Annotated in this window: 52 protein-coding genes, 1 tRNA gene and 1 pseudogene (1 of these 54 running past the window's edge); 35 read left to right on the top strand and 19 right to left on the bottom strand. The window is 66.8% G+C overall.

The genetic code is table 11. The features are described 5' to 3' along the window. Positions 1-179, bottom strand: partial view of an NAD(P)-dependent oxidoreductase gene (locus tag BLV97_RS12855; RefSeq protein WP_035846663.1) — the beginning only. 697 nt of this gene lie to the left of the window's left edge; only the first 179 of its 876 coding nucleotides appear in the window; the start codon lies at positions 177-179; its stop codon lies beyond the left edge, outside the window. A gap of 76 nt (positions 180-255) precedes the next feature. Here BLV97_RS12855 and BLV97_RS12850 point away from each other — a divergent pair, with 76 nt between their 5' ends. Then, positions 256-2733, top strand: coding sequence for a penicillin acylase family protein (locus BLV97_RS12850; protein WP_035846665.1), 2478 nt, complete (start codon positions 256-258; stop codon positions 2731-2733). A gap of 132 nt (positions 2734-2865) precedes the next feature. Here BLV97_RS12850 and BLV97_RS12845 read toward each other — a convergent pair whose 3' ends face one another. Beyond that, a complete protein-coding gene (locus BLV97_RS12845; RefSeq protein WP_035846667.1) occupies positions 2866-3423 on the bottom strand; it encodes a lipid-binding SYLF domain-containing protein in 558 nt (185 codons plus the stop codon). 178 nt (positions 3424-3601) lie between these two features. After that, positions 3602-4603, bottom strand: coding sequence for a porphobilinogen synthase (hemB, locus tag BLV97_RS12840; protein ID WP_035846669.1), 1002 nt, complete (start codon positions 4601-4603; stop codon positions 3602-3604). A gap of 117 nt (positions 4604-4720) precedes the next feature. On the opposite strand from hemB, the gene BLV97_RS12835 reads away from it, so the two are divergent. Both BLV97_RS12835 and mfd read left to right on the top strand, forming a co-directional pair. Then, positions 4721-5248 carry a hypothetical protein gene (locus BLV97_RS12835; RefSeq protein WP_035846670.1) on the top strand — a complete coding sequence of 176 codons (528 nt, stop codon included), beginning with the start codon at positions 4721-4723 and terminating at the stop codon, positions 5246-5248. A 52-nt stretch (positions 5249-5300) separates the two neighbouring features. Next, complete coding sequence (gene mfd / locus BLV97_RS12830) at positions 5301-8747, top strand: transcription-repair coupling factor (RefSeq protein ID WP_035846674.1); 3447 nt, start codon at positions 5301-5303, stop codon at positions 8745-8747. Between the two features lie 12 nt (positions 8748-8759). On the opposite strand, the gene BLV97_RS12825 is transcribed toward mfd, so the two are convergent. Next, positions 8760-9986 carry a multidrug effflux MFS transporter gene (locus tag BLV97_RS12825; RefSeq protein ID WP_092164089.1) on the bottom strand — a complete coding sequence of 409 codons (1227 nt, stop codon included), beginning with the start codon at positions 9984-9986 and terminating at the stop codon, positions 8760-8762. Next, positions 9983-10660, bottom strand: a complete 678-nt coding sequence (locus tag BLV97_RS12820) for a DsbA family oxidoreductase (RefSeq protein ID WP_035846798.1) — start codon at positions 10658-10660, stop codon at positions 9983-9985. The genes BLV97_RS12825 and BLV97_RS12820 overlap by 4 nt, the downstream gene beginning before the upstream one ends. Positions 10661-10883: 223 nt before the next feature. Between BLV97_RS12820 and BLV97_RS12815 the strand changes: the two genes are divergently transcribed. Continuing rightward, positions 10884-11651, top strand: coding sequence for an arginase family protein (locus BLV97_RS12815; protein ID WP_051646326.1), 768 nt, complete (start codon positions 10884-10886; stop codon positions 11649-11651). 69 nt (positions 11652-11720) lie between these two features. Here BLV97_RS12815 and BLV97_RS12810 read toward each other — a convergent pair whose 3' ends face one another. Beyond that, positions 11721-12908 carry a TDT family transporter gene (locus tag BLV97_RS12810; protein WP_081825212.1) on the bottom strand — a complete coding sequence of 396 codons (1188 nt, stop codon included), beginning with the start codon at positions 12906-12908 and terminating at the stop codon, positions 11721-11723. Positions 12909-13055: 147 nt separating this feature from the next. On the opposite strand from BLV97_RS12810, the pseudogene BLV97_RS21975 reads away from it, so the two are divergent. The 12 genes and pseudogenes from BLV97_RS21975 (at position 13056) to BLV97_RS12750 (ending at position 24340) form a co-directional block, all read left to right on the top strand. Further along, a pseudogene (locus BLV97_RS21975) lies at positions 13056-13960 on the top strand (LysR family transcriptional regulator). A 73-nt stretch (positions 13961-14033) separates the two neighbouring features. Further along, positions 14034-14630, top strand: a complete 597-nt coding sequence (locus tag BLV97_RS21590; protein WP_051646327.1) for a DUF2478 domain-containing protein — start codon at positions 14034-14036, stop codon at positions 14628-14630. 80 nt (positions 14631-14710) lie between these two features. Further along, complete coding sequence (locus tag BLV97_RS12795; protein ID WP_051646328.1) at positions 14711-15313, top strand: TorD/DmsD family molecular chaperone; 603 nt, start codon at positions 14711-14713, stop codon at positions 15311-15313. A 75-nt stretch (positions 15314-15388) separates the two neighbouring features. Beyond that, entirely contained in the window at positions 15389-15604 is a 216-nt protein-coding gene (locus tag BLV97_RS12790) for a twin-arginine translocation signal domain-containing protein (protein ID WP_035846801.1), read from the top strand. A 73-nt stretch (positions 15605-15677) separates the two neighbouring features. Further along, on the top strand, positions 15678-18665 hold the full coding sequence (locus BLV97_RS12785) for a formate dehydrogenase subunit alpha (protein WP_035846804.1): 2988 nt from the start codon (positions 15678-15680) through the stop codon (positions 18663-18665). A 16-nt stretch (positions 18666-18681) separates the two neighbouring features. Next, positions 18682-19284, top strand: coding sequence for a formate dehydrogenase FDH3 subunit beta (fdh3B, locus tag BLV97_RS12780; RefSeq protein WP_035846807.1), 603 nt, complete (start codon positions 18682-18684; stop codon positions 19282-19284). Between the two features lie 84 nt (positions 19285-19368). Then, complete coding sequence (locus tag BLV97_RS12775; RefSeq protein WP_160169204.1) at positions 19369-20499, top strand: formate dehydrogenase subunit gamma; 1131 nt, start codon at positions 19369-19371, stop codon at positions 20497-20499. A 12-nt stretch (positions 20500-20511) separates the two neighbouring features. Next, positions 20512-21153, top strand: coding sequence for a respiratory nitrate reductase subunit gamma (locus BLV97_RS12770; RefSeq protein ID WP_035846809.1), 642 nt, complete (start codon positions 20512-20514; stop codon positions 21151-21153). Next, positions 21150-22433 (top strand): (Fe-S)-binding protein, encoded by a 1284-nt coding sequence (locus BLV97_RS12765; protein WP_035846811.1) that lies wholly within the window; start codon positions 21150-21152, stop codon positions 22431-22433. Before BLV97_RS12770 ends, BLV97_RS12765 begins: the two co-directional genes overlap by 4 nt. Positions 22434-22442: 9 nt before the next feature. Beyond that, positions 22443-22634, top strand: coding sequence for a DUF6494 family protein (locus tag BLV97_RS12760; protein WP_035846813.1), 192 nt, complete (start codon positions 22443-22445; stop codon positions 22632-22634). A gap of 24 nt (positions 22635-22658) precedes the next feature. Next, positions 22659-23348 (top strand): biotin/lipoate--protein ligase family protein, encoded by a 690-nt coding sequence (locus BLV97_RS12755; protein WP_176992654.1) that lies wholly within the window; start codon positions 22659-22661, stop codon positions 23346-23348. Beyond that, a complete protein-coding gene (locus BLV97_RS12750; RefSeq protein ID WP_035846816.1) occupies positions 23345-24340 on the top strand; it encodes a DUF6352 family protein in 996 nt (331 codons plus the stop codon). The genes BLV97_RS12755 and BLV97_RS12750 overlap by 4 nt, the downstream gene beginning before the upstream one ends. Positions 24341-24346: 6 nt before the next feature. Here BLV97_RS12750 and BLV97_RS12745 read toward each other — a convergent pair whose 3' ends face one another. After that, positions 24347-26410, bottom strand: coding sequence for a 4Fe-4S dicluster domain-containing protein (locus tag BLV97_RS12745; RefSeq protein WP_035846818.1), 2064 nt, complete (start codon positions 26408-26410; stop codon positions 24347-24349). Between the two features lie 103 nt (positions 26411-26513). Here BLV97_RS12745 and BLV97_RS12740 point away from each other — a divergent pair, with 103 nt between their 5' ends. The 6 genes from BLV97_RS12740 to BLV97_RS12715 are packed head-to-tail and all read left to right on the top strand — an operon-like array spanning position 26514 to position 31311. Continuing rightward, complete coding sequence (locus BLV97_RS12740) at positions 26514-27047, top strand: DUF3305 domain-containing protein (RefSeq protein WP_051646331.1); 534 nt, start codon at positions 26514-26516, stop codon at positions 27045-27047. After that, positions 27040-27750, top strand: coding sequence for a DUF3306 domain-containing protein (locus tag BLV97_RS21420; RefSeq protein ID WP_051646332.1), 711 nt, complete (start codon positions 27040-27042; stop codon positions 27748-27750). The genes BLV97_RS12740 and BLV97_RS21420 overlap by 8 nt, the downstream gene beginning before the upstream one ends. Before the next feature lie 7 nt (positions 27751-27757). Then, a complete protein-coding gene (locus BLV97_RS12730; RefSeq protein ID WP_210184792.1) occupies positions 27758-28912 on the top strand; it encodes an Mrp/NBP35 family ATP-binding protein in 1155 nt (384 codons plus the stop codon). Between the two features lie 4 nt (positions 28913-28916). After that, positions 28917-29624, top strand: a complete 708-nt coding sequence (locus BLV97_RS12725) for an ABC transporter permease (protein WP_035846823.1) — start codon at positions 28917-28919, stop codon at positions 29622-29624. Further along, entirely contained in the window at positions 29617-30441 is an 825-nt protein-coding gene (locus BLV97_RS12720) for an ATP-binding cassette domain-containing protein (protein WP_081825214.1), read from the top strand. The genes BLV97_RS12725 and BLV97_RS12720 overlap by 8 nt, the downstream gene beginning before the upstream one ends. Before the next feature lie 33 nt (positions 30442-30474). Continuing rightward, entirely contained in the window at positions 30475-31311 is an 837-nt protein-coding gene (locus BLV97_RS12715; RefSeq protein ID WP_035846825.1) for an ABC transporter substrate-binding protein, read from the top strand. A 79-nt stretch (positions 31312-31390) separates the two neighbouring features. On the opposite strand, the gene BLV97_RS12710 is transcribed toward BLV97_RS12715, so the two are convergent. From BLV97_RS12710 to BLV97_RS12695, 4 genes are read right to left on the bottom strand one after another with little or no spacing between them, the layout of a single operon-like run. Next, positions 31391-32644 carry a molybdopterin molybdotransferase MoeA gene (locus BLV97_RS12710; protein WP_035846827.1) on the bottom strand — a complete coding sequence of 418 codons (1254 nt, stop codon included), beginning with the start codon at positions 32642-32644 and terminating at the stop codon, positions 31391-31393. Beyond that, positions 32641-33144, bottom strand: a complete 504-nt coding sequence (mobB, locus tag BLV97_RS12705) for a molybdopterin-guanine dinucleotide biosynthesis protein B (RefSeq protein ID WP_035846829.1) — start codon at positions 33142-33144, stop codon at positions 32641-32643. Before mobB ends, BLV97_RS12710 begins: the two co-directional genes overlap by 4 nt. After that, positions 33141-33752, bottom strand: coding sequence for a molybdenum cofactor guanylyltransferase MobA (gene mobA / locus BLV97_RS12700; protein ID WP_035846831.1), 612 nt, complete (start codon positions 33750-33752; stop codon positions 33141-33143). The genes mobB and mobA overlap by 4 nt, the downstream gene beginning before the upstream one ends. Then, positions 33749-34669, bottom strand: coding sequence for a formate dehydrogenase accessory sulfurtransferase FdhD (locus tag BLV97_RS12695; protein WP_051646333.1), 921 nt, complete (start codon positions 34667-34669; stop codon positions 33749-33751). Before BLV97_RS12695 ends, mobA begins: the two co-directional genes overlap by 4 nt. Positions 34670-35002: 333 nt before the next feature. On the opposite strand from BLV97_RS12695, the gene BLV97_RS12690 reads away from it, so the two are divergent. The 5 genes from BLV97_RS12690 to BLV97_RS12670 all read left to right on the top strand — a co-directional run bounded on the left by BLV97_RS12690 (position 35003) and on the right by BLV97_RS12670 (position 42278). Next, positions 35003-36160: an efflux RND transporter periplasmic adaptor subunit gene (locus tag BLV97_RS12690; RefSeq protein ID WP_210184789.1), complete on the top strand. Its 1158-nt coding sequence runs from the start codon at positions 35003-35005 to the stop codon at positions 36158-36160. A 7-nt stretch (positions 36161-36167) separates the two neighbouring features. After that, entirely contained in the window at positions 36168-39212 is a 3045-nt protein-coding gene (locus BLV97_RS12685; protein WP_051646334.1) for an efflux RND transporter permease subunit, read from the top strand. A 116-nt stretch (positions 39213-39328) separates the two neighbouring features. Next, the gene (locus BLV97_RS12680) at positions 39329-40993 is read left to right on the top strand and encodes a long-chain-fatty-acid--CoA ligase (protein WP_035846833.1); all 1665 of its coding nucleotides are present in this window, start codon (positions 39329-39331) and stop codon (positions 40991-40993) included. A gap of 112 nt (positions 40994-41105) precedes the next feature. After that, positions 41106-41840, top strand: a complete 735-nt coding sequence (locus BLV97_RS12675; protein ID WP_035846835.1) for a dienelactone hydrolase family protein — start codon at positions 41106-41108, stop codon at positions 41838-41840. A 57-nt stretch (positions 41841-41897) separates the two neighbouring features. After that, positions 41898-42278: a hypothetical protein gene (locus BLV97_RS12670; protein ID WP_035846837.1), complete on the top strand. Its 381-nt coding sequence runs from the start codon at positions 41898-41900 to the stop codon at positions 42276-42278. A gap of 90 nt (positions 42279-42368) precedes the next feature. On the opposite strand, the gene BLV97_RS12665 is transcribed toward BLV97_RS12670, so the two are convergent. Next, positions 42369-42848 carry a 5'-nucleotidase C-terminal domain-containing protein gene (locus tag BLV97_RS12665; RefSeq protein WP_051646335.1) on the bottom strand — a complete coding sequence of 160 codons (480 nt, stop codon included), beginning with the start codon at positions 42846-42848 and terminating at the stop codon, positions 42369-42371. 38 nt (positions 42849-42886) lie between these two features. Beyond that, positions 42887-43159 (bottom strand): hypothetical protein, encoded by a 273-nt coding sequence (locus BLV97_RS21585; RefSeq protein ID WP_051646336.1) that lies wholly within the window; start codon positions 43157-43159, stop codon positions 42887-42889. 36 nt (positions 43160-43195) lie between these two features. Between BLV97_RS21585 and BLV97_RS21210 the strand changes: the two genes are divergently transcribed. The 5 genes from BLV97_RS21210 to cyoD all read left to right on the top strand — a co-directional run bounded on the left by BLV97_RS21210 (position 43196) and on the right by cyoD (position 48394). Continuing rightward, a complete protein-coding gene (locus tag BLV97_RS21210; protein ID WP_160169206.1) occupies positions 43196-43474 on the top strand; it encodes a hypothetical protein in 279 nt (92 codons plus the stop codon). Positions 43475-44298: 824 nt separating this feature from the next. Next, positions 44299-45297 (top strand): cytochrome ubiquinol oxidase subunit II, encoded by a 999-nt coding sequence (locus BLV97_RS12660; protein ID WP_143037530.1) that lies wholly within the window; start codon positions 44299-44301, stop codon positions 45295-45297. 15 nt (positions 45298-45312) lie between these two features. Further along, positions 45313-47409, top strand: a complete 2097-nt coding sequence (locus BLV97_RS12655) for a cbb3-type cytochrome c oxidase subunit I (RefSeq protein WP_081825217.1) — start codon at positions 45313-45315, stop codon at positions 47407-47409. Next, on the top strand, positions 47406-48044 hold the full coding sequence (locus BLV97_RS12650) for a cytochrome c oxidase subunit 3 (RefSeq protein WP_035846839.1): 639 nt from the start codon (positions 47406-47408) through the stop codon (positions 48042-48044). Before BLV97_RS12655 ends, BLV97_RS12650 begins: the two co-directional genes overlap by 4 nt. After that, positions 48044-48394, top strand: coding sequence for a cytochrome o ubiquinol oxidase subunit IV (cyoD, locus tag BLV97_RS12645; RefSeq protein ID WP_051646339.1), 351 nt, complete (start codon positions 48044-48046; stop codon positions 48392-48394). The genes BLV97_RS12650 and cyoD overlap by 1 nt, the downstream gene beginning before the upstream one ends. Before the next feature lie 272 nt (positions 48395-48666). Here cyoD and BLV97_RS12640 read toward each other — a convergent pair. Further along, a protein-coding gene (locus BLV97_RS12640) for an IS5 family transposase (protein WP_373296457.1) occupies positions 48667-49624 on the bottom strand; the annotation gives its coding sequence in 2 pieces (ribosomal slippage) (positions 48667-48930 and positions 48932-49624; 957 coding nt in all). A gap of 88 nt (positions 49625-49712) precedes the next feature. On the opposite strand from BLV97_RS12640, the gene BLV97_RS12635 reads away from it, so the two are divergent. Continuing rightward, a protein-coding gene (locus BLV97_RS12635; RefSeq protein WP_092164087.1) for an IS3 family transposase occupies positions 49713-50866 on the top strand; the annotation gives its coding sequence in 2 pieces (ribosomal slippage) (positions 49713-49962 and positions 49962-50866; 1155 coding nt in all). A 268-nt stretch (positions 50867-51134) separates the two neighbouring features. On the opposite strand, the gene BLV97_RS12630 is transcribed toward BLV97_RS12635, so the two are convergent. From BLV97_RS12630 to BLV97_RS12610, 5 genes are all read right to left on the bottom strand, one after another. Continuing rightward, positions 51135-51208, bottom strand: a tRNA-Gly gene (locus BLV97_RS12630). Positions 51209-51293: 85 nt separating this feature from the next. After that, a complete protein-coding gene (locus BLV97_RS12625) occupies positions 51294-51896 on the bottom strand; it encodes an energy-coupling factor transporter transmembrane component T family protein (protein WP_035846843.1) in 603 nt (200 codons plus the stop codon). Further along, positions 51890-52579: an energy-coupling factor ABC transporter ATP-binding protein gene (locus BLV97_RS12620; protein WP_244521021.1), complete on the bottom strand. Its 690-nt coding sequence runs from the start codon at positions 52577-52579 to the stop codon at positions 51890-51892. The genes BLV97_RS12625 and BLV97_RS12620 overlap by 7 nt, the downstream gene beginning before the upstream one ends. Beyond that, positions 52576-53142 (bottom strand): biotin transporter BioY, encoded by a 567-nt coding sequence (locus tag BLV97_RS12615; RefSeq protein WP_092164086.1) that lies wholly within the window; start codon positions 53140-53142, stop codon positions 52576-52578. The genes BLV97_RS12620 and BLV97_RS12615 overlap by 4 nt, the downstream gene beginning before the upstream one ends. A 255-nt stretch (positions 53143-53397) precedes the next feature. Beyond that, positions 53398-55764: a Tex family protein gene (locus BLV97_RS12610; protein WP_035846883.1), complete on the bottom strand. Its 2367-nt coding sequence runs from the start codon at positions 55762-55764 to the stop codon at positions 53398-53400. Positions 55765-55937: 173 nt separating this feature from the next. Between BLV97_RS12610 and BLV97_RS21205 the strand changes: the two genes are divergently transcribed. Together BLV97_RS21205 and BLV97_RS12605 are read left to right on the top strand one after the other, a co-directional pair. Then, positions 55938-56105, top strand: a complete 168-nt coding sequence (locus BLV97_RS21205; protein WP_160169207.1) for a hypothetical protein — start codon at positions 55938-55940, stop codon at positions 56103-56105. Positions 56106-56630: 525 nt separating this feature from the next. Further along, positions 56631-56825 (top strand): transposase (locus tag BLV97_RS12605; RefSeq protein ID WP_143037529.1); only part of this gene is annotated, 195 nt, incomplete at its 3' end.

The following is a 56825-nucleotide window of genomic DNA, read 5'->3' as shown; positions in this document are numbered from 1 at the left end:
TCGGCGCCCTTCGCTGTCTCGGCAGGGGTTTTCCCCAGCCTGCCGCCATGTTCTGATACCCATTTCTCGGCCTTGGCCGTGGTGCGGTTGTAAACCGTCACCTCATGCCCGGCCGCCGCCAGATGCCCGGCCATCGGATACCCCATGACCCCCAATCCCAGAAAAGCGATACGCGCCATGACTTCCCCCCTGTGCTGCAATCGTTTAGGTTCGGGCCCCTGATAACCCCTCCCCGACGTCAGGAACAGGTCCTACATGCTCACCGCCTTCCGCTGGGCTTTGCGAATTTTCACCGCGCTCATCGTTCTGTCCGTTCTGGCCGTCGGTGTCGGCTATTGGTTCCTCACGCGTTCGATCCCCGATTACAACGCCTCCTACAAGGTCGCGGGGATTACGAAGCCCGTGGAAATCATCCGCAACGCCAACGACGTGCCACATATCTTCGGCAAGGACGACGCCGATGTGTTCTACGCGCTGGGGTTTGCCCAGGCACAGGACCGGCTGTGGCAGATGACCCTGCTGCGGCGCACCGCCGAGGGCCGCCTGTCCGAGATCTTCGGCCCCAAGACGCTGAAGATCGACAGCCTGATGCGGCGGCTCGACCTTTACAATCTGGCTGCCGCCAGCTTCAGCGTGCAGGACCAGCAGACCAAGACCGCGCTCACCGCCTATGCCCGTGGCGTCAACGCCTGGATCGACATCGTCAACCGCGACGCGCTGGGGCGGGGGGCACCGGAATTCTTCCTGTTCTCGAACAAGATCGCGACCTGGCAGCCGTCGGATTCGCTGGCGATCCTGAAGCTGATGCAGCTGAAGCTGACCGGCGCCATGCAGCGAGAGATCCTGCGTGCCCGCGCCTCGCTGATCCTGCCGCCGGCGCGGGTGAAGGATCTGATGCCCGACGACCCGATGAAGCCGGTCGCGGCGCTGCCCGATTACGCCAGCCTCTTCCCCGGCGTGAAGAAGAACTATGCCGAGGTGAAATTCCCCACCAGCCCCTTGTCGCCGGTCCAGGCGCCGGCCTTCGCGGGCGCCTCGAACGCCTGGGCGGCGGCGCCCAACCGGGCAGCGGCGGGGGGCTCTTTGCTGGCCAATGATCCGCATCTTGACTTCACCGCGCCGTCGCTTTGGTACCTGGCGCGCCTGCAGTTGACCGAAGGCGGCGTGATCGGCGCGACGATTCCAGGGATGCCGCTGGTTCTGCTGGGCCGCTCAAAAGATCTGGGCTGGGGGCTGACGACGACCTATCTGGACGACCAGGACGTCCATATCGAAAAGATCAACCCCGACAATCCGCGCCAGTACCTTACCCCCCAGGGCTGGAAGGATTTCCGCACCCAACGTTCGATCGTACGCATCAAGGGCCAGGCGCCGGTGACGCTGACCCTGCGCTGGACGGAAAACGGCCCGGTGCTGCCGGGCAGCGATTTCGACCTGGCCTCGATCACCCCGGCGGGGCATGTGGCCTCGCTCAGCTGGACGGCGCTGACCGACAAGGACACCACGATGACGGCGATGATCCGGCTGATGAAGGCCCATGACATCGCCCAGGGCATCAAGGCCGGGTCGCTGTTCGTGGCGCCGGCGCAGAACCTGATGCTGGCCGACAAGCACGGCATCGCCATGCAGATGATCGGCTGGATCCCCAAGCGCGACCCGAACAACGACACCCAGGGCCGCATGCCCACCCCCGGCTGGCTGCCGCGCGACCGCTGGGACGGGCATTTTCCCTATTCCGATGATCCCAGCTTCATCAATCCGGCCTCGGGGATCCTGGGCAATACCAACAACAAGATCGTCGACCGTCCGTTTCCGCTCAACATCACCTTCCACTGGGGCGACACCCAGCGCATCCAGCGCTGGCTGACGCTGATGAAGGATCACCAGGTCCAGACCCGCGAAAGCTTCATCGAGGCCCAGCTCGACACCGTCAGCTTCACCGCGCGCGCCCTGCTGCCGCTGATCGCCAAGAACCTGTGGTATCAGGGCGAGGACGCGCCCCCCGGCACGCCCAAGGCCATGCGCCAGGAGGCATTGAAGATGCTGGCCGAGTGGAACGGCGACATGAACGAACACATGCCCGAGCCGCTGATCTACGCGGCCTGGATGCTGTTCTTGCAAAAACGCCTGATCTCGGATGAGCTGGGCCCGCTGGCCAAGGATTTCGCGCGCCCCGATCCGGTGTTCATCGAGCGGGTGTTTCGCAACACCGACGGCGCCGCGGCCTGGTGCGATATCGTGCAGAGCACGAAGAAGGAAACCTGCACCGATATCGCGCGGATCTCTCTCGACGATGCGCTGCTCTACCTGAAGAACCGCTATGGCACGGACATGAAGAACTGGCGCTGGGGCGATGCCCATCAGGCAGCGCAGGACAACCCGGTGCTGGGCAAGGTGCCGATCCTGCATTACTTCGTGAACCTTCGCCAATCCATCAGCGGCGGCGACAACACGCTCAACCGCGGCGAAACCAGCGCCTCGGGCCCCGATCCGTTCCTCGACGTGCACGGGCCTGGGTATCGCGGCGTCTATGATTTCGCCGACCCCGACAGTTCGGTCTTCATCATCTCCACCGGCGAAAGCGGCCACCCGCTGAGCCGCCACTACGACGATCTAGGAGAGCTGTGGCGCCGCGGCGAATACATCCCGATGTCGCTCGATCCGGCGCTGGCGCGGGCCGGGGCCGTCGGCATCACCCACTTGACCCCAACGGGCGCCAAACCCAAGGGCTGACACGCGCCTTTCATTGTTCGACAAATACGCCGGGGGTGCAGGGGGCAGCGCCCCCGCCGCCGCGTCACAACGAAACGCCCGCGCCAGCAGCCGGCACGGGCGTGGATTTTCGTCGAAAATCCGTGACCTTGGTTACGGAATGATCCGCGTATACTTGACCCCGGCAAGCGAGGCCCCCGCGATCAGCCCGGTCTGGCCAAAGACCAGGGCGATCACCGGCGCCTGCTCGGTGGTGGTGGATACTCCCAGGCTGCCGCCCTTGTTCTGCACCGCATAGACCATGTCGGCACTGGCCTCCCAGCCGTTCGAGGCGCGGAACGACGCCAGGGCGTCGGGCGTCATGAAGAACAGCGCATGGGCATATTGCTGGGCGCCGATCTGAAAACCGATCGAGGCCTTGGTGGCGGAATAGTAATCCACCGTCGCGCCGTTGATCTGCAGCGCACCACGCCCAAAGGCGCCGCCGATGCCAAAGCCGGCCTCGGTCATCAGCGGCATGTAAAGAACGCCCGCCGCCTTGTCCATCAGCGATTTGACACCCGGATAATGGCTGATCAGGAATTGCTTCGTCGCCGCCACGCGGGCGTCGATCCGGGCCGCGCCGTCGCTGCCGATGCCATTGCCGCAGGCCGACAGGGTCAATACCGATCCCGTGCCCAGAAGAAATGCGCGTCGCGATGTGATGCTCATCTGTCTCATGCCTCGCTCGAAAGCCCACCGGGGCGATATCTGGGCCTTATAGCGGCCCTTCCTACCAATCATAGGGAAAATCGCCCGCGCTGTCACGCAATTGAGAAGCCGGTCGGCGGCCAGTCGCGCATCTGTGTGGGTCGGGGCGGCAAGCACGGCCCCCGCGCCGCGGGCCCGATCAGTCCGCCAGCAGCCGCGCGACCTGGGGCGCGAAATAGGTGAGCACCCCGTCGCAGCCCGCGCGCTTGAACGCCAGCAGGCTTTCCAGCATCGCCTTCTCGCCGTCGATCCAGCCATTGTCGGACGCGCCCCGGATCATCGCGTATTCGCCCGACACCTGATAGGCATAGGTCGGCACGCCGAAGTTGTCCTTCACCCGGCGGCAGATGTCGAGATAGGGCATTCCGGGCTTGACCATCACCATGTCGGCGCCCTCGCGCAGGTCGCGCTCGATCAGGCGCAGGGCCTCGTCGGAATTGCCGGGGTTCATCTGATAGGTCTTCTTGTCGCCGCCCGCCAGCGCCGCCGCGGCCCCGACCGCGTCGCGGAACGGCCCGTAGAAGGCCGAGGCATATTTCGCCGAATAGCTCAGGATCGTCACGCCCTGGTGGCCCGCCGCCTCCAGCGCACTGCGCATCGCGCCGATGCGCCCGTCCATCATGTCCGAGGGCCCCAGGATATCGGCCCCCGCCTCGGCCTGCGCCAGCGCCATCTTCACCAGCGCCTCCACCGTCTCGTCATTCAGGATCTTGCCGTCCACGACAAAGCCGTCATGGCCGTTGATGTTGTAGGGATCGAGCGCGATATCGGTCATCACCGCGATCTCGGGTACCGCCGCCTTGATCGCCCGGATCGCGCGGTTCGAGATGTTGTCGGCGCTCCACGCCAGGGCGCAATCCTCGGTCCGCGCCTCCATCCCCGTATAGGGGAAGACACAGATCGCCGGGATGCCCAAATCCGCAGCCTCACGCGCCGCTTTCACCACCCGGTCCACCGACAGCCGGTTCACCCCGGGCATCGAGGCGATCGGTTCCTCCACCCCCTCGCCCTCGCGCACGAAGACCGGCCAGATCAGATCCTTCACCGACAGCCGGTTTTCCTGCGTCAGGTCGCGCAAGGCGGGCGTCGCGCGGGTGCGGCGGTGGCGGGTCTGGGGGTAGGGGGCTTGGATGGGGCGCATGGCGGCCTCCGGTCTGCTGCAACAATCCTGACGTCGCATGGATCGCGGGCCATCTCAAGGGTAGGAATTCACCCATCGCGCGGCTAATCTCCGGCGAATCCCAGCCAAGGCCCCTCCGTGCATCTTCCCATCCCGCTTTCCGAGCTGATCGACCTGCGCTCATTCTCCAACCTGTGGTACTGGATCGCGCTGGCGGTGCTGTGGTCGACCTCCAGCCATTGGGTGATCGGAGTGCCCTTCGATAGCATCACCCGCGCGCGCCGCCACGGAGGCCAGGCCCAGGCGGATCTGGAGGCGCTGGCGCGTATCAATGTGACCCGCATCCTGCATATCGCCCGGGTCTCCGGGCTGTGGCTGATCGGGTTTGCCGGCTTTGCGCTGACCACGCTGGCGGTGCTGGGCTTTGGCTACCGGATCGAACTGGCCCAGGCGCTGCTGTTGCTGCTGGGGCCGATGGCGCTGGTGGGGCTGTTGTCGATCCGCACCGCGCTGCGGGTCGAGGCGGGCGAGGCGGCGGGCGCGGCGCTGTTGCGCCGCCTCATGCGGCACCGGCTGGCGACACAGGTCATCGGCATGATCTCGATCTTCGTCACGGCGATGTGGGGGATGTATTGGAACATGTCGGTGGGCGTGCTGGGGCATTGAACCCGGCGTTTCGGCCATTGACTCCATCCCCCGGGCGGGTAGGTCAGCAGCCATGACGACATATCTGACAATGGGCGGCGCGCCCGAGGGCTACGACGCGAAACTGCTGCTGCGCGAGATGGAGGCCCACGGCCCCACCATCCACATCGCGCGCGACGACAAGCGGCTAGAGGCGATGCGCGCGGCGCTGGCCTTCTTCGCGCCCCAGGCGGCGGTGCTGACGCTGCCGGCCTGGGATTGCCTGCCCTATGACCGGGTCTCGCCCAACGCCGAGGTCTCGGCCGCGCGCATGGCGGCGCTGGCGGCGCTGGCGCATGGCATGCCCGGGCCGTTCATCCTGCTGACCACGCTGAACGCCGCGACCCAGAAGATGCCGGCGGCCGAGGTGCTGCGCGAGGCCTCGTTCTCGGCCCGCGTGGGCCAGCGCATCGACGAGGGCGCGTTGCGGGATTTCCTGGTGCGGATGGGGTTTTCGCAGACGTCGACGGTGTCGGAGCCCGGCGATTACGCGGTGCGCGGCGGCATCATCGACATCTACCCGCCGGGCCAGGGCGGACCGGTGCGGCTGGACCTTTTCGGCGACGTGCTGGATGGCGCGCGCCGGTTCGACACGGCCACGCAGCGCACCACCGAAAAGCTGAGCGTGGTGGATCTGGCCCCGGTGTCGGAGGTGATCCTTGACGAGGCCGCGATCACCCGCTTTCGCCAGAACTACCGGCTTGAATTCGGCGCGGCGGGCACCGACGACCCGCTGTACGAATCCGTTTCGGCCGGCCGCAAATCCGCCGGCGCCGAACATTGGCTGCCGTTCTTCCACGAACGGCTGGATACGTTGTTCGACTATCTTCCCGGCGCCTCGGCAACGCTTGACGATCAGATCACGCCCGCGCGCCTGGGCCGCTGGGAGGGCATCGTCGACCAGTACGAGGCCCGGCGCGAGGCGATGCGCGCCAAGGGCCGGCTGGACACGGTCTACAAGCCGCTGCCGCCGCACAGCCTGTACCTGGACGAAGCTGGCTGGGAGACCGCGCTGGGGGCGCGCCGGGTGATCCAGCTTAGCCCGCTGGCACAAAGCCCCGGCCCTGGCGTTCTGGACGCGGGCGGCCGCATCGGGCGCAATTTCGCGCCTGAACGGCAACAGGAAAATGTCAGCCTTTTCGGCGCCTTGGCATCCCATATTCGCGCAAGACGTGAAGATGGGGCGGTGGTCATATCCTCCTATTCCGACGGCGCGCGCGAACGCCTGAAGGGGCTGTTGGAGGACGAGGGCCTGGGCGGCGCGGCCGAGATTGCCGATGCCCGCGCGATCGCGCCCAAGGGGCTGCATCTGGCGGTCTGGGCGCTGGAACACGGGTTCGAGGCGCCGGGATTGACGGTGATCGCCGAACAGGACGTGCTGGGCGATCGGCTGATCCGGGGCGCCAAGAAGCGCCGCAAGGCGGAGAATTTCCTCACCGAACACCAGAGCCTGTCGCCCGGCGATCTGGTGGTGCATGTCGAGCACGGCGTGGGCCGGTTCACGGGGCTTGAGACGATCAGCGCCCTGGGCGCGCCGCATGAATGTATCGCGCTGGAATATGCCGAATCCGCAAGGCTTTACCTGCCGGTCGAGAATATCGAACTGCTGTCGAAATACGGCCATGACGAAGGCCTGCTGGACAAGCTGGGTGGTGGGGCCTGGCAGGCCAAGAAGGCGCGCCTGAAGGAACGCATCCGCGAGATGGCCGACCGGCTGATCCGCATCGCGGCCGAACGCCAGCTGCGCCATGCCCCGGTGCTGGACGCCCCCCACCACGCCTGGGAGGCCTTCGCCGCCCGCTTCCCCTATCAGGAAACCGACGACCAGCTGAACGCCATCTCTGACGTGATGGAGGACCTGTCGCGCGGCATCCCGATGGATCGGCTGGTGGTCGGTGACGTGGGCTTCGGCAAGACCGAGGTGGCGATGCGCGCGGCGTTCGTGACCGCCATGTCGGGGATGCAGGTCGCGGTGATCGCGCCGACCACGCTGCTGGCGCGTCAGCATTACAAAAGCTTCGCCGAGCGTTTCCGCGGCTTTCCCCTGCAGGTCCGGCAGCTTAGCCGTTTCGTTTCCGCCAAGGAGGCCGCCGCCACGCGCGCCGGCCTGGCCGACGGCACCGTCGACATCGTGATCGGCACCCATGCGCTGCTGGCGAAGGCGGTGAATTTCCGCAACCTCGGCCTGATGGTGATCGACGAGGAACAGCATTTCGGCGTCAGCCACAAGGAACGCCTGAAAGAGATGCGCTCGGACGTTCATGTCCTGACGCTGACCGCCACGCCGATCCCTCGGACACTTCAACTTTCGCTCACAGGTGTCCGGGATCTAAGCATAATCGGCACGCCGCCAGTGGATCGTCTGGCGATCCGCACCTATGTCAGCGAATTCGACAGTGTCACCTTGCGCGAGGCGCTTTTGCGCGAACATTACCGCGGCGGGCAAAGCTTTTTCGTGGTGCCGCGGATCAGCGACTTGCCCGAAATCGAGGACTTCCTGCGCGACCATGTCCCCGAGGTCACCCATGTCGTCGCCCACGGCCAGATGGCGGCGGGCGATCTCGATAGCCGCATGAACGCCTTCTACGACGGCAAATACGACGTGCTGCTGTCCACCACGATCGTGGAAAGCGGGCTGGACATTCCCACCGCGAACACCATGATCGTGCACCACGCGGACCGCTTCGGCCTGGCCCAGCTTTACCAGATCCGCGGCCGGGTGGGGCGCTCGAAGACCCGCGCCTATTGTTTCCTGACCACCAAGCCCCGCGCGCCGCTGACCGACCAGGCGGTCAAGCGGCTGCGGCTGCTGGGCAGTCTCGACAGCCTCGGCGCGGGCTTCACGCTGGCGTCCCAGGATCTGGACCTGCGCGGCGCCGGCAACATCCTGGGCGAGGAGCAATCCGGCCACATCTCGGAAGTGGGCTACGAGCTTTACCAGAACCTGCTGGAAGAGACGATCGCCAAGATCAAGACCGGAGAGATCGACGGCCTTTCCACCCCCGGCGACCAATGGGCGCCGCAGATCAACCTGGGCGTTCCGGTGCTGATCCCAGAGGATTACGTCCCCGATCTGGATGTGCGGCTGGGCCTTTACCGGCGGCTGTCCTCGCTGGAGACGAAGGTCGAACTGGAAGGCTTCGCCGCCGAGTTGATCGATCGCTTCGGCAAGCTGCCGAAGGAGGTCAACACGCTGCTTCTGATCGTGCGCATCAAGGCGCTGTGCAAGCGCGCGGGCATCGCCCGGCTCGATGGCGGCCCGAAGGGCGCGACGGTCCAGTTCCATCTGGACAAATTCGCCAATCCGGCCGGATTGGTGGAATATCTGCAGGGCCAGAAGGGGCTTGCGAAGGTCAAGGACAACAAGGTGATCATCCGCCGCGACTGGGCCTCGGACGCCGACCGCATCCGCGGCGCCTTCGCGATCGCCCGCGACCTGGCCGAGAAAGCGTCGAGCCCCGCGAAGAAGCCGCCCGCCTGACCCCGCGGCGCCTCAGCCGACCCGGGCGATTTTGCGCATCAACAGCACGCCCAGCCCGCTCAGCACCGAGACCGAGATCATCAGCGGCACCGGCGTGCCGTTGAACGCCAGCCCGATCGGCGCACCCAGCAGCACCCCTAGCACCGTGCCAAGCGCACCGGTCACCGATGAAGCCGTTCCCGCGATATGGCCCATCGGCTCCAGCGCCAGCGCATTGAGATTGCCCAGCACCGGCGCCACCATGAAGAAAACGCAGGTGATCCAGAAGAAGAACGCCGGAAAGGCCAGCGCCGCGGGCAGAACCCCGGCCGCGAAGACCAGCGTCATCGCGCCCGAGATCACCAGCTGGAACCCCAGCGCCAGGATCACCAGCGCGCGCATGCCCAGCCGCACCACCAGCCGCGCGTTCAGGAAACTGCCCCCGGCCGAGATCAGCGCCGTGGCCGCGAACCAGTAGGGAAAGCTTGCGCCCAGTCCGAAACGGATGTCGTAGATCTGCTGCACCGAGGCGATCGTGCCGAAAAGCGCCGCGAAGGCAAGCGATTGCGTGGCGATCGCGATCAGCACGACGCGGTGGCCCAACACCTCGCGCACCGCCTGCCACAGCGGGCCCGGCTCCAGCGGGCGGCGGGCTTGCGGCGGCAGGGTCTCGGGCTGTCGCAGGCCCAGCCAGCCGGCCGAGACCAGCGAGAACAGGATGAAGGCGGCGAAGATCCCGCGCCAGCCGAACAGCGCGATGATCCCGGTCGACAGCGCCGGCGCGATCGCCGGAACGGTGGTGAAGATCATCATCGCGATCGATACGATCCGCGCCATCTGCCGGCCGGCGTACAGATCGCGCACCAGCGCCAGCGACACCACCCGCGGCCCGGCCGCGCCCAGCCCCTGGATCAGCCGCGCGGCCAGCACCAGCTCCAGCGTCTGCGCGACCGAGGCCAGCGCCGCCCCCAGCGTGTAAAGCGCCGCACCCCCCAGGATCGCCCGCTTGCGCCCGATCGCGTCCGAGATCGGCCCCGCGACGAAGGTGCCCAGCCCCATGCCCAGGATGAAGGCGGTCAGGATCAGCTGGGCGCGGTTCTCGTTGCCCGGGGTCAGTTCGGCGGCGATGTCGGGCAGGGCGGGCAGCATCGAATCGATGGAAAACGCCACCGTCGCGAAAAGCATCGCGATCATCGCGATGAATTCGCCCGAGGAAAGCGCGCGGCGCGGTGGCCGCCCGGCCCGGATCGGGTCCGTCATCCGAAGGGATCCGGCGCCGCGCCCGCTTGCTGGCCGTCCTCGCCGCCGGCCGAACCGATCTCGTCGATCACCTGCTGCCACAATTCTACCGGCTGCGCGCCGGGCAGGACGTGCTGATCGGCGATGATGAAGGTCGGCACCGCATTGATGCCGCGCGCGCGGGCATGCGCGTCGCGGGTGCGGATCGTTTCGATATCGGCATCGCCTTCCAGCAGACGCAGCGTGGCGGCAGAGTCCATGCCGATGGCGCCGGCGATGGTCGCCAGGGTCACCTTGTCGCCGATATCGCGGCCCTCGCGGAAATAGGCGCGAAACAGCGCCCCGGCGGCCAGGCTCTGCTTGCCCTCGATCTGGGCCCAATGCGCCAGACGCAGCGCATCCAGCGTGTTCGGCGTGCGGGTGATGCGCTCGAAATCGATATCGACCCCGGCGGCGCGCGCGGCCTCGGCGATCTTGCCATAGACCATCCGGGCACGCTCCGGCCCGCCGAACTTGGCCTCCAGATAGGCCTGACGGTCGCGCCCCCCGGCCGGCATGTCGGGATTCAGCTGGAACGGATGCCAGGCGATCGCGAAAGGATGCGCGGGCCGGCTTTCCAGCGCCCGGTCAAGCAGGGTCTTGCCGATATAGCACCAGGGGCAGATCGGATCCCAGAAAATGTCAAGCCGGATCATGTCGTCTCTCCCCAGTCGGAATGAAGCTGCGCGCGGGGCGCGAAATGCCCGCACGGGGTTACGCCGAGCCTGCGCGACATGCAAGGCGCCGAGCGGCCCGACCCGTCGCGCCCGCCTTTCATTGTTCCACAAATACGCGCCTCTGCGCCGGCAAGCGTCGCGGCGCGCGCCCCGGCATCAAGACCGCTTGTCTTCGCCCTGCACGGGGCCGTAGCTTCCAGCCATGGAAAACGCCTGGATCGTCACGCCCTATTTCTTCGATCAACCCGACCCGGCGCTGACCGAAGCGGTTCCCGCCGCACAGCCCTATCTGCTGAACGCGCCCCAGGCCGTGGCCGATCGCTCGCCCGCCGCGCTGGGGCTGCTGCATCGCCCGATCGCGGCCTTCGCGCGCGATGCCGCGGCGCGCGGGGCGCGGCCGGTGTCGGTGGCGGGCGATTGCGGCGCCAGCCTGCCGGTGATGGCCGGGCTGCAACAGGCGGGGCTGGCGCCGGTTCTGGTCTGGCTTGACGCGCATGGCGATTTCAACACCCCCCAGACCTCGCCCTCGGGTTTCCTGGGTGGAATGCCGCTGGCGATGATGGTGGGGCGGGGCGATCCGGCGCTGGCGCGCGAATCCTCGCTGCGCCCGGTGCCCGAAGCCGATGTCTGGCTGATCGATGCGCGCGATCTCGACCCGCTCGAGGCCGAGGCGGTCGCCGGGTCGGGGCTGAACCGATCCGCGGTTTGGGATCTGCCGCGGCTGGCCTTCGACCGGCCGGTACATCTGCATATCGACAACGATGTCGTCGATGCCCGCGACGTGCCCGCCAACAACTACCCGGTGCCGGATGGGCCAAGCCTTGACCAGACCTGTCGCGCGCTTGCCGGTTTCAAAGCGGCGAACCGGATCGCCGCGGTTTCGTTCAGTGGCTGGAACGGGCGGCTGAAGGGGGCCGGGCGCACCGCCCGCGCCTGCGCGCGCCTGCTGCAGGCGGCCCTGGGCGGATAGCGCCGCGCCACGCCGCCCCGGCCCCGCAGATATGCCCCGCCCGATGCCGTGCTTCCCGACCGGCACCGCCTAGGCGGTGCGGGCCTCGGCCTCCTGCGGCCACGCGGGGGCAGGGACCAGGCAGGGGGCATGGAACAGGGTGCCGCGCAGCGCACCGCGCAGCGTGCGCGCCGCGACGATCATCCAAAACAGCGCGAGGCAAGCCGCCAGCAAGCCCCCCGACACCGAGAACAGCGCAAAATGCGTGACCTCGGCCAGCGCCTGCGTTGCCAGCGTGTAGACCGCCAGCGGGAAGGTGAAGCCCCACCAGCCCAGGTTGAAGGGCAGGCCGCCGCCCGTCAGGTAGCGCATGGTCTTGGTCACCGCGAGCGCAAGCCACCAGATGCCGTAGCCCCACAGCACGATCCCGCCCAGGATCCCCAGGCCCTGCGCCGCCGGACCGACCGCGGCCAGCCCCTGCGCGGCAAAGACCTGTGGTGCCTGCTGGCCCAGCAGCACCAGCCCCAGCGCGCCGGTGCCGATCGGCCCGAGCGCCAGCCAGCCCGACACCCCCATCTCGGCTTCCGGCAATTGGTGCAGCGCGAGGCGCAGAAACAGCAGCGCCAGCACGCTCATCGCCAGCGGCACCGAATAGGCCCAAAGCGCATAGCTGAGCAGCAGCACCGCATAGGCCTGGCCCGCACCCAGATGCGGCACCAGCAGCGCGCCGCTGGCGGCGGTCACTTCGGCGGCGACGATTGGCAACAGCCAGACCGCCGTCATCCGCTCGAAGCTGTGGTCTTGGCGGGTGAACATGAAATAGGGGATCACCAGGCCGCAAAGCAGCGACATCGCGGCGTCTACCCACCATAGCACGGTGGCGATATCGGCCGCGATCGGGCCGAGGCGCGGGATGCCGAAGGCGAGAAAGCCGTTGACGATGGTGGCCAGGCCCATCGGCACCGCGCCAAGGAACATCGACATCACCGGATGGCGAAAGATCCGCGCGGCCTCGGCCGGGAAGATCACCCAACGCGCCAGGTAGAGTAGGGCGAAGGCCGCAAACAGGCCGATGTTGATGGCCCACAGCACAACCGCCACCCCGGCGATCCCCGGGATCGCCTGCGCAAAGTGGTTCAGCACCAGCGCAAGCGCCCCGGTCCCCATGGTCACGGTGAACCAGTTGGGGGTGAAATGGCGGATCACCCGCATCGGCCCCGGGTCGGCATCGGTCGGGGCGGCAGGTGCCACCTGTGGGCCGGTTTCGGCAAACGACATGGTCTTCTCCTTCTGCGGGCCCGTAGGGGCGCGGCGTCACGCAGTAGGTAAGGCCCGAACTTCAATCAATCCAATGTATTGTTCTGAACGGAATGATCTATAGATCAGATCGTGAACCCATCGTCCGGAACGAGAAGGGAGCCGCGGATGACGCTTGACCAGCTTCGGATTTTCGTCGAGGTCGCGACACGCCAACATGTTACCCAGGCGGCGCAGTCGCTAGGCATCGCGCAATCGGCGGCGAGCCACGCGATCGCGGCGCTCGAGGCCCGGTGCGACACACCGCTGTTCTTGCGGGCAGGGCGCCGGATCGCGCTGACTGAAGCCGGGCGGATCCTGCTGGCCGAAGCCCGGGGGATTCTGGGTCAGGTCGACCATGCCCAGCAGTTGATGAGCGAATTCAACGCGCTCCTGCGCGGCAGCCTGCATGTTGCGGCCAGCCAGACGATCGCAGGCTACTGGCTGCCGGCGCGGCTGGCGGCCTATCAGCGCGCGCATCCGGCGATCGTGCTGCGGATGCAGGTCGCGAATACCGCGCAGGTGGTCGATGCGGTGATGACGGGCGCCGCGGAACTGGGCTTTGTCGAGGACCTGGTCGGCGACCCGCAGCTTGCCTGTGATCCCGTTGCCTCCGACCGGCTGGTCTTGGCCGTCGCGCCCGACCACCCCTGGGCGGGGTCACCGACCTCGATCCCGCGCGGCTGGGCGATGTGGCTTGGGTGCGGCGCGAGGCCGGATCGGGCACGCGTTCGGCGTTCGAGCACGCGGTGGCGGCGCTGGGGGTCGATGCAGCACGATTGCCCGTGGCGATGGAGTTTCCGTCAAACGAGGCGGTGCGCGCGGCGGCCGAGGCGGGCATGGGTGCGGCGGTGCTGTCGGCCTCGGTCGCGGCGCCCAGTTTCGACGCGGGTCTGTTGCACCACGTCCCCTTCGAGCTGCCGGACCGGGTATTTCAGGTGTTGCGCCTGGCCCGCGGCCGGCCGACCCGCGCCGCCGTCACCCTGCTTGGGCAACTGGGCATCGCGGCGGGGCAGGTGCGGCCGGGATCGTGATGGCAGGCCGGGATGGCGCGGCGCGGAAGGCTGCGTTAGTCTGGCCCGGCGGCAAGCAGGAGGGCCGGTGACGATGGCGGGTTCGGAGGATCTGAGCGTGGCGGCGGTGCTGTGCCCGCACGGGGTCGCGGCCGACGCGCTTCTGGACCGGGTCGCAAGGGTGTTGCGATCCGAGGGCTACCGGATCGCCGGATTGGTCCAGCGCTCGGTCGCGTCCGACGGCGGCGCACGCGCGCTGTTGCATGTCGCCGATCTGTCGAGCGGTGCCCTGCTGCGCATCACCCAGGATCTGGGCGAGGGCGCACGCGGCTGCCGATTGGATCCGGGGGCGCTGGCGGCGGCGGCCGGGGCGCTGATGGCGCGGCTCGACGTTGCGGCGGACACGGTGCCGGACGCGCTGATCCTGAACCGGTTCGGCAAGGCCGAGGCCGAAGGCAAGGGCCTGCGCGGGGTGGCCGAACAGGCCTGTTTGCGCGGCATTCCGGTTCTCGCGGCATTGCGACCCGGCCATCGCGCGGACTGGGAGGAGTTTAGCGGCGGCGCCGCCGTCATCCTGCCACCCGACGAGGCCCGGGTGCTGACCTGGCTGCGTGTGGCGATCGGCAGTGACGGCGGCGCGCAACAGCGGCCATCTCGACCCGCAGGGATGACCGAAGGCGGCGCCCGTTAAGGATTTTTCCTTCCGCCGCAAGAGTTTTGATTTGATTTCAAGATCAATAATGAGTGATAGTCGCGTCAGGAGGACCTTTCGTGACGCAGTTCGCAGCCGTGCAGCCGAAGACGGATGAAGCGGATCAGCTTCGCGCCGATCTTTACCGGGTGCTGGCGCGGCTGTTCTCGGGGCCGCTGGACGCGGCATCCCTGGCCGGAGTGGCCGGGCTGCAGGGTGATGGATCGGATCTGGGCCAGGCGATCAACGCGCTGGCGGCCCAGGCCCGCGACACCACGCCGGAGGCCGCCGCCGAGGAATTCCAGCAGCTCTTCATCGGCGTCAGCCGTGGTCTGCTGCTTCCCTATGGTTCCTATTACCTCACCGGTTTCCTGCACGAAAAGCCGCTTGCGCGGCTGCGCACCGACATGGCGCCGCTGGGCATCACCCGCCGCGCGGGCGTGGTCGAACCCGAAGACCACATCGCCGCGCTGATGGAGATGATGGCCGGCCTGATCGAGGGCGATTTCGGCGCCCCGCAGCCGCTGTCGGTGCAATCCGATTTCTTCACCCGCCATATCGGCACCTGGGCGGAACATTTCTTTACCGATCTCGAGAACCTGCCCCAGGCGCGGCTTTATGCGCCCGCCGGACGCGCCGGGCGGCTGTTCATGGCCGTCGAGGCCCAGGCCTTCGAGATGTAGCAACACGACCGTCGCGGCACGGCACCGACGCCGGCCGGCCGCGACCCCTGGGGAGGGCGTCACCGGAGGAAGACCATGAAGGAAGACGAACGCGCAAGCGTCCGTCCGGACCGCCGAAGCTTTCTGCGCTTTGCCGGTCTCGGAGCCCTTGCCGGAAGCGCGGCCCTGGCCGCTGGCGCCACCCCCGAGGTGGCCGAGGCGACCGAAGCGGCGGCCACGTCCGGCGCCGACGCCGCGGGCTACCGCGAAACCGCCCATGTGAAGACCTATTACGCCGCCGCCCGGTTCTGAGGCAGCGGAAATCGACGGCGCCCGCCGACGCCGGACCGATCGGCGGGGCAAGACATTTCACACGGAGAGTCACATGCTCAGGAAGAAGACACATGGGGTAGCGAGAGGCCCCCGGCTGTCATCGGCCGGGGCTGAGTTCGGAACCGCGGCGATCGACCGCCGCACTTTCCTCAAGCGCTCGGGCCTTACCATCGGTGGGGCCGCGGCCGTGACCGCCCTGTCGGGTGGCATGGTTTCGCGCGCCGAAGCTCAGACCGCCCCCGCAACCGAGGCCCCGAAGCTGGTCAGCAAGAAGACCATCTGCACGCATTGCGCGGTTGGCTGCACGGTGATCGCGGAACTTGATCACGGGGTCTGGACGCGGCAGGGGATCGGCATCGATTCCCCGTTCAACCTGGGCGGCCATTGCGCCAAGGGCGCCGCGGTGCGCGAACATGCGCATGGCGAGCGCCGGCTGAAGCATCCGATGAAACTGGTCGGCGGCAAATGGCAGAAGGTCGGCTGGGACGAGGCGATCAACGAGATCGGCGACCGGATGCTGAAGGTGCGCGACACCTCGGGGCCGGACAGCGTGTATTGGCTGGGCTCGGCCAAGCATTCGAACGAGCAGGCGTATCTGATGCGCAAGTTCGCGGCCTATTGGGGCACCAACAACGTCGACCATCAGGCGCGGATCTGCCATTCGACCACGGTCGCGGGTGTGGCGAACACCTGGGGCTACGGCGCCATGACCAACAGTTTCAACGACATCCACAACAGCCGCGCCATCATCCTGTTCGGCTCTAACCCGGCCGAGGCGCATCCGGTGTCGCTGCTGCATCTGCTGAAGGCCAAGGAGGAAAACAACGCGCCGCTGATCGTCTGTGATCCGCGTTTCACCCGCACTGCCGCCCATGCCGACGAATTCGTCCGCTTCCGCCCGGGCACCGACGTGGCGCTGGTCTGGGGCATCCTCTACCACATCTTCAAGAATGGCTGGGAGGACAAGAACTACATCCGCCAGCGGGTCTGGGGCATGGACCAGATCAGGCAAGAGGTCGACAAGTGGACGCCGGACAAGGTCGAACAGGTGACCGGCGCCCCGGCGTCGCAGGTCGAACGCGTCGCTCGGACGCTGGCCAACAACCGCCCGGCCACGCTGGTGTGGTGCATGGGCGGCACGCAGCATACCAATGGGTCTTCCAACACGCGGGCCTATTCGATCCTGCAGCTTGCGCTTGGCAATATCGGCAAGCATGGCGGCGGCGCCAACATCTTCCGCGGCCATGACAACGTGCAGGGCGCCACCGACCTGGGCGTTCTGGCCGACACGCTGCCGGGCTATTACGGGCTTTCCGCCGGGGCATGGGCCCATTGGGCCCGGGTCTGGCAAGAGGATCTTGACTGGCTGAAGGGCCGCTTCGCCACGATGAAGGGCAAGGACGGCAAGTCGAAGGCGATGATGAACGAAACCGGGATCCCGGTGTCGCGCTGGATCGACGGGGTGCTGGAGGCCCGCGAGAACATAGAACAGCCCGACAACACCAAGGTGATGGTGTTCTGGGGCCATGCGCCGAACTCGCAGACCCGCCTGCCAGAGATGCGCAAGGCGATGGGGATGCTCGACACGCTGGTGGTGATCGACCCCTATCCGACGATGACCGCGGTGCTGCAGGACCGCCAGGACGGTGTCTATCTGCTGCCCGCCACCACCCAGTTCGAGACCTACGGCTCGGTCACCGCGTCGAACCGCTCGATCCAGTGGCGCGAGAAGGTGATCGAGCCGCTGTTCGACAGCAAGGTCGATCACGAGATCATGTATCTCTTCGCCAAGAAGCTGGGCTTTGCCGACAAGATGTTCCGCAACATCAAGATCGAGGGCACGATCCCCCATGTCGAGGACGTGACCCGCGAGTGGAACCGCGGCATGTGGACGATCGGCATGACCGGCCAATCGCCGGAGCGGCTGAAATCGCACATGGAGAACCAGCACACTTTCGACAAGACCACGCTGCGCGCCGTGGGCGGCCCCCATGACGGGGAATTCTACGGCCTGCCCTGGCCCTGCTGGGGCACGCCCGAGATGGGGCATACCGGTTCGTGTGTGCTCTATGATATCACCACGCCGGTGGCGAAGGGCGGTATGGGCTTCCGCGCCCGGTTCGGGGTGGAAAGGAACGGCCAGAACCTGCTGGCCGAGGGCAGCTATCCCGTGGGATCCGAGATCCAGGACGGATACCCAGAATTCACCATGGGTATGCTGCGCGGCCTGGGCTGGGACAAGGATCTGACCGCCTATGAACGGCGCATGATCGAATATGTCGCAGGCATCCTTGAAAAGCAGCCTTCGCAGGAAGAGGTCGGCGAGACATCGCAACAGGGTGAAATCCCCTCCGACTATGACAAGAAAGTCGATGGGGTAAACTGGAAGCTCGACCTGTCGGGCGGCATCCAGCGCGTCGCGATCAAGCATGGCTGCGCCCCCTACGGCAACGCCAAGGCGCGCGCGGTCGTCTGGACCTTCCCCGACCCGGTGCCCCTGCATCGCGAACCGCTGTACGCGCCGAACCGTCAGCTGGTGGCCGAATATCCCACCATCGCCGACAAGACCTTCTGGCGCCTGCCGACGGCTTATGAATCGATCCAGAAGATCGACTATTCCAAGGATTTCCCGCTGATCATGACTTCGGGGCGTCTGGTGGAATACGAGGGCGGCGGAGATGAGACCCGCTCGAACCCCTGGCTCGCCGAATTGCAGCAGCAGATGTATGTCGAGATCAACACCTATGACGCCAACAATCTGGGCATCCGCGACAAGTCGATGGTCTGGCTGCATTCGCCCGAGGGCAGCAAGATCCGGATCCAGGCGATGGTGACCGAACGGGTGGGGCGTGGCGTGGTCTTCACGCCGTTCCACTTCGGCGGCGTGTTCGAGGGCACGGAACTGCGGGACAAATATCCCGAAGGCTCCGACCCGATCGTGATCGGCGAGGCCTGCAACACCGCGCAGACCTATGGCTACGACATGGTCACGCAGATGCAGGAAACCAAAACCACGCTTTGCCGTCTCGAACGGGCGTAAGGGAGGAGACGATACCATGGCACGGATGAAATTCCTTTGCGACGCCGAGCGCTGCATCGAATGCGAGGCCTGCGTCACCGCCTGCAAGAACGAGAACGAGGTTCCCTGGGGCATCAATCGCCGGCGCGTCGTCACCATCCAGGACGGCAAGCCGGGTGAGCGCTCGATCTCGGTCGCCTGCATGCATTGCTCGGACGCGCCCTGCCTGGCGGTCTGTCCGGTCGATTGCTTCTATCATACCTCGGAAGGCATCGTGTTGCACAACAAGGACCTGTGCATCGGCTGCGGCTATTGCTTTTACGCCTGCCCCTTCGGCGCGCCGCAATTTCCGCAGGCGTCAAGCTTCGGCTCGCGCGGGAAGATGGACAAGTGCACCTTCTGCGCCGGCGGCCCGGAACCCGACGGATCGGCCGCCGAATTCGAGAAATATGGCCGCAACCGGATCGCCGAAGGCAAGCTGCCGATCTGCGCCGAGATGTGTTCGACCAAGGCATTGCTGGCCGGCGATGGCGACACGATTTCCTCGATCTACCGAGAGCGGATCGTGGCGCGCGGCTTCGGCGCGGGTGCCTGGGGCTGGGGCACGGCCTATCAGGAAAGGAACCCCGGCGGCAACTAGGCCGCCGGGCGCATCCGCCGGGGCGCCGGCGCCGCCGTCGGGCGGTGCCACCCCTTTGGTCCAGTTGCTCGGGAACGTATGATGATGACCAATCCGATCGCGCCAAAGACCGCGCATCTTGCCGGCCCGGGGCTGTTGGCGGGGGTGCTGGCCCTGCTTGCGGCCCTGCTATTGACCCTGGCGCTGGCCGCGCCGGCGATGGCGCAGACGGTGCGGCCGCCGGCCAATGCCACCACCAACGTCCTGCCGCCCGGACCCGAGATGCGGGGCGGGGTGCTTGGCAACCGCTCTGACGGGGCGATCTGGCACGACATTCGCAAGGGCGCGGCCGGCGAAAGCCAGGATCTGCGCGCGGGCTCGGGTGTTCTGATCCAGTCGCAGGGCGAGGACTGGCGGCTGATCCGCAACCAATGGGTGCTGCCGATCGCCTGGAAGGTGCTCGCTGGGGTGCTGGCCGTGCTGATCGTCTTTTTCGCCCTCCGCGGCCGCATCCGCATAAGGGGAGGGCGCTCTGGCCGGGTGATCCCGCGCTTTTCGCTGGTGGAACGCGTGGTGCATTGGTTCGTGGCCTCGCTGTTTATCCTGATGGGGATCACGGGGCTGATCATCCTGTTCGGCCGGCCGTTCCTGTTGCCGCTGATCGGCCCCGGCGCCTTCGCCGCGCTGGCCAGCGCGTCGTTGCAGGGCCACAATCTGTTCGGGCCGATCTTCATCGTCTCGATCACGGCACTGTTCGTCACCTTCGCGCGCGGCAACGGCTTTCGCTGGGTCGACCTGAAGTGGCTGCTGAAAGGCGGCGGCATGCTGGGCGGGCACGCCAGTTCCGGGCGCTATAATTTCGGCGAGAAAACCTGGTTCTGGTGGGCAAGCCTGTGCGGCCTTGCGCTGTCGCTCTCGGGGCTTTTGCTGCTGTTTCCCGACCATCTGCCGGGTTTCCTGCAAACTGCCTCGGCCGAGGTGCCGCCCGAGCGCACGCTGATGCAATGGGCGACGCTGGTACATGCGGTGGCCGCCGCCGCCTTTATCGGCTTTGGGCTGGGGCATATCTACCTGGGCACGATCGGCATGGAAGGCGCGCTGGAAGGCATGACCCGGGGCACTGTCGACGAGACCTGGGCCAAAGAGCACCACGACCTGTGGTACGAGGATCACAAGGCCGCGGCCAGCGCCAACGCCAGCCGCGCCGAGGTGCGCGCGGCGGCTGGCGACGTCTAGGAGGGCGTGGAGATGAGCTTTCTTCAACTTACCCAGGGGCCGCTGTGGTATCTGGCGTCGGCGGTCTTCGTGATCGGGGTGGCGTGGCGGCTGATCGGCCTTCTTCGGCTGGGTCGGGGGCCCGACCGCAGCGTCGCGCGGCGATCAGGCGTGGCAGGCGCACTGAAGGCGATCGCGCTGCATTCGGTGCCACATGGCGGCAATCTGAAGCGCACCATCTATCATTTCGTCACCGGATACGGCTTTCATCTGGGGCTTTTCACGCTGCTGTTCTTCGCGGCGCCGCATGTGGCCTTCATCAAGGGGCTCACCGGGCTAAGCTGGACGCCACTGCCGCGCTGGGGGTTCCTGATCGCGGCCGAGGCGGCCTTTGCCGGGCTGATCCTGATGTGGCTGCGGCGGATGACCGATCCGGTGATGCGCAGGCTTAGCGATGCCGATGATCACATCGCCACCTGGCTGGTGTTCATCGTCATGCTGACCGGCTGCCTGGCGCTGCAAGAGGCCCATGACAGCCTGCGCGCGCTGCATCTGCTATGTGTCGAGGCGCTGATGATCTACTTCCCCTTCAGCCGCCTGATGCATGCCTTCACCTTCCTCGTCGCCCGGGCCTATACCGGCGCGACCTACGGCCGCCGCGGGGTGACGCCATGAAGGATCTTGCCGAAACACCGCCGCGCAAGATCGATACCCAGGCGGCGATCGACCGCTTTCTTGCGGCCTGCAACAGCCATGTCGGCGCCTATCTGGACGCTTGCATCCATTGCGGCCAATGCAGCCAGGCCTGCCATTTCCATGAGGCCACGCAGGACCCGAAGTACACCCCGGCGCTGAAGCTGCAGCCGATGACCCGGGTCTACAAGCGCCACAAGGCGCCGCTTTCGGGGATCAAGCGGATGTTCGGCCTGGTGCCGCCCGAACTGACCGCGGAATATCTGCAAGAGACGGAGGAGTTGATCTTTCAGTCCTGCACCATGTGCGGCCGCTGCACCGAGGTCTGCCCGATGGCGATCGATGTCGCCTCGGTCGTGGCGCTGTCGCGGCAGGCCTTCGTGGCGGCGGGGCTGGGGCCTGCGGATCTGTTGCAGGCGGCCGAGAATTCGCGCGACAAGGGCAGCCCGCTGGGCCTGACGCCCGAGGTGTTGCGCGACCGGATCGAGTGGCTGTCGGACGACAACGAGGTGGAGATCCCGCTTGATCGCGACAAGGCGGAGGTTCTGGTGACCGTCTCCTCGATCGAGATGATGAAATATCCGGATTCGATCGTCGCGGTCGCGCGGCTGATGAACGCGGCCGGGCTGGACTGGACGATCAGCACCAAGGGCTACGAGGCCACCAATTTCGGTGTTCTTTCGGGCCGGTCGGACATCGCCAAGACCATGATCACCCGGCTGACCGATGCGGCGGAATCGGTGGGGGCCAAGTTGCTGGTGATCCCCGAATGCGGCCATGCCTATGGCGCGATGCGCTGGTCGGGGGCGAATATCCTGGGCCGACCGCTTCCCTTCGAGGTGCTGCATATCACCGAACTGGTGGCCAAGCTGATCCGGGACGGGAAGCTGAAGCTGAAGCAGGCGGCGGAATCGGTCACCTATCATGATCCCTGCCAGGTCTCTCGCCGCGGCGGCGCCACCGGGGCGGCGCGAGAGATCCTTGCCGCCTATTCGTCGGACGTGCGCGAGATGACGCCCAGCGGCAACCACAACTGGTGTTGCGGCGGCGGCGGCGGGGTGCAGGCGATGGCCTCGGCGGCCGCCTTGCGCCACGCCGTGTTCCAGATCAAGATCAACCAGGTCGAGGCCACCGGGGCGAAGACCTTCGTTTCCGCCTGCGCCAATTGCCGGCTGACGATGGATGAAAGCCGCGAGGTTCTGCACTGGCCACGAGAGGTGCAAAGCCTGGTCGAGGTATTGGCCGATCGACTGGAAGGCTAGGAGCGACGGATGAGCGAAGATGAATTCAACATGTCGATGCGCAAGTTTCTGAAGCAGGTCGGCGTGACCTCTCAGCAGCAGATAGAGGAGCTGGTGCGCGAAGGCCGGGCTGAGGCGGGGCCGCTGAAGGTGAAGATGGTACTGACAGCCGAGGGCACCGGCCTGAACCATGTCGTCGAAGGCAGGATCGAACTTCCCTGACGCTGCATTTCGGTGACCAAGCCCGTGAACGCGCCTGATTTTCCGCCGCTGCTGACCGGCCACGTCACCGCCGGAGACCCGGGTGCCGTGGCCCTGGCCGGCTTGACCGAAGGGCGCCTGGGCGCGGGGGATCTGTGCTGGGCCGAGACTGCGGAGAATGCCGAACTCGCCCTGGTGCTGGAACCAGAGGTGCGCCGCGACCGGGCCTTGCAGATGGTGCCGCTGATGGCGGTCGCGGTCTGCGACGCGCTGGCCCATAGCGGGCCACCCAACATAGCCATCGGCCTTGGCTGGCCTGCGACCTTCCTGGCCAATGGGGCGCGGCTGGGGCAGTTGGAGCTGACGCTGCCTGCGGGTACGGGGGCCGAAGAGGTGCCGGCATGGATGGTACTGACGCTGAGCCTGGCGCTGCGCCTGCCCGAGGCGTTGCGCGCCGCGCCCGGCCGCGCAAGTCAGCGCACCGCCCTGCACGAGGAAGGTGCAGGCGACATCACCGCGCCCGCGCTGATCGGCGCCGTCGCGCGGCATTTCCTGGCGTGGTACGACGGCTGGCAGCATGAGGGTTTCGGCCCCGTCGCGGTGGCCCTGTTCGGACGGCTGGGCCCGGATGCGCGGGTGGCCGGCCAACGCCTGACCGGCATCGACGAAAGCGGGGCGGCCGTGCTGGAAGGCGGCGCCCGGCTGGGGCTGGCTGCAGCCATGGGGGTGGAATGAGCGACGATATCGTGTGGAAATCCGCGGGCCTGCATCTGACGCATCGGCTTGAAAACGGCTGGCTTGCGGTCGCGCCGGATCTGCTGCGCGCCTATTACACCCGCCCCGAGATCCATCCCGTCGAAGAAAGCTGCCCCGCCGAACGGGCATTGTTTGACCGGCTGATGGATCGCCCCGATGCCCCGGTGACCGCGCGCGAACTTGCCGCCATCGCCGACCGCGATACTGCGGCCAATTATGCGCTGGTGCTGCGATTTCGCGATCATCTTCTGGCGGCCGGGTCGGTCGAGGCGGGTTATGTCGCGCTTTTCCGTCCCGGCGCGCCACAGGTACCGCCGCTGTTCATCGGTCAGCTTGCCCATCTGATCATGGCCAATCTGCTGCGTGGCGAAACCGACGCCGTCACCGCCCGCGCGGCCGAGATCTTCTTTCGCGACCAGCAGGCCCTGACCGAGAACGAACAGCTTCTGCTGGCAGATTCCGAGGTGATCGACAGCCGCGCCCAGGTCGGCGCGCTGGTGCCCGCCGCCGCCCCGCGCGAGGTCGAGCTGGACAAGCTGACGGCGCGCAATGTCGGCCAATACTGGGGCCGCGCGGACCGCTTCGATTTCGCGCTCGATTTCCGCTATGCCGAGGTCGGCCAGGATGCCTTTGCCCGGCTGATCGAGCGGTGGGTGAAGCATTTTCTGGGGCTGGACGTCCGGATCCAGCCGTTGAAGGCGGTGCGCGATGAACGCTGGCCCTGGCATCTGGGCCTGGACGCCGAGGCCACGCGCATCCTCAACGCGCTTTATCAGGGGCATGAATTGCCGGCCGAGGGCCAGGGCCGGATCGCCGCGCTGTTTCGGATGGAGATCGCCGATGGCGGCCGGCTGATCGAGCGGATGCGCGGCCGTCCGGTGTTTCTGGGCCTTGCCGTCGACGCGCGCGACCGGCTGCGGATGAAGCCGCAGAACCTGCTGGTGAACTTGCCGCTGCTGCCCACGGGGTAGGGCGCGCTAATCGTCGGACAGGAAATCGTCGATCGACAGCCCGCGCCTGTCGGCCTCAAGGTAATCGTCGCTGGTGCGGGTGCGGCGCGGATGTGCGATGGCGAAGGGATCGGCGCCGCCCTTCGACAATTCCGCCAGCCGGCAGGCTTCGCACATCCTGAGCAGCCGCGCGGCATCGTCCGAGGCGAACATCCGGTGCTTGCCCGCCAGCGTGCGCTCCACCGCCCGAAGCATTCCCGCCGCCGCGAATGGCTTGCCGCAAGAGATGCATTCGGCTGGTTCGTCCTCATTCAACGTGACAGGCTGCATCGCGCCCGGGGCCAGGTTCATCCGCGGGCTCAGCCGGATCGCGTTTTCGGGGCAGGTGGCGGCGCAAAGGCCGCATTGCACGCAAGCGGCCTCGACCAGGCGCAGCTGTAGCTGATCGGGCGCATCGCGCAGCGCGTCCGCGGGGCAGGCGCTGACGCAGGCAAGGCACAGGGTGCAGGCTTCGGTATCGACCTCGACCGTGCCATAGGGGGCGGTGTCGGGCAGCGCAAAGACCGGGGACGGCGGCTTGCCGGCCTCGGCCAGCGCGGTCAGGGCGGCGCGGGCGATCTCGCGCTTGGTGCCGCGGGCAGCGGGGGCGGCGCGGGTGATCGGCGCCAAGGCGGGAAGCGCGTACAGTGCCGCCTCGACGGCATCGGGATCGGCCTCGAGCAGCGTCACAACCCGCGCGCCCATCAGCCCGAAGCCGGCGATCAGCGCCTCGGCCAGAACGGCCTCGGCTTGAAGCGCCGCGAATTCCTCGGCCCTGGCGGGATCGCCCAGAACCACCACCTGACTGAATCCCGCGGCCAGCGCCGCGGCGATCAGATCGTGGCCCACACCGCTTGCGGAATGCAGCTGCCAGGGGATCACCCGGGCGGGCAGACCCCGGCCATAGCGCGCCACGGCGCCAATCAGCGCCGCGCCGTGGTGCCCGTCGTGCAGCAGCAGGGCCGGCGCCTTGCCGCCGGCGGCCAGATAGGCACGCGCAAGCAGCTGCACCTGATCAATCAGGTCGCCCCGTTCGGGATAGGCGTAGGAAATCGCCCCGGTCGGGCAATGCGCCGCGCAATTGCCGCAGCCGCCACAGATGCCGGGATCGACGCGGACGCCATCGCCATCGGGCAGGATCGCCCCCGCCGGACAATGATCGAGGCATTTGTTGCAGCCGGTGATCTTCGACCGCTCATGTGCGCAGGCTGCGGCGTTGTAACGCACATAGATGGGTTTCTCGAAACTGCCGACCAGATCCGAGGCATCAAAGACCGCCTCGGCCACCGCGGCGCGGTCCCGGGGGTCGGCGCGCAGATAGCCGTCGCGCCCCTCGGGCCGCGAAAAAAGCGGCGCCGCGCCCGACATATCGAAGATCACGCTGCAGCTTGTCCTGACGCCGTCGCGGGCCATGGTGAATTCAGCGGTGCCCCGCGACGATGGCAGCAGCGCGGCATAGCCGTCGATGATCAGATCGAACCCGCCAAGCGAGCCCGAGGCTCGTTGAACCTTTCCTGAAAACACCGGAAAATCCATGGATTGGGGAAGGATCAGATCCCCCGGGTCGGTCAACAGCAGGGTCACCGAAAGCGTGCGGTTCAGCCGGGTCGCGGCGTCAAAGGCCGCTTGGCCGGCGCCGATCACCAGGCACAGGCCGTCGCTTTCGACCTCGCGCAGGCGGGCGGGGGCGGCGGGCCGCATGGCGGCCGCCAGCAGCGCGGCCATCTTGGGCGCCGCGTTGGCACCCTCGTCGGCCCAGCCCGCGGTTTCGCGGATATTGGCGAACCGCAGATCCTCGCGCCCGGCGTCTTGCGCCACTTCCGCGAACAATGCGCTTTCCTGGGTGCAGCCCACGCAGATCGGCGCGCCGCGTGTCAGCGCGGTCTCGAATTTCCCAAGTTCCGCCCGGCACAGCTGGCGGTGGAAAGAGATCTCGGGCGCGTCGCCGCCGCCCTCGGCGATCCTGGCCAGGGCCTTGCCCAGCCCCCCCGGCGCGACATCCATCGAGCCCTCGCAATTGCACAGGAACAGACGCGTCGAGTCTCCGGTCATCGCATTATCCTTGTTGTCTTATGTCATCAGCTTATGCTCAGAATCGCGGCAGGCATAGTCTTGCCCTTCGAAGACGGGGAGGTCCGGCGAAGTGTCGCGGGAGATGACCATCAGATTGGGCGTCATCGCCGAGCGCAGGCAATCGGTGTCTCGCTGGGCGAAGGAATACTGGATCCCGGTTGGCGTGATGCTGGCGCCGGCCGATCTGCGGCCGGGCGACGTGCTGGTGTCGGACGACCGCATGACGCGCTACTACATGGGCCGGTTCGAAATGGTCTGCTATCCCGCCGATACCGAGGCCTATGTCGAGAATTTCGACAGCGGGGCCCCTGCGCTTTATGTGGTGCTGCGCCGCGATACCGACGGCACGCATCCGCTGGACTGGTTCGTGCACATGGTCACCGCCTCGCCGCATGAGGCGCAGGATTGCGAGGTCGGATCCGAGGACATCATCGAGCGCCTGCCGATGCCGCCCGAGATCGAGGCGGCGATGATCGACTTTCTCGACAGCTACCATGTCGAGAAGAAGTTCGTGAAGCGCCGCCGTGACAAGCTGGACGTCGAGGAACAGAAGTTCGGCAAGCAGCCGATCTTTCTGGAACGCAAGCGCCACGGAGGAGGGGGCGGGAATGGCTGAGGAACCCGAAGGTTTCGGCGCCCGCTGGTCGCGCCGCAAGCGCCTGTCGCAAACCGAAGAATCCGCGCCGGATCCGGCACCGGATACAGCGGGGCAAGAGGCACAGGATGCCGCGCGTCTGCAAGAGGAAGACGCCAACCGCCTGGCCGCCGAGGCGGTGGATCTGGATGCCTTGCGCTATGGCGATGATTTCTCGGTCTTCCTCAAGCGCGGCGTGCCGCAAATGCTGCGCCGCACGGCGCTGCGCAAGTTCTTCGGGTCGGATCCGATCTTGGCCAATCTGGACGGGCTGAACGATTATGACGACGATTACAATAACCCCGCCCACCGGGTTTACAATTCGGCCTGGGACGCGGCGAAGGGATATGCCGGCAAGGTGCGCGACCTGACGCAAGAGGCAAACCCGCCGCGCGACCCGGCCGGGGATATTGCGGGCGATGCCCCGGCGCCGCAGGAAACCGCAAGCGAGGCCGTCGATCTTGCCGCCAAGGCTGACGGTGCCGATGGCGCGGCCCTTGCGCCCATGTCCGTGCGGCCCCCGGGGCCGCCTGCCCAACACGCGGCCGATCCCTCATCCGCGCCTTCTGTCGAACCACCGCCCGGATCTTCGCCCGACCCCTTGTCTGGCCGCGCCGCCCCGATGGAGCCCGCGCCGCAGGAAGCCCCGCGTCGGGTTTCGCTGCGCCGGCGGCTGGAGGTCTGAGCACGTGGTGATTGAAGCGGACAACGTGCTGGCGCAATTGCGCCGCGTGAAGGGGCCCGAGCTGAGCGGGAATATCGTCGATCTGGGCCTGCTCTCGGATCTGGTGATCGAGGGCGACAAGGTGGTCTTCTCGATCGCCGTACCCGCGCAGCTGGCCGCGCAGCTGGAGCCGCTGCGCGCGGCGGCCGAGAAAGCCGCCTGCGCCGCCGAAGGTGTGGCGCGCGCCATCGTCACCCTGACCGCCGCGCAGGCGCTGCGCGACGGGGCCACTGCCGGCGGTGCCTCGCGTCCGGCGCCGCGCGCCGATCAGGCCGATGACGTACCACCGCCGATGCTGGGCCGGGCCCGGGCCCAGGCCGGTCCCGCGGCGAAGGCGCCGGTGCCCGGGATCGGTGCGATCATCGCCGTGGCCTCCGGCAAGGGCGGTGTGGGCAAATCGACCACTTCGGTGAACCTGGCCCTGGCGCTGGCGGCGCAGGGGCTGCGCATCGGCATTCTGGATGCCGATATCTACGGCCCCTCGATGCCGCGGCTTTTGCGCGTCTCCGGCCGGCCCGATGCCGGCGCGGGAAATATCATCGAACCGCTCATGGCTTATGGGCTGAAGGTGATGTCGATGGGCTTCATGGTCGACGAGGAAGAGCCGATGATCTGGCGCGGGCCGATGGTCATGCAGGCGCTGACCCAGATGCTGCGCGAAGTGAACTGGGGCGAACTGGACATGCTGATCGTCGACATGCCGCCAGGCACCGGCGACGCGCAGTTGACCATGGCGCAAAGCGTGCCGCTGGCGGGCGCGGTGATCGTCTCTACCCCGCAGGATCTGGCGTTGATCGACGCTCGCAAGGGGCTGAACATGTTCCGTCGTGTCGAGGTGCCGATCCTGGGCCTGATCGAGAACATGTCCACCTTCATCTGCCCCGATTGCGGCAGCCGCCACGACATCTTCGGCCATGGCGGCGCGCGGGACGAGGCCGCGCGCATCGGCGTGCCCTTCCTGGGCGAGGTGCCGCTGGAAATGACGATCCGCGCCCATTCCGACCACGGCACCCCTGTGGTCATAGCGGCGCCCGACGGGCCTCAGGCCGCGATCTATCGCGATATCGCCGCGCGGGTCCGCGACCGGTTGGGCCACGAAACCCGCATGGCGGCGGGGGGCTGACACGATGCAGGATTTCGGCGCAGCCTTCGGCCTGGCCCTTCATCTGATCGCGACCGGCGACGACAACCTGCTGGAGATCGTGGTCCTGTCGCTGAAGGTCAGCTTCTCGGCGTTGACGCTGTCATGCCTGATCGGTCTGCCGCTGGGCGCCTTCCTTGTGGTGCGGCCGTTCTGGGGGCGCGGCGTGGTGGTGGCGGTGCTGAATGCGATGATGGGCCTGCCGCCGGTGGTGATCGGCCTGCTTGTCTACCTGGCGCTGTCGCGGGCCGGTCCGATGGGCTGGCTGGGCCTGCTGTATACCCCGACCGCGATGATCATCGCCCAGACCCTGCTGATTGCGCCGATCGTCGCGGCGCTGGCGCGGCAGGTGCTGGAGGGGCTGTATTCCGAATATGACGAACAATTCCGGTCCTTCGGGATCTCGCGGCTGCGCGCCGCGGCGGCGCTGGTGGTCGACGGGCGCTATGGGCTGGTGACGGTGGCGCTGGCAGGGTTCGGCCGCGCGGTGGCCGAGGTCGGCGCGGTGATCATCGTCGGCGGCAATATCGACCATCTGACCCGGGTGATGACCACCGCGATCGCGCTGGAAACATCGAAGGGCGATCTGGGCATGGCGCTGGCGCTGGGGATCATTCTGATGTCCATCGCGCTGGGGGTGAACCTGGCGGCGGGGGGGCTGCGCTCTGTCGCTGAACGGCAGGCCTATGCCTGAGCGCCTGCGCCCCCTTTCGCCACCCGCCGTGCCGCACGCCGCGCAGCCGAAGGCCAAGCAGGCCGCCGCCGACCGACCCGAACCTAGCCCGCGCGACCGCGCCCGTCCCGGCGCATTACGGGTCGAAGGCCTGGTGCTGGAGGCCCAGGGGCAGCGCCTGGTGGATATCGAACACCTTGCGCTACCGGCCGGCGGCGTGACCATGGTGATGGGCCTGAACGGCGCCGGCAAAAGCCTGTTCCTGCGCCTGATCCATGGGCTGATCACGCCCTCGCATGGCTGGATCAGCTGGGGAGAGGTGCCTTGCGGCCCGGCCACCAGCGCGACTCAGGCGCTGGTGTTCCAAAAACCGGTGCTGCTGCGGCGCTCGGCCGCGGCGAATGTGGATTTCGTGCTGCGCGCGCGGGGCCTTGACCGCGCCACCCGGCGCGACCGCACAGCCGAGATGCTGGCCCGCGTGGGGCTGGAGGGCCGCGCGCGACAGCCTGCGCGGCTGCTTTCGGGGGGCGAACAGCAGCGCCTGGCGCTGGCGAGGGCGCTGGCCATCCGCCCGCAGGTGCTGCTTCTGGACGAGGCCACCGCCAGCCTGGATCCGGCCTCTGTCCTGGCGATCGAGCGGATCGTCACCGACACCGCAAGGGCCGGCACCAAGGTGATCTTCATCACCCATGATATCGGCCAGGCCCGGCGGCTGGCGGATGACGTGGCCTTCCTGCACCGCGGGCGGCTTGCGGAACATCGGCCTGCCGACCGGTTCTTTGTTGGCCCGCAATCTGAATCGGCGTTAGCTTATCTTGAGGGGCGGATCCTTCTCTGACGCCCCCCGAGGGACAATCCGGAGGAAAAAGCCATGTCCGTCAAGAGTGCCATCCTGGGCACCGCCACCGCTGCCACGATCGCCTTGTCCTGGGCCATGTCGCCCGGACCCGCGCGGGCCGAGGGGCCTTCGATCCTGGTGCAATCGACCACCTCGACGCAGAATTCGGGTCTTTACGATTATCTGCTGCCGATCTACCGGAAAGAGACCGGCGTCACCGTCCACGTGGTCGCGGTGGGCACTGGCCAGGCGCTGAAGAACGGCAAGAATTGCGATGGCGACATGTTGGTGGTGCACGCCAAACCGGCCGAGTTGAAATTCGTCCGGGAAGGCTATGGGGTCGACCGCCATGACCTGATGTACAATGATTTCGTCATCGTCGGCCCGGCCCCCGATCCGGCCGGGATCAAGGGGATGAAGGATGTCGGCGCGGCGCTGAAGAAGATTGCCGCGTCGCATGCGCTGTTTGCATCGCGCGGGGATGACTCGGGCACCAACAAAGCCGAGATGCGGCTGTGGAAGGCGACCGGGATCGACCCCAAGACGGGCTCTGGGGGCTGGTATCGCGAGACCGGCTCGGGCATGGGCGCGACGCTGAACGCGAGCGTCGGAATGGGGGCCTATACGCTGACCGACCGCTCGACCTGGATCAGCTTCAAGAACAAGGGCGATTTCTCGATCGACGTGCAGGGCGACCCGCGGCTGTTCAATCAGTACGGGGTGATGCTGATCAACCCCAAGCGCTGCGCCTCGGTGAAGGCCGGTTTGGCGCGGCAGTTCGAGGATTGGCTGCTGTCGAAGCACGGGCAGGAGGTGATCGCGGCCTACCACGTCGATGGTCAGCAGCTGTTCTTCCCGAATCCGAAGTAGGAACAGGCGGGGGGCTTTCCGCCCCCCGCACCCCCCGGGAGTATTTGCGCCAAGATGAAGGCAAGGGCCGCTTTAAGCGTCAGCCCTGGATGCCGAACTGATCGAAGGGGAGAAAGCGGACGGCGGCGCCTTCGGTGACCTGCGTTTCGTCCTCGAGCACCTCGATCAGGCCCGAGGCCCGGCGCAGCCCCGAGATCAGACCCGAGCCGTCGCGCGCGAATTTCCGCGCCACGGGACCCTGGGGGGTGGTCTCCAGCCAGCCGCGCCAGAATTCGCGCCTGCCGGGCTTCTTGGTTTGCGAGAAACCGGCGGGAAGGTGGTAGCGCGTGGGTTCGTCCGGCGTGCCCCCGCCAAGCGCGACGATCGCGGGGCGCGCGTAGAGCAGGAAGCACACGAAGGCCGCGACCGGGTTGCCCGGCAGCCCCAGGAAGACGCAATCGCCGATCTGGCCAAAGCTCATCGGTCGGCCCGGCTTGATCGCGATCTGCCACAGGTGGCGGCTGCCCAGCCGGTCGATCGCGGCGACGACGTGGTCCTCTTCTCCTTGCGAGACGCCGCCCGAGGTCAGGATCAGGTCATGGTTTCGCGCGGCCTCGGCGATCGCGGCCTCGATGCGCGGGGCCTGGTCGGGCAGGATGCCCAGATCGGTGACGGTGCAGGGCAGGGTGGCTATCAGTGCCTTCAGCATCGTGCGGTTGGAATCGAAGACCTGGCCGGGGGCGATGCTGCCGCCCGGGTCGCGCAATTCGTCGCCGTTCGACAGTACCGCGACCCGCACCGGCGCCTGGACCCGCACCGAGGCAAGACCAAAGGACGCCAGCGCCGCGATGTCCTGGGGCCGCAGCCGCGCGCCGGGGGAAAGGATCTCGGCGCCCTTGGCCACGTCCTCGCCGATCTGGCGCACATTGGCGCCCCGTTTCAGGCCGTGGGGCAGCGTGATGCCGTCCGGCGTGATGCTGCAATCTTCCTGCATCGCCACGCTGTCCGCCCCCTCGGGTACGGGCGCGCCGGTGAAGATCCGCGCCGCCGTCCCGGGGGCCAGGCGCCGGGGTGCCAGATCGCCCGCCGCGATGCGGGCGGCGACGGGCAGCGTGCCTTCGGGCGCAGGCGCGGCGAAGGCATAGCCATCGACCGCCGCGTTGCGATGCAGCGGCACGTCGCGCGGCGCGGTCACGGGCGCGGCCAGCCAGCGGCCGGTCGCCGCCCGCAACGGCACGCGCCGCACCGCCGTGACGCAAGACAGGCGCCCGGTGATCAGCGCCACGGCCTCGTCATGGCGCAGGCGAGTGCCGCCATGCGCGAAGCAATCGTTCAAGAGCTTGCGGGAACTCATGTCGCAAGCCCCAGTTCGGCAGTGATCAGATCGGCGATCGCCGCGATGTCGTCGAGGCCGAAGACCGGCAGCGGGCTATCAACCGGGTGATCGGCGGCGATGGCGCGGATCGTGGGATCCCCGGGCGCGATCGGGGTGGTTTCGCGGGCGCCGCGGCGGCGGACCTCTAGCTTGGGCTGAGCTTCGCGCTTGTAGCCCTCGACCAGAACCAGATCACAGGGCGACAGGCGGGCGACGATTTCTTCCAGCCGGGGTTCTTCGGTGCCCTGGACCTCATGCATCAGCGCCCAGCGCCGCGACGAGACGATGGCGACCTCTGCCGCGCCGGCGCTGCGATGGCGGTGGCTGTCGGTGCCTTCGTGGTCGATGTCGAAGCCGTGATGGGCGTGTTTCACCGTGGCGACGCGCAGGCCTCGGCGGGTGAATTCGCTGACCAGGCATTCGGTCATCGTGGTCTTGCCGGAGTTCTTCCAGCCGGTGATGCCAAAGACGGGGGTCATGGCCGCTGCTCCAGATAGGTTTCAGCCCGGGCCAGATCCTCGGGCGTGTTGGTGTTGAAGAACGGGTCGGGCGCATCTGGGGTCACGGGCGCGAAATCGGCGAAGGCCAGGTCGTGGCGGGCGGCCCAGGCCTGCACCTTCAACGTGCCGCCAGACGCGAGCCACCGCGCCAGGTCGTCGCGCAGATCCACCGGCCAGAGGCCGAACACCGGGTGCCGCCCTTCGGGGCTGCGCGCCAGCACAATGCGCCCGGGTGCCAGATCGCGCGACATGCGCGCCACCAGATCGCGCGGAAAGAACGGCGTGTCGACCGCCGCGGTGGCGACATGGGTGATCTCGGGCAGCGCCGCAGCCCAATCGAGCCCGGTCAGCACCCCCGCCAGCGGGCCGGCGAAACCGGGATGGATATCGGGCACAACCGGCAGGCCGAAGCCCGCGTAAAGGCCCGGATCGGCATTGGCGTTGATCGCCAGCGGCCCGACCTGCGGCGCCAGGCGTTCGATCACATGGGCGATCATCGGCCGCCCGCCCAGGGGGCGCAGGCCCTTTTCGCCGCCGCCCATGCGGCGCGACAGCCCGCCCGAAAGCACCAGGCCGGCAATCGTCATTCGCCACCCTTTCGGGATTGCCCATCGCGGTCGGCGGACTTGCGGCGCTGGTGGGGGGCGTCCTCGGCCGCCTGCGCTGGGTCGGCATCGAACACGATCCGCTGTTCGCCGGCCAGCGCGATGAATCGCCGCCCGCGCGCCCGCCCGATCAGCGTCAGCCCCGCCTGGCGCGCCAGATCCACTCCCCAGGCCGTGAAGCCCGAGCGCGACACCAGGATCGGGATGCCCATCATCACCGTCTTGATCACCATCTCCGAGGTCAGCCGCCCCGTGGTGTAGAAGATCTTGTCGGCCCCCGAAACGCGGTTCAGGAACATCCAGCCCGCGATCTTGTCCACCGCGTTGTGGCGGCCCACGTCTTCCATGTAAACAAGCGGGCGGTCGCGCGCGCACAGCACGCAGCCATGGATCGCGCCGGCCTCCAGATAAAGGCTGGGCGCGGTGTTGATCTTGCGCGTCAGCGCATAGAGCCAGGAGGTCCGCAGAACCGCGTCAGGCGCCAGGCGGGCGCCGTCGAAACTGTCCATCACGTCGCCGAAGACGGTGCCCTGCGCGCAGCCAGAGGTGCGCACCTTCTTCTGCAGCTTGGCCTCATAGTCGGTCTCGCGCGCCGTGCGCACCACGATGGCGTCAAGCGTGCGGTCGTGGTCGATGGCGGTGATCCGGTCATCGGGGCGCAGCATGTTCTGGTTCAGCAGGTAGCCCACCGCCAACAGATCCGGGTGGTCTCCGATCGTCATCATTGTGACGATCTCCTGACGATTGAGGAACAGTGTCAGCGGCTTTTCCGTCACCACCCGCGCCGTGATCCGCGCGCCGGTGTGGTCGAGGCCCGAAACCTCGGCCGAAAGCGCCGGATCGCCCGGGTCCGAGCGCAGCAGGAACCCGTTCCCATCGTCGTTGTCTGGTCTGGCCATCGTGCCCTCCGACCGGCGCCGCGGGGCGCCCTGTCCCGTGCCTAGCATGGTGGCTCAGGCGGGGCCAGATCGGCCAGGCGCCGGGTGGCGGGACGCGGTGCCGCAGGGCGCCGGCGGTCGAAACGCCACCCGCGACGCCCGACCCGGCGCCGGCAATCGCCAACATGTGATCGCATGACACGCGGCGCGTGCATTCTGTTCAGGCGTGATCACGGATACACCGGTTCTGTTCCCGCGCGCCGCAACGCGCCGTTGGCGCGCGTTCGCGCGCCGGGATTGTGCGAGGTCCCGCGATCCCGTGCATGGACCTCGGACCAGATTGAGGATCGACAGGTGAGCCAAGCGATACCCTCTGCCCGGGCCGGGCGCAGGCCATCGATCTGGAAGCGTATGCTGGTGATGCTGGGGGGGCTTGCGATCCTGGCGGTCGTGCTGGCGTTCGGGTTCTATCTGCATGTCAAGGCTCTGATGGCGAGCGCGCCGAAGCCGGGGGCGGTGACGGTTTCGGATACCGTGGTGCGGCCCAGCGCCTGGCAGTCCCGGATGAAGGCGGTGGGCACGTTGTCGGCGGTGCATGGCGTCGAGCTGACCACCCAGGTGGCGGGGGTGATCAAGACCATCGCGGTGCGATCGGGCGCCCAGGTGCGGGCGGGCGAGGTACTGGTGACGCTTGATGCCGCGCCCGAGGAGGCGCAGCTTGCATCGCTGCAGGCGGCGGCGGATCTGGCGCACACGACATTGGAACGCGCCCGCCGGCTGATGACCGGCCAGACCGTGACCCAGGCGGCGATCGACGCGGACGAGGCCAATCTGAAGGTCAAGCAGGCGCTGGTCGATCAGCAGAAGGCGCTGATCGCGCAAAAGACCCTGCGCGCGCCGTTTTCCGGGCGGCTGGGGATCTTGCAGGTCAATCTGGGCCAGTACCTGACCCCGGGCACGCGGATCGCCAGCCTGCAGGATCTGCGCGCCATGCACGACGATTTCGTGGTGCCGCAGATCGACATCGCCCGGCTGTCGCGCGGTCAGCCGGTCTCGGTCCGGGTTGATGCCTATGCGGGCCGCGTGTTCCATGGCCAGATCACCGCGATCAACAGCGAGGTGGATCTGAACACCCGCAACGTCACGGTGCGCGCGACGGTCCCCAATCCCGACGGCTTGCTGCGGCCGGGGATGTTCGTCCATACCGAGGTGACGACCGGCGCGCCACGCGAATTGCTGACGCTGCCTGCATCCGCGATCACCTACAATTCCTATGGCGCGTCCGTCTATGTGGTGGTGCCGGCGAAGACCGGGACCGGGAAGATCGTGCAACAGGTCTTCGTCACCACCGGGCCCACCCGGGGCGATCAGGTGACGGTGCTGAATGGGCTGAAGGCGGGCCAGACGGTGGTGACCAGCGGCCAGCTGAAGCTGAGCCCCGGCGCCGCCGTGCGGATCGACAACGCGGTCCAGCCGCCGGACGCGGTGCATCCGAAGCCGGCGGAACAGTGACCGGCCAATGAATTTCACCGATATATTCATCCGCCGCCCGGTGCTGGCGATGGTGATCAGCCTGCTGGTCGTCGTTCTGGGCCTGCGCGCGCTGTTCAGCCTGCCGGTCAGCCAGTATCCCCGGATGCAATCGGCCACGGTTACGGTCACCACGATCTATCCCGGGGCGGATGCGCGCACCGTCGCGGGCTTCATCACCCAGCCGCTGGAGGCCTCGATCGCCCAGGCGCAGGGCATCGACTATCTGTCTTCGTCCAGCACGGCGGGGGCCTCGACGATCACCGCGCAACTGCGGCTGGACTATGACGCGACCAAGGCGCTGACCGAGATCAACACGCAGATCAACGCGGTGAAGAACCGGCTGCCGGTGGCGGCGCAAACGCCGGTGATAAAGGTCTCGGCCGGGCATACGACCGACGCGATGTACCTGGGCTTCTACAGCAAAACCATGGCGCAGAACGATGTCACCGATTATCTCAGCCGCGTCGTGGTGCCAAAGCTGAACGCGGTGCGCGGCGTGCAGGCGGCCGAGATCCTGGGCGGGCGCAGCTTTGCGCTGCGCGCCTGGCTGGATCCGACGCGGATGGCCGGCCATGGGGTGACGGCGGCCGATGTCTATGCGGCGCTGTCGAAGAACAACTACCTCACCGCGCTGGGGTCGACCCGGGGCCAGTGGGTGAGCGTCCCCTTGACCACCGATACCAGCCTGCACAGCGTCAAGGCGTTTCGAAACCTGATCATCAAGCACGACGGCGCCTCGGTCGTGCGGCTGGGCGATGTGGCGCATGTCGTGCTGGGGTCGCAAAACTATGACCTGAACGTCGCCTTCGACGGCATCCGCTCGGTTTTTGTCGGCATCAAGGTGGCGCCGGACGCCAATATCCTGAACGTCGCCGCGCGGGTGCGCCGGGCCTTTCCGGCGGTCCGGGCGCAGCTGCCGCAGGGGCTGACGGGCAAGATCGTCTACGATTCCACCCGGTTTATCGACGCCTCGATTTCCGAGGTGCTGCAAACCCTGGCCGAGACGCTGGCGATCGTGACCCTGGTGATCTTCCTGTTCCTGGGCAGCTTCCGCGCCGTCGTCGTGCCGCTGGTGGCGATGCCGCTGTCGATGATCGGCGCGGCCTTCGGGATGCAGCTTCTGGGCTATTCGATCAACCTGCTGACGCTTTTGGCGCTGGTACTGGCGATCGGGCTGGTGGTGGATGATGCGATCATCGTGGTCGAGAACGTCGACCGCCACATGAAGGACGAAGGCAAGACCCCGATGCAGGCCGCGCTGCTGGCGGCGCGTGAACTGGGCTCGCCCATTCTTGCGATGACGCTGGTGCTGGTCGCGGTCTATCTGCCGATCGGCTTTCAGGGCGGGCTGACGGGTGCGTTGTTCGTGCAATTCGCCTTCACCCTGGCGGCGGCGGTGGTCATGTCGGGGGTGGTGGCGCTGACGCTGTCGCCGATGATGTGTGCGCGCATCTTCCGGTCCTCGCAGGATGACACCTGGCTGGCGCACCATATCGACCGGGTGTTCGAGACCGTGCGGCGCGGCTACATGCGGCTTCTGGCCAATCTGCTGCAGACCTATTCGGTGCTGATCGTGATGGCGGTGATCATGATCGGGCTTCTGGGCGTGATGTTCACCATGACGCAAAAGCAACTGGCGCCGACCGAGGATCAGGGCGTCGTCGCGGCGATGGTGAAGGGGCCGCCCACCGCCACCTCCGATCAGATGCTGGCCTATAACGCCCAGCTTTTCGACATCGCGCGCAAGCTGCCCGAATACGAGCACGCCTTTCAGCTGTCGGGCGTGCCGGTGGTGAACGCGGGGATCAGCGGCATTATCCTCAAGCCCTACGCCCAGCGCAGCCGCACCGCGACCGAGATCCAGCATCAGTTGCAGGGCGAATGGAACGGCATTGCCGGGGCCAAGGTGGTGGCGTTCCAGTTTCCCTCGCTGCCCGGGGCCTCGGGGCTGCCGGTGCAGTTCGTGATCAAGACGACGCAGCCGTTCCAGAACCTCGACGCGGTGGTCCGCAAGGTGATGGCCCGGGCGAAGAAGGACCACAGGTTCTACTATATAGACAGCGATCTGAAGATCGACGAACCGCAAGCCAACCTGATCATCGACCCCGACAAGGTGGCGGCGCTTGGCCTGACCAAGCAGCAGGTCGGCCAGGCCCTGGGCGCGGCCCTGTCCGGGGCACGGGTGAATTATTTCACCATCGACGGGCGCGCCTATGAGGTGATCCCCCAGGTGCGCCGCGTCGACCGGCTGAACCCGTCCGACATCCTGAACCTGCATATCCCCACCCCGCACGGCCCGGTGACCCTGCGCAGCGTCGCGCATCTGACCGAGAGCGTCGGACCCGAGGCGATCAGCCATTTCCAGCAGCTCAATTCCGCCACCATCCAGGGCGTGGCGGCGGGGTCGCAGGGCGCGACGCTGGCCTATCTGCGCGGGGTGCTGAAAAAGGTCGCGCCCACCGGCTACAGCGCCGATTACGCTGGCCAGTCGCGCCAGTTCATGCACGAATCGGGCGGCTTTCTGGTGACGATGATGTTTTCGGTCATCATCGTCTTCCTGGCGCTGGCGGCGCTGTTCGAAAGCTTCCGCGATCCTGTGGTGATCCTGATCTCGGTGCCGCTGGCACTGTTCGGGGCGGTCAGCTTCCTGTTTCTCGGGTTCTCCACCATCAACATCTATACCGAGGTGGGGATCGTCACCCTGATGGGGCTGATCTCGAAACATGGCATCCTGATCGTGCAATTCGCCAATGCCGCGCAGGCGCGCGGGATGACCAAGCTGGATGCGGTGCTGGATGCGGCCGCGACCCGGCTGCGGCCGATCCTGATGACCACCGCGGCGATGGTGTTCGGCGTGTTGCCGCTGGTGCTGGCCAGCGGCGCGGGGGCGGCGGGGCGCTATGCGATGGGGTTGGTGATCTTCACCGGCATGTCGTTCGGCACGCTGTTCACGCTGTTCGTGGTGCCGGCGATGTATCTGCTGCTGGCCGCGCGCGTGACGCCCGGGGCAGGGGCCGTCGCGGCCGGGTGATCCGGGGCCGGCAGGCATGGCGCAAGGCGTCGCCGCGCCGTGCTTGACCTGACCCCGGACCGGGGGCAGGCTTTCGACCGGCGGGCGATTGTTGTTGCGGAGAGAAGGGGCGCGGCATGAGAAATACCCGACATTACCGGCACTGGCCCGCGGGCGTGCCATATCAGGTGGAACTGCCTGCCCAATCGGTGGCGCAGAACCTCGAGGACACGGCCGCCCGCGTGCCCGAGACCCCGGCGATTCACTACTATGGCCGCACGCTTCGCTACGGTGAACTGGCAGGTCAGGCGCGGGCCGTCGCGGGCTGGCTGAAGGGACAGGGCGTGGCGCGGGGCGACAGGGTGCTGCTGTACATGCAGAACTCGCCGCAATATGTGGCGGCCTTCTATGGCATCCTGCGCGCCGATGCGGTGGTGGTGCCGGTCAATCCGATGAACCGCACGGCCGAGCTGGCGCATCTGGTCGCCGACACCGGCGCGCGCGTGGCGATCGCGGGCCAGGAATTGCTGGACTTCCTGCGCCCCGCCCTGGGCGCGGGGCTGCAATCGTGCCTCGTCGCAGCCTATGCCGACGCCGCCGACCCCGGCTTTGCCCACCCATTGCCGCCGCCGCTGGATCAGCCCGGGCGCGCCGACTACGGCCCGCGCATCGCCCCCTGGTCGCAGGCTCTGTCCGAGGCGCGCGATCCCGGCCCGATCACGGCGGGGCCGGATGATCTGGCGGTGATCCCCTATTCCTCGGGCTCGACCGGCCACCCCAAGGGCTGCATGCATTCCCACCGCACGGTGATGGCGACGGCGGTGGGCAGCGTCGCCTGGTCGCCGGGCGGCGACGAAAAGCCCGCGCTGGTCTCGTTGCCGCTGTTCCATGTCACCGGCATGCAGAATTCGATGAACGGGCCGATCCTGGCAGGCCAGACGATGGTGATCATGACCCGCTGGGACCGCCGCCTTGCCGCCTATCTGATCGAACGCTACCGGGTCGGGCGCTGGCGCTCGATCACCACCATGGCGATCGACCTGGTCAACGACCCCGAGGTGGCGCGCCACGACCTTTCCAGCCTCGAAGCGATCGGCGGCGGCGGCGCGGCGATGCCTGCGGCGGTGGCGGCGCGGCTGAAGGCGCTGACCGGGCTGGATTACGTCGAAGGCTACGGCATGTCCGAGGCGATGGCCGCCACCCATATCAACCCGCCCCAGGCGCCGCGCCCGCAGTGCCTGGGGATCCCTGTCTTCGATGTTGATTCCCGCGTGATCGACCCCGACACCGGGCAAGAGCTGCCTGCGGGTACGGTGGGCGAGATCGTCATCGACGGGCCGCAGGTCTTCCTGGGCTATTGGAACAACCCCGAGGCCACCGAAGCGGCGTTTATCTTGATCGACGGCAAGCGTTTCCTGCGTTCGGGCGATATCGGCTATATGGATGCGGATGGCTATTTCTACATCACCGACCGGCTGAAGCGGATGATCAACGCCTCGGGCTACAAGGTCTGGCCGACCGAGGTCGAGCAGATGATCCACGACCATCCGCAGGTGGCTGATGTCTGCATCACCGCGAAACCGGATCCGCGCCGCGGCGAAAGCGTGCTGGCCTGGGTGGTGGCGCGGCCGGGACCGGGGGCGGCGGATGGGCTTGGCGAAGAGGCGCTGATCGCCTGGTGCCGGGCGCGGATGGCCGCCTACAAGGTGCCCGCCGAGGTGCGTTTTCTAGAGGTGCTGCCAAGATCGCCGTCGGGCAAGACGGAATGGCGCAGCCTGCAGGAAAAGGCCTTCGCGGGCTGACGAGTTTCGAACGGCTTGCACGGATCACCGTTTCGTGCGTGGTCCGCGACGGGGGTGACAGCCCCGGCGCCGGCCTTACCTTCATCTTAGCGAGCATAAGAAGGAATGCCCCATGCATGCGGAAGACCTGACCATCGTTACCGAGGACGGCAACGCCCCGGCCCGGATCTTCGGCGAAGAGGGCTGTCCGGGCGTTCTGTTCTTCATGGATATCTTCGGCCCGCGTCCCGCGCTTTGGGACATGGCGGCCCGAATCGCGGGCTGGGGGTACCGGGTGCTGGTGCCGGATCTTTTCTATCGCTCGGGCAGCTATGGGCCGTTCGACGCCGCGACCGCCTTTGGCGACGACAAGACCCGCGATCGGTTGATGCGCCTGCGCGATGCCACAACCCAGGACATGACCGCGCGCGATACCGGCGCCTTCATCGATGCGCTGGCCGCCCATGGCGGTATCGGCCCGGTGGGGGTGGTGGGCTATTGCATGGGTGGCACCCGCGCCCTGACCGCCGCCCGCGCGGCCCCGGTTCGCGTGGCTGTCGCCGCCAGTTTCCATGGCGGCGGGCTGGCCAGCGACGCGCCCGACAGCCCCCATCTGGGCGCGGCCAAGATGAAGGCCTTCATCTATGTCGGCGGGGCAGGGGTGGATCGCAGCTTTCCGCCCGAGCAATCGGCCCTGCTGGCCCGGACCCTGCGCGAAGCCGGCGTCGAATACATGATCGAGAATTTCGCCGGCATGGAACATGGCTGGTGCGTCTCCGACCATGGCGTCTACAATCGCGAAGGGGCCGAGCGCCACTGGCGCCGCCTTGAACAGATTTTCGCGGAGCGATTGCAACCCACTGGCTGAACCCGCCCGAGTCGTATATGATGACGATTGTGGGGGCCAAGACCGGGAGGTCGGCCTATGGGACAAACGACGTTCGGAAAAATCGGCCTCGCCGCGCTTTGCGTGGCGACGATCATGCTTGTCCGCGGTGATATCGCATTGGCGGCGCTCGCGGTCATCATTGCGCTGTCGCTGCGGGTCCTGGTGCTGATCGTCGATGTGTTCTGGATCAGCTTCACCGGCCAGCCCCTGGTCCGGGCCCTGCCCGAGAAGGCGAACAATCCCGCAACGGACGCCGCCGCGCCGATCGGCCCCTTCGCGCGGCTTTCAAGCCTGCCGAGCCCCCTGCGCCGACGCCCCGCGCCACGGGTGTCGCTGTTCGCCAAAACCACCGATGAGCACGAACCCCAACGCCCGAGCCGGCGCCTGGAGGCGCTCAAGGCGCGACTGGGGTATTAGCGGGTCCTTGCGCGCCGCGGCCGCCCGCCTCCGCGCGTCGCCGCCCTACAATCGCCCCACCAACACCGCAGCGCCCCAGCGCCGCCTTCGTCAATCGCCCAGCTTCGAGATCCGGCCGTCGGGATGAATCTTCACCGTCTTGATCGCGCGGATATAGGCGATCACGTCATTGGCCATCCGCCGCCCGTTGCCCTTGTCGACGACCACCCGGCCGCCCCCCAGCGCGCCAGACCCATCGCCGCGCGACAGGGTGTAGTCGTTGGTCGCCAGCCGATAGATCCGGTCGGGATCGAGCGGCTTTCCCGCCACGCTCGCCCGGCTGAGCCGCGCCATCGGCGGTGCCGTCGGATCCCCGACCACGTGCATCCCCGCGATCCGGGGAAACCACCCCGCGCCGGTTCCGGCCCGCGAAAAGCCATTCGCCAGCGCCGCAAGGATCTGGCGCCCCGGCAGCTCGGTCACCACCATCTGGTTGCCGAAGGGCAATTCGGTCAGGATGCCCTTCCGCCTCAGAATGGTGCCCGGATCGTAGATCCGATCGCCGCGGATGCCGCCGCCGTTGACCAGCATGACCTGTGCGCCGCTTAGTGCCTTCAGCGCATCGGCGGTCAGTTCCCCGCCGAGCTTTCCTGACCGCGTACCACGCCCCGCCGGGAATCGAGCCTCACCTCGGTCCTGCCGATCGGCTGGTTCAGGTCCCGGCCCAGCTGCTGACGAAATTTCGCCAACAGCTTCTGCGACGCCGGGTCGGGCGTCACGTCGGCGGTGTCGCTCCAGCGGAAATCCGGGGGCCAACGGATCCGGCGGGCGCCGCCCGTCTCGGTCACCTCGATGGTCAGATCCAGGGGTTGCAGGAAACGCGCGTCGATCGAGGTTTCCACATAGGCGGTGATGCCGTCGCAATAGCTCGCGTTCAGATGATCGTCGCCCGACTACAGCATGTCGAAGGCAAGGCTGGCGATCAGGGCGCGGTCGTTGCCTTGATCGGTCCGGACCCGTCCGATCACCAGGTCCGTGTCCTGCTTGCGCGCCGCGCGAGCGGCCGCGATGCCGATCCTGACCGTGGGGCGAAGGCCAGATCGCCGGTGTCGGACATCTTGGCTGAGGTATCCTGCGCCACCGGGATCAGCGTCACCTTCAGCCCCTGGATCGGCGGTCAAATCACCCCGCCAAGTCCTGATGCCCGACAACAGTGACGGCGACAGCATTTCCCTTCGAAGAGATAGAGCATGCTTGGATGCGCCGCGCGTTCGGCCCGCGCCACCGCGTTGAGCCGGGCAAAACCGGCGCGGTGGCCGTCGCCGTCGAATTTGTGGATGTCGCCCATGCCCAGCAGCGTCAGCTTGACCGTTTCCGCCGCGGCGGGCCCGGCGGCGGGTGTGGGGGCGGGCGTGGACGCGGTGGCAGCGCGCGGGCCCCGGGCGCGGCCAGCGGTAGGGCCAGGGTGACGCCCCGGATCAGGGCGGCGAGTCGGCGGGTTTCGTGGATCATCTCGGCGGTCCGCGGGGGACGAGCCGCGCGGCCGCGCGCGGCCCCATACTTCTGCATAGCTTCTGGGCGGGATGTGGCAAGATCAGGTTCACAACCGCGTGATGGCCGCGCGGGATCTCGGGCCGCGAAAACCGGCTTCCGGCCCTGCGCAGGGCGCGATGCGAATCGCCTGACGAGCGAGGCCCTCCCGCAGCCGGGCCAAAACTGACTTTTCATCACCATTCGCTCAGGCGGCGGCGGGCGCGCGGCGCCCTGCTGCGAACCTCCCGTGAAGTTTGAAACATTTCGCGCGTTCGCGCTGTGCGGCCGGGGGCGAGGCCTTGTGTCATGGGGCCTTCCCGTTGCGTCACGCCGGGCGTGAAACTGGTACGGGTCGGGCGGTTCCGGCACCGCGGTGCGCAAAGTCACTTCATATACACAATTTTTTGAATGCGATCTGTCCCCCTGCGACATGTCGTAGCCTTGCGAAGCCGGACCCCCTACACCTTTAAGGAGCCAACTCAATGCAAGTTTGATGGAGGGACGCGAAATGCGCTTGGGACAGGAACGAACCCCATGGCTGCCGCCAACGGCCCGGCGGATCGTTCGCCGCGTGGGCGTGCCGGCACTATTGGTGGCGCCGATGCTGCTTTCCGGCTGTGTCGTGCACGATATGGGCTTTGCCAATCCCCAGGGGCCGGTCGCGGCCAATCAATGGGGGCATTTCTGGCAGGTGACCTGGATCTCGATGATCGTGGTGCTGCCGGTGATCGTGGGCGTGCCGTGGCTGGCCTGGCATTATCGCTATTCGAACAAGAAGGCGACGTACAAGCCGCACTGGGACTTCGACCATCTGCTTGAATGGGCGATGTGGCTGGTGCCGGCGGCGATCGTGCTGGCGCTGTCCACCTTGCTGTGGATCGACACCCACAAGCTGGATCCTTACCGCCCGATCGTGTCCGAGAAGGCGCCGCTGCGGGTGCAGGTCGTGGGCCTCGACTGGAAATGGCTGTTCATCTATCCCGACTATCACGTCGCAACGGTCGGAGAGCTGGTCTTCCCGCAAGACCGTCCGGTCAGCATGCAGCTGACCTCGGACACGGTGATGCAAAGCTTCACCATTCCGGCGCTGGTGGGCCAGATCTACACCATGCCGGCGATGGTGACGAAGCTGCACATACTGGCCGACAAGACCGGCAGCTTCGACGGCATGAACACCCAGTACAACGGCGAAGGCTTCCACGATCAGCATTTCGTCGCCAAGGCGGTGTCGCCCGACGACTTCAAGGCCTGGATGCGGAAGGTGCAGGCCGATGGCGTGGCGCTGAATCCGATGGCATACAAGCGTCTGGCCGTCAGCTCTACGCCGGAGCAGGTACACGCGACCTTCGGCAACAACGCGATGCCGAAAGGCGCGACCTGGTTCAACAACGTGGCGCCCGGGTTCTTCATGAACATCGTCAACCGCTACATGAAGCCGGTCCCGCAACACGAACAACCAGGCTCGGTCCGGTACAATGCCCAGATGGGCAAGGCCAAGACCGAGTGAGGATGGTAGAATAATATGGAACATACATCGTTTCTTTTCGGTCGACTGACCCTCGATTCGCTCGACCCGCTGAAGGTCTTCCTGCACCGGGTCGACGTGAACATGATCATCCTGTCGGGGGCGGCCTGGGCGGTTGTCCTCGGCGGTATCGCCGCTGTCGCGCTGCTGACTTACATGGGCTGGTGGAAGCCGCTGTGGAACAACTGGTTCCGCACCGTGGACCACAAGAAGATCGGCATCATGTATATCGTGCTGGCCTTCATCATGCTGCTGCGCGGCGTGATCGAGGGGGTGCTGATGCGGGCCCAGCAGGCCGACGGGCTGCACGGCGGCTTCCTCAGCGCCGACCACTACGCGCAGCTGTTCTCGACCCATGGCACGATCATGATCTTCTTCATGCTGATGCCGTTCCTGACCGGGTTGATGAACATCGCGGTGCCGATGCAGATCGGGGCGCGCGACGTGTCCTTCCCGATGCTGAACTCGGTCTCGCTGGGCCTGACCATCGCCGGCGCGGTGCTGGTGATGATCTCGCTGGTGTTTGGCGAGTTCTCGACCGGCGGCTGGACCGCCTATCCGCCCTATACCGGGGTCAACTTCCAGCCCGGGGTGGGGCCTGATTACTGGCTGTGGTCGGTCACGCTGACGGGTCTGGGCGCGACGCTGACGGGGATGAACTTCGTCGTCACCATCTACAAGGAACGTGCCCCGGGCATGACCTTCTTCCGGATGCCGATGTTCACCTGGACGATCCTGTGCACCGCGATCCTGATGGTCTTCGCGATGCCGCCGCTGACCGTTGCCTCTGTCATGCTGGTGTTGGACCGCTACGCGGATTTCCACTTCTTCACCAGCGCGCTTGGCGGCAACATGATGAACTACGCCAACCTGTTCTGGCTGTTCGGTCACCCCGAGGTCTACATCCTGGTGCTGCCGGCCTTCGGCGTCTATTCGGAAGTGACCGCCACCTTCTCGGGCAAGCGCCTTTATGGCTACGGCTCGCTGGTGGTGGCGACCATGGCGATCGCGGTGCTGTCGTTCACCGTGTGGCTGCACCACTTCTTCACCATGGGCCAGGACGCCAACGTCAACGCGATCTTCGGCATCGCCACCATGCTGATCGGCATTCCGACCGGCGTGAAGATCTATGACTGGATGGCCACGATGTACCGCGGCCGCGTGCGGTTCACCGTGCCGATGCTCTATACCGTGAACTTCATGGTGCTGTTCGTCCTGGGCGGCCTGTCGGGGATCATCTTGGCCAACCCGTCGATCGACTTCCAGGTCCACAACACGCTGTTCCTGGTGGCGCATTTCCACAACGTGCTGATCCCGGGCGTGTTCTTCGGGATGCTGGCCGGCTACACCTACTGGTTCCCCAAGATGTTCGGCTTCCGCCTGAACGACAAATGGGGCTACATCGCCTGCTGGTGCTGGTCGATCGGCTTCTCGCTGACCTTCTTCCCGCTTTACGTCGTGGGCCTGATGGGCATGACCCGGCGCACGGTGTCCTTCACCAACCCCGCGTTCGAGCTATGGATGCTGATCTCGGGTCTGGGGGCGGCGGTGCTGACCTTCGCGCTGTTCGCGCTTTGCATGCAGCTGTACGTCTCGATCCGCGACCGCGAGCAGACCCGCGATATCGGTGGCGACCCCTGGGGCGCGCGCACGCTGGAATGGGCCACGCCCTCGCCGGCGCCGCATTACAACTTCCCCGTCATCCCGCACATCAACGCGCGTGAGGCATTCGCCGTCGCGAAAGAGGCGGGCGCGGGTTACCAGGCGCCGAAAAGCTATTCCGACATCCACCTGCCCGGCGACACGATGATGGGCGTGATCATGGCGGTGTTCGGATCGGCCTTCGGCTTCGGCATGGTGTGGCATATCTGGTGGATGGTGGTGATCAGCTTCGCGATCATGGCGGTGTCGTTCATCGGCCGCGCCATCCGCGGCGATCGCCATCCCCACACGGTGCCGGCCGCCGAGGTCCAGGCCGAGCATGAGGCCTGGCTGGAAAAGGTCCGCACCATCACCCCGGTGACGCGCGACCAGGAACTGAAGCAAGCGAACCTCGGCGTTGCGGCGCACGAGTACATGGAGGCGGCACAATGAGCAGCGCAACCGACGCCACCTATCAGGCCCCGGGCATCGCCTACGGCCCGGCAGAAGGGCATCATCACGACCGGGCATCCCTGCAGCTTTCGGGCTTCTGGCTGTTCATGATGAGCGACCTGATCCTTTTCGGCTGCTTCTTCGCAACCTACGGCACCATGCTCGGCAAGCCTTCGCTTGCCGGCGGGCCGGGGCCGAAGGACGTGTTCGAGATGTCGGGCGTGGTGATCGAGACGGCGGCGCTGCTGTTGTCGACCTTCACCTTCGGCCTGGCCTCTCTCGCGGTCAAATACGACCGCCCGAAACGCGAGATCCTGACCTGGCTGACCGTCACCCTGCTTCTGGGCGCGACCTTCCTCGGCTTCGAGCTGAAGGAATTCGTCACCATGTTCCACGAGGGCGCGGTGCCGCAGCGCTCGGGCTTCCTGTCGGCCTTCTTCGGGCTGGTGCCGCTGCACGGGATCCACGTGACCAGCGGTTCGATCTGGCTGGTGATCATGATCATCATGATCGCCAAGAACGGTGTCGACGACCTGACGAAATCGCGTCTGGCGCGTCTGGCGCTGTTTTGGCACTTCCTCGACCTGATCTGGGTCGGGATCTTCTCTGTCGTCTACCTCGGAGGGCTTGCGTGATGTCGACCCCTAAGAACCTGAGCAAGGAAGAGGCCTACAAGCACGACCTCAAGGGCTATGTGACCGGCCTGGTGCTGGCGCTGATCCTGACGGTGATCCCGTTCAGCGCGGTGATCTTCGGCATGTCGACTGGTGCCGCGCTGTGGCTGATCGCGGTGCTGGGGCTGATCCAGATCGTGGTGCATGTGCGCTACTTCCTGCACGTCGACCTGAGCCCCGAGCGGCGCGAAGACCTGCACCTGCTGCTGTTCTCGGGCCTCTTGCTGTTCATCATGGCGGCGGGCACGATCTGGGTGGTGCTGAACATGAACTACCGGATGATGCCGGGGATGGAGATGATCGGCATGTGATCCCGCGGGATCCTTGTGAACGCGGCGGGCGGACACGGCCCCGCGTTTCCCGGCGCCAATCCGCCCCGAAGGTGAAAGCAACACGACCCGCCGGCTTCTGGCCGGCGGGTTCTTGTTTGGGGCCAATATTGGAACATCTGATCAACGGCTTCGTCTGCGCCGAGACGGGTGCTTGGTCAGCTCGGCCACCGGAAGACGGGCTTCTTGCGGCGGATTTCGTGCTTTTCGGGCGGGCTCGGCGGCCGTGGCGTGGATTTCGGACAGACGCCTCCTCACAGCATCAGCCGCCTTCGGACCAGGAACAGGTTGCCGAGCGCGAACAGCGTGAAGAGCTGGGCGCGGTTCTTGGCCAGGCTGCGGCAGCGGGTCTTCACGTGACCGAACTGGCGCTTGATCACCCGGAACGGATGTTCGACCCTGGCCCGCACCTTGGCGATGATCCGGTCGATGCGCTCGTCGAGGGGATGCGACTTGCCGCCCTTGGGTGCCTGGCGCATGACGCCCCCGGGCGTTGCCCTCAGCCGTGAATGCTTGCGCGCGCGCGGCGCTGACATAGCCCTTATCCGCCCGGACCGAGGTTTCCTCGCCGTGCGGCAGCTCATCCCGGACCTGACTGTCGTGAACCTTCGCCGTCGAGGTCTCGAGGCCATGGGTGAAGCCGCTGTCGGCGTCCACGCCGATGTGTGCCTTCATGCCGAAATACCAGTCGTTGCCCTTCTTGGTGGACGACATGCCGGGGTCGCGCGCGCCGGCCTTGTTCTTGGTCGAGGACGGCGCGTCGATGATCGTCGCGTCCAGCAACATGCCCGAACGCAGCGAGATCCCCTTGTCGGCCAGATGCGCATTCACCTCGGAGAAAATCGCCTCGGTCAGCCCGTGCCGCTCCGGCAGGTGGCGGAAGTTGAGGATCGTGGTCTCATCGGGAAACCAGTCGTCGCCCAGTTCGATCCCGGCGAACCGGCGCATCGCTTCGCTGTCGCAGAGCGTCCCTTCGGCCATCGGGTCGCACAGGGCATACCGGTTCTGCAAGAAGCAGACCCGCAGCATGGCCCCCAGCGGCATCGGAGGACGCCCGCCCCTGGGGCCGGCCTTCGGGTAATGCGGCGCGATCTGGGCCAGCAGACACCTCCACGGCACCACCGTGTCCATCTCCGACAGGAACTGCGCTCGCCGTGTCACTTTCTTCTTCATCGCGTCGCGAAGACCGGGGATGGCAGGCTGCTTGGGCATCAAAGGAACTCCTCAAGCGTGGTGACCTGCCCCCCGGAAGTTCCCTCGCTGTGATGTAGAGTCTGCCCAACCTGAAGGAGCAGACGACATGAGGAAAAGCCGTTTCACTGAAGCGCCGCTAATCGGGATGCTCAAAGAGCAGGAGGCAGGGCTGCCGACGGCGGATCTGTGCCGGAAGCACGGGCTGAGCCCGGCAACGTTCTACAAGCTGAAGGCCAAGTATGGCGGGATGGACCTGTCCGACGCCAAACGCCTGAAGCAGCTTGAGGACGAGAACGCCAAGCTGAAGCGCCTGGTGGCAGATGTCATGCTGGACAACGTGGTTCTGAAAGACCTGCTGGGAAAGCCCTGACGACGCCGATGCAACGGCGGGACGCGGTGTTGCGGGCGATGAAGGATCATCCGATCTCTCAACGTCGGGCCTGCGTCCTGATCGGTGTCGATCCGAAGACCGTGCGGCGCGAGCATCCGCCCGATAACCCGGAAATCCGTCTGGAAACGAACAAGATCGCCGAGAAGCGGCGCCGGTTTGGGTATCGGCGCATTGGCGTCCTGCTGGAACGTGTGGGAATGGTGATGAACGAGAAGAAGCTGTACCGCATCTACCGGGAAGAAGGGCTGTCGGTGCACCGCCGTCGTGGCCGCAAACGGGCGCGCGGCAGCCGCACACCGATGCCAGTGCCACTGCGGCCGAACCAGCGCTGGTCGTTGGACTTTCTGTCGGACACATTCGGGGCCTGCGGAAAGTTCCGCATCCTTGCCGTGAACGATGATTGCTGCCGCGAAAACCTCGGCCTGATTGCCGATACAAGCCTCTCAGGCGCACGAGTGGCGCGGGAACTGGACGCGCTCGTCAGGGTCTATGGAAAACCTGCCTGCATAGTCTCGGACAATGGCACTGAGTTCACCAGCCGCGCGATCCTGAAGTGGGCCGACAAGAACGGGGTGCCATGGCATTACATCGACCCGGGCAAGCCCCAGCAGAACGCCTTCATCGAAAGCTTCAATGGCAGCCTGCGCGACGAATGTCTCAACGAAGAGATCTTCGACAGTTTGGCAGATGCCCGCAGGACCCTGGCCCTTTGGCGATACGACTACAACAATGTCAGGCCGCATTCCTCGCTGGGCAATCAGACCCCCGCAGAAGCGCGTCGGGCACTTGAGCAATTTGACGGCTCCGCACCCGACGCGCTTGCCACACCCGAAACCGATGCCTATCAAACCCAAGGACTCTCGTTATGAACGAGGGACGACCGGGGGGCGGGTCACTGCCCCTCGACGTTCGTCCGAGCAACGGAGGGGGCACCAGAGGCAGTCCAGGAACCTCTTGTCGGGTGGCGAACCCTAGAACAACCCGTGAACTGCTTCGGGACTTTCTTCGGGACTCGCACTCCCGAAGTCTCCCGAAGATGCCGATTTGTTCCCATCTGAGCTAATACGACTCACATCCACGGCAACACCGCTCGTCGCGATAACTGCAGCGAAAACAGTGGCTTGCATCGTATATTGATGGAGCGGGTGAAGGGAATCGAACCCTCGTCGTAAGCTTGGGAAGCTTCTGCTCTGCCATTGAGCTACACCCGCGACGCGGTCTCGCATAGCACCACTTCGCGGCCCGCATCAAGGGCTATAATTCGGTGCCGCGGTTCGGTGCAGCGACGGGGCGGGATCAATCCGCCTCGTCGAAGGAACGCGCGTAGATCGCCGCCGAAATGTCATCGGCGGATTTCAGGGCGCGCAACAGAAGCGGCACCGAAAGCGCGATCAGGTTGCGCTCCAGGCCGCGGGCGGCCTGCGCCTGGCGGATTTGTTCGAGCATGTCGCGCACCATTGGCAGGAAGCGCAGGGCCAGGCTGATCGCGAGGGCGATGCGCGCCTTGGGCACCCAGGCCGGCGCGGGCGCCAGCAACGCCAGGATGCCGTCGACGAATTCGCTGCTGCGGGTGGTCAGGGTCACCAGCGTGGCGGCCAGGATCAGCACGGCGAAGCGCAGCACGGCAAAGGCCGCGAGCGCCCAGCCCGAAAGCCAAAGCTGCACCGCGAAGAGCAGCGCCAGGATCCACGCCAATGGACGCAGCGCCCGCGCGGCGTGGATGGGCGGCAACCGCGCCAGCGCGAAGCCCGCCGCCACCGCCGCGCCGCCAAGCGCCAGCGCGGGCCAGGCCGGCCCGACGAAAAGCATGGTGCACAGCACAATCAGTCCCAGCAGCTTCCACAGCGGCCGGGCGCGGTGCAGCGGGCTGGTGCCCGCGACATAGCCCTCGCCTAGCACGCGGCGCCCGCGCGGTAGCGCGCGATCACTTGATCAGGCGGGCCGTCGGCCGCGATGCGCCCGGCCTCGACCAGCAGCACCCGGTCGAACCTCGCCAGCATCTCCAGATCATGCGAGACCATGATCACCTGCTCCTCCAGCCCCGCGATCAGCTGCATCAGGCGGTTTCGGTTCCACAGGTCAAGCAGCGTCGCGGGTTCGTCCAGCACCACCGTGGCCGGACGCATCACCAGGACGCCGGCCAGGGCGATCATCTGCTTCTCGCCGCCGCTTAGCTGATGGGTGAAGCGGCCGCGCAGACCGGCCAGGCCGAAGCGGTCCAGCACCGTATCGATGCGGGCGCGGATCTCCTCGGGGGGAAGCTTCAGGTTCTTCAGGCCGAAGGCCAGGTCTTCCTCGACGATCGGATAGACGATCTGGTTGTCGGGGTTCTGGAAGACGAAGCCGACGCCGCGGCGCAGCGCCCGGCGGTCGGCGCAGTCGCCCAACAGGACCGTGCCGGTGCTGGGCGTCTCGATCCCGTTGAACAGCCGCGCCAGCGTGCTCTTGCCCGATCCGTTGCGGCCGATGATGCCGACGCGCCGCTCGGCCAGGGTCAGGTCGAGCGGATGCAGGATCGTGCGGCCGTCCTTCACGACGCTCACCCCCTGAAGGGCCAGCATCGTGCCGGGGGCGGCGGTCATCGCGTGGTGGAGGCGGCGCCGCGCGGCGTAATGATCGGATAGCTGCGCTTGACCGCGACCATGACCACCGCGGCGATCGCGCATTTCACCAGATCGCCGGGGATGAACGGCGTGGACCAGCCGATCGCCGTCCACAGCGGCACCTTGGCCACGACCGCGCTCCACGGAATGCCGATGGCGTAAAGCAGCACGATACCGCCCACGGCCGAGATCGCGAAGGCGGTGACATGGGTCAGGCGGTGCCAGAAGATCTCGGTCATCAGGCCGATGGCATAGGCGGCCACGACCCAACCGACCAGATAGCCGCCGGTCGGGCCCAGGAAGACGGCAAAGCCGCCGCGCCCGCCGGCCAAGAGCGGCAGGCCAATCGCCACGAGCACCAGAAACAGCACCAGCGCCAGCGCGCCGCGGCGTGCGCCCAGGACGCCGCCGGCCAGCATCACGCCCAGCGATTGCGCGGTGATCGGCACGCCGATAAGCGGCAGGGTGATCGGTGGAAACACGGCCAGCGCGGCCATGATGGCGGCAAAGAGCGCGATGAAAACGGTGTCACGGGTTTCCATGGTCGACCTGTCCTTCCTGTTCGTCGCAGGCCCCGGATCAAGGGGCGGCGCGCAAGGCATAGAGGGCCAAGGGCCGGAAGCAAAGACCTTTCTCGCAGTGAAAGGCAGGGGTCTAGGGGTAGGGGACAGACCGCAGCTGACATCGCCCGGTCCTGCCGACGGCCGTGCCACCTATGGCGTCGGCGCCCCGGGTGACGCATCGGTGCGAAGGATCTGCGCCAGGGCGAAGGGCGTCGGGGCACGGCGTCCTTTCGCCTATGTCTTCTTCTTCATCGCCGCCAGAAGCGCCTCTCCCAGCCCGCCTGGGGCTTTGGCGGCGGGCTTGTCGCGGGACGCCCGGCCCGAAGCGGTCGGGGTAGCGGCCTGGGCAACGCCGCCCTGCCGGGGCTTGGCCGCGCGCGACCGCGAGGGCTGGTCGGGGGTTTTCGCCACGCCCCGGTGCTGCCCGCCCTCGTCGCCGCCGCGGCGCATCGACAGGCCGATGCGCTTGCGCGCCACGTCGACCTCGGTCACGCGAACTTGAACCACGTCGCCCGCCTTCACCACCTCATGCGGGTCCTTCACGAAACGATCGGCCAGCTGGCTGACATGCACCAGCCCGTCCTGATGCACGCCGATATCGACGAATGCTCCGAAGGCCGCGACATTGGTCACCGTGCCTTCCAGCCGCATGCCGGGCTTGAGATCGCCGATCGCCTCGACCCCCGCCGCGAAGGTGGCGGTCCTGAATTCCGGGCGCGGGTCGCGGCCGGGTTTTTCCAGTTCCCGGAAGATGTCCTGCACGGTGGGAAGGCCGAACTCGCCCGTCACGAAATCCGCCGCCCGCAGGCCCTTCAGCGCGCCGCCGTCGCCCATGATCGCACGGATATCCCGCCCGCAGGCGGCCACGATCCTGCGCGCCACGCCGTAGGCCTCGGGGTGGACGGCAGAGGCATCGAGCGGTTCTTCGCCATCGCGGATGCGCAGGAAGCCCGCGCATTGCTCGAACGCCTTGGGGCCAAGGCCCGGCACCTTAAGCAGCGCCTTGCGCGCGGGGAAGGGGCCGTGCGCGTCGCGGTGCTGGACGATCGCCTCGGCCAGCGACGGGCCCAACCCCGCGACCTGCGCCAGCAGCGGCGCCGAAGCCATGTTCAGATCCACCCCCACGGCGTTCACGGCGTCCTCGACCACCGCGTCCAGGGCCCGCGACAGGCGGCGCTGGTCGACATCGTGCTGGTACTGGCCCACGCCGATCGACTGCGGCGTGATCTTCACCAGTTCCGGCAGCGGGTCCTGCAGCCGCCGCGCGATGGATACCGCGCCGCGCAGGCTGACGTCGAGATCCGGAAATTCCCGCGCCGCCAGTTCCGAGGCCGAATAGACCGAGGCCCCGGCCTCGGACACCACGACCTTGGTGGGCGGCGTCGCGCCCTTGGGCATCAGGCGCAAGGTGTCGGCCACCAATGCCTCGGTCTCGCGGCTGGCGGTGCCGTTGCCGATGGCGATCAGGCGCACGCCATGGCGCGCAACCAGTTCCAGGATCTTCGCCTGCGCGCCGCGCACGTCCATCTTGGGCTGGAACGGATAGAGCGTGGCGGTTTCCAAAAGCTTGCCGGTCTGATCCACCACCGCGGCCTTCACACCGGTGCGGATGCCCGGGTCGAGGCCCAGGGTGGCCTTCGCCCCCGCCGGCGCGGCCAGCAGCAGATCCTTGAGGTTGCGCGAGAACACGTTGATCGCCGCCTCATGCGCGCGTTCGCGCAGCTCGCCCATCAGATCGACATAGAGCGAGACCGTGAATTTCACCCGCCAGGCCCAGCCGGCCACGTCGCGCAGCCATTTGTCGCCCGGCGCCTCGCCCGCGCAATCGAGCACCGAGGCGATCATCCCCACCGCCCGGGGCGCGCCGGCCTCCGCGTCGGGGGCGATCTCGACCGTCACGACCTCCAGCTTCGAGGCCCGCAGGATCGCCAGCGCCCGATGCGCGGGGATATCGGCCCATTTCTCTCGCTGGTCGAAGTAATCCGAGAACTTGGCGCCTTCCTGTTCCTTGCCCGCGACGACGCGCGAGGAAATGAACGCCTCGCGGCGCATGAAATCGCGCAGCCGGCCCAGAAGGCCCGCGTTTTCGGCCAGCTCCTCGGTCAGGATGTCGCGGGCGCCGTTCAGGGCCTCCTTCACGCCGGGGACGGCCTCGCAAATATAGCCCTCGGCCAGCACCTCGGGGGGCGTGGCGCGGTCGGCCTGGATCGCGCGCAACAGCGGCTCCAGCCCGTTTTCCCGCGCGATCATCGCCTTGGTGCGGCGCTTGGGTTTGTAGGGCAGGTAGATGTCTTCCAGCGCGGCCTTGCTGTCGGCGCCGACGATGGCGCGCGCCAGTTCGTCGGTAAGCTTGCCCTGCTCCTGGATCGAGTTCAGGATCGCCGCGCGCCGCGCCTCCATCTCGCGCAAATACGCCAGGCGATCGGCGAGCGTGCGCAATTGGGTGTCGTCAAGCCCGCCGGTCACCTCCTTGCGGTAGCGCGCGACGAAGGGCACGGTCGCGCCCTGGTCCAGAAGCGCCGCGGCGGCGCTGACCTGGGCAGGAGTTGCGGCGATTTCCTGGGCGATGACGCTGGCGATGCGGGCGGCGGTCTGGGTCACGGGCGCTCTCTTTTCAGGGGGGCGGGCGCCCGTCATATCCGCCGGTCGGCGCAAGGGCAATATCGACGCGCGGATACTGCGCCCGTGTCGCGGGCTTTGCCCCGCAACCGCGCCGGATTCGATGTTTCTCTTGCTGCGATTGGGCGGATGTTTCCGGCGACAAGGCGGTCGCGATGGAGGCGTGGGCGGCGCGGCAGAAGTCGATCTGGGCTGACGATGGCGAAGCGCCAAGCCGCTGCAGTTCGGTCCGCCGTGCGGTGGAAGAAACCCTGATCATGTCGTTCTCTGGGTTGATCAATGAACGCAAACAACGCGCCCATGGGATTGATCGGTACATTTGACGGTCCCGTGACGACGGAAGGTTCCCCATGAACATGCAAAGCATGACGACAAGGTCTTTGATTGGCACGGCCCGCCAGAAACCGGGCACCCCGGACAGGGCTGTAACTGCCGCTGCTTTGTCGAGCCTTACCTGCTGGATGAACCGGAATGCGAGCCTGATTTCTTTGCCGCATAGGACGGGCATAGTCGCGATGTTGATGCGGGTGTGTGGAAGGCCGTCAAGGACACGCTGACGGTCCTTCGGCAGACGCTGAGTAAGATATGTTTCTCGATGATTTTGGCTTTGATCTCGCTTCGTCTTTTGGGCATGGTTTCTGCGTTGCCGAGATAGACATCGGCGGGCGCGAGATGCCCAGGCTTCCGTAATAGCAGTGGTCGTTTTAGCGTCAGGATGCATTGATTTCCGGCATACCGCGTGATTCACGGCTCCGAAAAAGGAGCGGTGAACATGTCTGATCCTTTCTGGCTGACTGAGTGCGGCGGATAAGAAAACAGTCTGGGGGACTGTTTTCCCGCCAAACCAGATGGCCCGTCTGAAACCCTACTTTCCGAAGTCGCATGGTCAGCCTCGGGTCGATGACAAGCGGGTTTTGAGCGGGATTATCTTCATCAACCGCAATGGGTTAAGGTGGCGCGATGCGCCTGAAGCCTATGGCCCACACAAGACGCTTTACAGCCGCTGGAAGCGCTGGAGCGAGAAAGGTATCTTCGCGCGGATG

It is taken from the genome of Allgaiera indica, assembly GCF_900106675.1.
GTDB classification, from domain to species: domain Bacteria; phylum Pseudomonadota; class Alphaproteobacteria; order Rhodobacterales; family Rhodobacteraceae; genus Acidimangrovimonas; species Acidimangrovimonas indica.
The sequence above is the reverse complement of the archived record's forward strand: the minus strand, read 5'-3'. Positions and strand labels throughout refer to the sequence as shown.

Coding starts and splice junctions, on each gene's coding strand:
- BLV97_RS12850 (WP_035846665.1), top strand. CDS start 256: ATGCTCACCGCCTTCCGCTGGGCTTTGCGAATTTTCACCGCGCTCATC.
- BLV97_RS12845 (WP_035846667.1), bottom strand. CDS start 3,423: ATGAGCATCACATCGCGACGCGCATTTCTTCTGGGCACGGGATCGGTA.
- hemB (WP_035846669.1), bottom strand. CDS start 4,603: ATGCGCCCCATCCAAGCCCCCTACCCCCAGACCCGCCACCGCCGCACC.
- mfd (WP_035846674.1), top strand. CDS start 5,301: ATGACGACATATCTGACAATGGGCGGCGCGCCCGAGGGCTACGACGCG.
- BLV97_RS12825 (WP_092164089.1), bottom strand. CDS start 9,986: ATGACGGACCCGATCCGGGCCGGGCGGCCACCGCGCCGCGCGCTTTCC.
- BLV97_RS12820 (WP_035846798.1), bottom strand. CDS start 10,660: ATGATCCGGCTTGACATTTTCTGGGATCCGATCTGCCCCTGGTGCTAT.
- BLV97_RS12815 (WP_051646326.1), top strand. CDS start 10,884: ATGGAAAACGCCTGGATCGTCACGCCCTATTTCTTCGATCAACCCGAC.
- BLV97_RS12810 (WP_081825212.1), bottom strand. CDS start 12,908: ATGTCGTTTGCCGAAACCGGCCCACAGGTGGCACCTGCCGCCCCGACC.
- BLV97_RS21590 (WP_051646327.1), top strand. CDS start 14,034: ATGGCGGGTTCGGAGGATCTGAGCGTGGCGGCGGTGCTGTGCCCGCAC.
- BLV97_RS12790 (WP_035846801.1), top strand. CDS start 15,389: ATGAAGGAAGACGAACGCGCAAGCGTCCGTCCGGACCGCCGAAGCTTT.
- BLV97_RS12785 (WP_035846804.1), top strand. CDS start 15,678: ATGCTCAGGAAGAAGACACATGGGGTAGCGAGAGGCCCCCGGCTGTCA.
- fdh3B (WP_035846807.1), top strand. CDS start 18,682: ATGGCACGGATGAAATTCCTTTGCGACGCCGAGCGCTGCATCGAATGC.
- BLV97_RS12775 (WP_160169204.1), top strand. CDS start 19,369: ATGACCAATCCGATCGCGCCAAAGACCGCGCATCTTGCCGGCCCGGGG.
- BLV97_RS12770 (WP_035846809.1), top strand. CDS start 20,512: ATGAGCTTTCTTCAACTTACCCAGGGGCCGCTGTGGTATCTGGCGTCG.
- BLV97_RS12765 (WP_035846811.1), top strand. CDS start 21,150: ATGAAGGATCTTGCCGAAACACCGCCGCGCAAGATCGATACCCAGGCG.
- BLV97_RS12760 (WP_035846813.1), top strand. CDS start 22,443: ATGAGCGAAGATGAATTCAACATGTCGATGCGCAAGTTTCTGAAGCAG.
- BLV97_RS12750 (WP_035846816.1), top strand. CDS start 23,345: ATGAGCGACGATATCGTGTGGAAATCCGCGGGCCTGCATCTGACGCAT.
- BLV97_RS12745 (WP_035846818.1), bottom strand. CDS start 26,410: ATGACCGGAGACTCGACGCGTCTGTTCCTGTGCAATTGCGAGGGCTCG.
- BLV97_RS12740 (WP_051646331.1), top strand. CDS start 26,514: ATGACCATCAGATTGGGCGTCATCGCCGAGCGCAGGCAATCGGTGTCT.
- BLV97_RS21420 (WP_051646332.1), top strand. CDS start 27,040: ATGGCTGAGGAACCCGAAGGTTTCGGCGCCCGCTGGTCGCGCCGCAAG.
- BLV97_RS12725 (WP_035846823.1), top strand. CDS start 28,917: ATGCAGGATTTCGGCGCAGCCTTCGGCCTGGCCCTTCATCTGATCGCG.
- BLV97_RS12720 (WP_081825214.1), top strand. CDS start 29,617: ATGCCTGAGCGCCTGCGCCCCCTTTCGCCACCCGCCGTGCCGCACGCC.
- BLV97_RS12715 (WP_035846825.1), top strand. CDS start 30,475: ATGTCCGTCAAGAGTGCCATCCTGGGCACCGCCACCGCTGCCACGATC.
- BLV97_RS12710 (WP_035846827.1), bottom strand. CDS start 32,644: ATGAGTTCCCGCAAGCTCTTGAACGATTGCTTCGCGCATGGCGGCACT.
- mobB (WP_035846829.1), bottom strand. CDS start 33,144: ATGACCCCCGTCTTTGGCATCACCGGCTGGAAGAACTCCGGCAAGACC.
- mobA (WP_035846831.1), bottom strand. CDS start 33,752: ATGACGATTGCCGGCCTGGTGCTTTCGGGCGGGCTGTCGCGCCGCATG.
- BLV97_RS12695 (WP_051646333.1), bottom strand. CDS start 34,669: ATGGCCAGACCAGACAACGACGATGGGAACGGGTTCCTGCTGCGCTCG.
- BLV97_RS12685 (WP_051646334.1), top strand. CDS start 36,168: ATGAATTTCACCGATATATTCATCCGCCGCCCGGTGCTGGCGATGGTG.
- BLV97_RS12680 (WP_035846833.1), top strand. CDS start 39,329: ATGAGAAATACCCGACATTACCGGCACTGGCCCGCGGGCGTGCCATAT.
- BLV97_RS12675 (WP_035846835.1), top strand. CDS start 41,106: ATGCATGCGGAAGACCTGACCATCGTTACCGAGGACGGCAACGCCCCG.
- BLV97_RS12670 (WP_035846837.1), top strand. CDS start 41,898: ATGGGACAAACGACGTTCGGAAAAATCGGCCTCGCCGCGCTTTGCGTG.
- BLV97_RS12665 (WP_051646335.1), bottom strand. CDS start 42,848: ATGCTGGTCAACGGCGGCGGCATCCGCGGCGATCGGATCTACGATCCG.
- BLV97_RS21210 (WP_160169206.1), top strand. CDS start 43,196: ATGATCGTCGCCCGACTACAGCATGTCGAAGGCAAGGCTGGCGATCAG.
- BLV97_RS12660 (WP_143037530.1), top strand. CDS start 44,299: ATGCGCTTGGGACAGGAACGAACCCCATGGCTGCCGCCAACGGCCCGG.
- BLV97_RS12655 (WP_081825217.1), top strand. CDS start 45,313: ATGGAACATACATCGTTTCTTTTCGGTCGACTGACCCTCGATTCGCTC.
- BLV97_RS12650 (WP_035846839.1), top strand. CDS start 47,406: ATGAGCAGCGCAACCGACGCCACCTATCAGGCCCCGGGCATCGCCTAC.
- cyoD (WP_051646339.1), top strand. CDS start 48,044: ATGTCGACCCCTAAGAACCTGAGCAAGGAAGAGGCCTACAAGCACGAC.
- BLV97_RS12620 (WP_244521021.1), bottom strand. CDS start 52,579: ATGACCGCCGCCCCCGGCACGATGCTGGCCCTTCAGGGGGTGAGCGTC.
- BLV97_RS12615 (WP_092164086.1), bottom strand. CDS start 53,142: ATGGAAACCCGTGACACCGTTTTCATCGCGCTCTTTGCCGCCATCATG.
- BLV97_RS21205 (WP_160169207.1), top strand. CDS start 55,938: ATGGAGGCGTGGGCGGCGCGGCAGAAGTCGATCTGGGCTGACGATGGC.